The sequence below is a fragment of the Amycolatopsis sp. ATCC 39116 genome, from assembly GCF_000231075.2.
Lineage (GTDB): Bacteria > Actinomycetota > Actinomycetes > Mycobacteriales > Pseudonocardiaceae > Amycolatopsis_E > Amycolatopsis_E tucumanensis.
Genome location: NZ_AFWY03000029.1, coordinates 1 through 57,671 on the forward strand (window position 1 = coordinate 1; position 57,671 = coordinate 57,671).

The window sequence follows — 57,671 nt, forward strand, 5'->3', positions numbered from 1 at the left end:
CCGCCACCGCCACACGCCACCCCGCCGCCACGCCGCCACGCCGCCACGCGAGATCGGCCGAGGCGAGCGCAGCCGGCAGGCGAGATCGGCCGTCAGGCAGGCGCGGCGCTCCGGCGCGCGCGGCGGTCAGGCGGGGTGCCGCTGTCAGGCGAGCACCAGCCGCCCCGCAAGCACAGCCGCCACGCAAGCGCCGCTGTCAGGCGAGCGCGGCCGTGATGGCGGCCCCCAGCTCGGTCGTCGTCGACTTGCCGCCCAGGTCCGGGGTCGCCACCTCGCCGGCCGCGAGCACCTCCTCGACCGCCCTGTGCACCGCCGCGGCGGCCGTCTTCTCGCCCAGATGCTCGAGCATCATCGCGCCGGCCAGGATCTGCGCCACCGGGTTCGCGATGCCCTGCCCGGCGATGTCCGGGGCGCTGCCGTGCACCGCCTCGAACATCGACGGGTACTCGCCCGGCGGGTTGACGTTGCCGGACGGCGCCATGCCCAGCCCGCCCGTCACGGCCGCCGCCAGGTCGCTCAGGATGTCGCCGAACAGGTTCGACCCCACCACGACGTCCAGCCGGTCCGGGTGCTGCACCATGCGCGCCGCCAGCGCGTCGATGTGCGTCTGTTCACTGTGGACGTCCGGGTACTCCGCGGCGACCTCCGCGAACACCTCGTCCCAGAACGGCATCGTGTGGATGATCCCGTTCGACTTGGTCGCCGAGCACACCCGGCCGCTGCGGGTGCGGGCCAGCTCGAACGCGAACCGGATGATCCGCTCGACCCCGACCCGCGTGAAGATCGACTCCTGCACCACGAACTCGCCCGGCTGCCCCGGGTTGTGGCGCCCGCCGATCTGCGAGTACTCGCCCTCGGTGTTCTCCCGGACGATCACCATCTCCAGCTCGTCGGCCTCCCGGCCGGCCAGCACGGACGTCGTCCCGGGCAGCAGCCGCACCGGCCGCAGGTTCACGTACTGCGCGAACGCCCGCCGGATCGGGATCAGCAGCCCCCACAGCGACACGTGGTCCGGCACCCCGGGGAACCCGACCGCGCCGAGCAGGATCCCGTCGAACGGCCGCAACTGGTCGATGCCGTCCTCCGGCATCATCCGGCCGGTCTTGGTGTACCGCTCGCAGCTCCAGTCGAACACCGTCCACTCCAGACGGAACCCGTGCACTTCGCCTGCCCGGTCGAGGACCTGGCGCGCCTCGGCGGTGACGTCGACCCCGATGCCGTCACCGGGGATGCTCGCGATCCGGTAGGTGCTCACAGGCTCACCGCGATGTACTTGGTCTCCAGGAACTCGTCGATGCCGACGGTGCCGCCCTCGCGGCCGAGCCCGGACTGCTTGACCCCGCCGAACGGCGCCGCCGGGTTGGACACGATGCCCTGGTTCAGCCCGATCATGCCGGCCTCCAGCGACTCCGACACGCGCAGCGCACGCTTGAGGTCGTTGGTGTAGACGTAGCTGACCAGGCCGTACTCGGTGTCGTTGGCGGCCGCGACGGCCTCGTCCTCGTCGTCGAACACGCTGATCGGCGCGACCGGCCCGAAGATCTCCTCGCTCGCCATGCGGGCGTCCCGCGGCACGTCGGTGAGCACCGTGGCCTGGTAGAAGTTGCCCGGACCGTCCACAGTGGCCCCGCCGGTGAGCACCTTGGCGCCCCGGGAGGTGGCGTCGGCGACCAGCTCGGTCACCTTGTTCACCGCGTCGGCGTCGATGAGCGGGCCGACGACCACGCCGGGCTCGGTGCCGCGCCCCAGCGGCAGCGCCGACATCCGCTCGGTCAGCCGCCGGGCGAACTCGTCGGCGACCCCGCGCTGCACGTAGAACCGGTTGGCCGCGGTGCACGCCTCGCCGATGTTGCGCATCTTGGCCTGCATGGCGCCCTCGACCGCCGCGTCCAGGTCGGCGTCGTCGAAGACCAGGAACGGCGCGTTGCCGCCCAGCTCCATCGACGTGCGCAGCACCTTGTCCGCGCACTGCTCCAGCAGCTTGCGCCCGACCGCGGTGGATCCGGTGAAGGACAGCTTGCGCGCGCGGCCGTCCTTGATCATCGGCTCCATCACGCCGCCCGGGTCGCTGGTGGTGACCACGTTGAGCACGCCGGCGGGCAGCCCCGCCTCGGTCAGGATCGCGGCCAGCGCGAGCATCGACAGCGGCGTCTGCTCGGCCGGCTTGATGACCATGGTGCAGCCCGCGGCGATCGCCGGGCCGATCTTGCGGCCGCCCATCGCCATCGGGAAGTTCCACGGCGTGATCAACAGGCACGGCCCGACCGGCTGCTTGGTGACGAGGAACCGGCCCGCCCCGTTGGGCGCGACCTGGTAGCCACCGTCGATGCGCACGGCCTCCTCGGAGAACCAGCGGAAGAACTCGGCGGCGTAGGCGACCTCGCCCTTCGCCTCGGCCAGCGGCTTGCCCATCTCCAGCGTCATCAGCAGCGCCAGCTCGTCGACGCGCGCGTTCAGCAGTTCGTAGGCGCGGCGCAGGATTTCGCTGCGCTCGCGCGGCGCCGTCTTCGCCCAGTCGGCCTGCGCGGCGACGGCGGCGTCGAGGGCCGCCTTCCCGTCCTCGGGCGCGGCGTCGGCGACCTCGCAGAGGACCCGGCCGGTGGCGGGATCCTCGACGGCGAAGGTCCGCCCACTGCTCGACGGGACCCACTTCCCGCCGATGAACAGCTCCTTGCCGACGGCGTCCACGACACCCGATTCGGTCAGCTCGGCCATTGGTCCTCCTGATCAACCTTGCGCCTGTCCACCGGCCATGCTAGACAGATTGTCAACAATCTACAAGCTCACTCCGGTTAGGAGTTCCGCCGTCATGGCCCAGCTCTCCCCCCTGCTCAAGCAGGCCACTCCGGTCGTCGTCGAGCACGGCGAAGGCGCCTACCTCTACGACGTCGACGGCAACCGCCACCTCGACTTCACCGCCGGGATCGGTGTGACCAGCACCGGCCACTGCCACCCGAAGGTGGTCAAGGCGGCGCAGGAGCAGATCGGCAAAGTCATCCACGCGCAGTACACCACCGTGATGCACCAGCCGCTGCTCAAGCTGACCGAGCGGCTCGGCGACGTGCTGCCCGCGGGGCTCGACTCGCTGTTCTTCGCGAACTCCGGCAGCGAGGCCGTCGAAGCCGCCCTGCGCCTGTCGCGGCAGGCCACCGGGCGGCCGAACGTGATCGTCTTCCAGGGTGGGTTCCACGGCCGCACGGTCGCCGCGGCGTCGATGACCACCTCCGGCACGCGGTTCAGCGCCGGCATCTCGCCGCTGATGGGCGGTGTGCACGTGGCGCCGTTCCCCTACGCCTACCACTACGGCTGGGACGAGCAGACCGCGACGAAGTTCGCGCTGCGCGAGCTGGACTACCTCTTCCAGACGATCAGCGCGCCGAACGAGACGGCCGCGTTCTTCATCGAGCCGATGCTCGGCGAGGGCGGGTACGTGCCGGCGAACACCGAGTTCATGGCCGGGCTGCGCGAGCGCGCCGACCGGCACGGGATCCTGCTGGTGATCGACGAGATCCAGACCGGGTTCGGGCGCACCGGCCGGTTCTGGGGCCACGACCACTTCGACGTGAAGCCGGACGTCGTGCTGATCGCGAAGGGCCTGGCGAGCGGCTTCCCGCTGTCCGGCATCGCGGCGTCGAAGGAGCTGATGTCCAAGGCGTTCCCCGGTTCGCAGGGCGGCACGTACGGCGGCAACGCGGTGTCGTGTGCGGCGGCGCTGGCCACCCTTGACGTGATCGAGGAGGAGAACCTGGTCGAGAACGCGGCGGCGCGCGGCAAGCAGTTGCTCGAAGGCGCGCGGTTGATCGCCGACAAGACGCCGGAGATCGGCGAGGTGCGCGGGCTGGGCCTGCTGGTCGGTTCGGAGTTCACCAAGGCCGACGGCACGCCGGACACCGCGCTGGCCGCGGCGGCGCAGCAGGAGGCGGCGCGGCGCGGGCTGCTGCTGCTCACCTGCGGGGCGTACTCGAACGTCGTGCGGATGATCCCGCCGCTGGTGGTCACCGCCGAGCAGATCGACGACGCGCTCGCGATCTGGGCCGAGACCGTCGCCACCGTCACCGGTTCCAAGTAGGGAGAAGAGGCACGTTGGCCCGCTACATCACCATCTCGCTCGACAAGCGCGGCGTGTCCTGCCGTGCCGTGCTGCTGGACGCGGAAGCGCCGCGGACCTGCCAGGCGGTGTGGAACGCGCTGCCGCAGAGCGGTTCGGCCTACCACGCGAAGTACGCCCGCAACGAGGTCTACACGCTGGTGCCGCCGTTCGCCGACCCGAAGCCGGGCCGGGAGAACCCGACGGTCACCCCCATTCCCGGGGATGTCGTCTATTTCGGGTTCGAGGCGTGGGAAATCGGAAATCCGGCGTACGGGTACGAAGACAGCAGCGAGGCCCACAGCGACCAGGGCGCGACCGATCTGGCGATCTTCTACGGCCGGAACAACCTGCTCATCAACGGCGACGCGGGCTGGGTGCCCGGCAACGTGTTCGCCACGATCGTGGAGGGCCTGCCGGAAATGGCGGCGGCCGCGCAGGACCTGTGGCTGCGTGGCGTCGAGGGCGAAACGCTGTCCTTCGCTCGCGCCGAGTAGCCGTCGACCTGCGGTCGTTAGGGGCAAAACCCCGGTCCCCCGTCACTCGTCAGTGTGATCATGGGGGGATCACCTTGCGTGGCAATGTCTTCACCCGTTCGGGCGGGCGTCACCCGGCGTGCCGGATCAAGATCGGCATCGCCCCAGGTGGGCCCGCCCGGCGGCGCTACGAGTGGCGCAACGGGACCCCCGGCCGCGAACCCGAAAGTGTTACGTGTTTAGGCTGGGCGGATTTTCCACCGCGCTATTCGACGGGCTCCGCTCTTTCCGCGGCGGTTTGACACTTCCCAGCGGAACTGAAAATCTTCCCTTGCTTTCGAAAGCAGCCAGATTCGCAAGGATTGATTTTCGCAAAGGAGCCCCTCTCCAATGTTCGCTGCGCACTTCCACCACGGCCACGACATCGTTTCCAACATCCTGGCCGGCCTCGCGCACGTCCTCGGCTGGCTGGTCTGACCCGCTGATCCGAGAAGGCGGGGCCGGTACGTTGGCGCGGACCGGCCCCGCCCCCTTTTCCGGCACCGGTGACGTCGCCGCCGTGAGCGCAGTGATCGTGACCGTGGTACTCGCTTTCGTCGGCTACATCGCCACTTACACGAACAACGTCCGGCTGTCGCAGCGGCAGGAACGCCTGGCCCGGATCAACCGGCAGCTGAGCGAGTTGTACGGCCCGCTGTTCTCCATCAGTGAGGCCCACAGCCGCACGTTCGCCGAGTTCCGCCGACGCCATTCCCGGAACGGCGTTTCCCCGTTCGCCGACGAAACCCCGCCTACCGCTGAGGAACTCACGGAATGGCGGCTCTGGGTGACCTCCGTCTTCCTGCCCACCCTCCGGTCCATGCGCGATCTGGTCGTGCAGAACGCCGACCTGCTCATCGAGCCCGAGGTGCCGGAGGTCCTCCTCCAGCTGTGCGCCCACGTTTCCGGCTACGAGATCACCGTGGCCCGCTGGGAACAGGGCGACCACTCCGAGCACCTGTCGATCGTGCACTACCCGGCCGACGAGCTGGCCGCCTACATCAACCGCAGCTTCACCCTGCTCAAGGCCGCGCAGGCGCGCTTGCTCGGACGGCGGCGGCTGCGTCGACTCCTCCAGACATGAATCTCCTTCACTTCCAGTCCTGCGCCTTCCCGTACTAGGCTTCCGTCATTCGGGCAGGCGCAGGAAAGGATCGGGCACGTCATGGGCGACGTCACCGCGCGGATCGCCGAGATCGTCGGCGAGCGCAACCTCCTCTCCGGGGACTCCGTCCCGGACGACTACGCGAAGGACGAGTCCCTCACCGTCGGCGCCATCAAACCGGCCCACGTCGTCAAACCCGCCACCGCCGAAGAGGTCGCCGCCGTGCTGGCCGTGGCCACCGAGAACGGCCTGCCGGTCACGGCTCGCGGCTCGGGCAGCGGGCTGTCCGGCGCGGCCCGCCCTCGCGAGGACGGCGTGCTCGTCTCGTTCGAGCGGATGAACGCGGTCCTGGAGGTCGACACCGCCAACCAGGTCGCCGTCGTCCAGCCGGGCGTCACGCTCAGCGAACTGGACGAGGCCACCAAGGAGGCCGGCCTCGCCTACACGGTCTACCCGGGCGAGCTGAGCGCGAGCGTCGGCGGCAACGTCGGCACCAATGCGGGCGGCATGCGCGCGGTCAAGTACGGCGTGGCGCGGCACAACATCGTCGGCCTGCAGGCGGTCCTGCCCACCGGCGAGATCATCCGCACCGGCGGCAAGACGTCCAAGATCTCCAGTGGCTACGACCTGACCCAGCTGATCATCGGTTCGGAGGGCACGCTCGCGCTGGTCACCGAGGTGATCGTCAAGCTGTACCCGCGCCTGCCGCACGCGGCGACGCTGCTCGCGCCGTTCGGTGATCTCGACCAGGTGATGCGCGCCGTGCCGGAGATCATCGCCAGCGGGCTGACGCCGAACATCCTCGAGTACATCGACAACCTGACGATGGCGGCGATCACCTACAACGAAAAGCTGGAGCTGGGCGTCCCCGAGGAGGTCCGCAACGCCACGCAGGCCTACCTGGTGGTGGGCCTGGAAAACCGCGACAACGACCGGCTGGACGGCGACGTCGAGCGGGCCGGCGAGCTGCTCGGCGAGCTGGGCGCGTCCGACGTTTACGTGCTGGACGGCGGTTCGGCGCGCAAGCTCATCGAGGCGCGGGAGAAGGCGTTCTGGACGGCGAAGGCCGCCGGCGCCGACGACGTGATCGACGTCGTGGTGCCGCGCTCGGAGATGCCCGGGTTCCTGGCGAAGGTCCGGGAGCTGGCCGCGGCCGCGGAGGCCGGTGCGATCGGTTGCGGCCACGCCGGGGACGGCAACGTCCACTTGGGAATCTTCTGCAAGGACGCGGAGAAGCGGCACCGGCTGCTGCACGACATCTTCGCCGCGGGCATGGCGGCCGGCGGGGCGATTTCCGGTGAGCACGGGATCGGGCAGGCGAAGAAGGACCACTTCCTCGCGCTCGAAGACCCGGCCAAGGTCGCGTTGCTGCGCCGGATCAAGCAGGCCTTCGACCCGAAGGGCATCCTGAACCCGGATGTCCTGTTCGACTGAGGAGTGAGATGAACGGCGCGCAGTCCCTGATCCGCACGCTCGTCGACGCGGGTGTCGACGTGTGCTTCTCCAATCCCGGCACGTCGGAGATGCACTTCGTCGCGGCGCTCGATTCGGTGCCCGAGATGCGCGGTGTGCTGGCCCTGTTCGAGGGCGTGGTCACCGGCGCGGCCGACGGTTACGCGCGGGTCGCGGGCAAGCCGGCCGCGACGCTCCTGCACCTGGGGCCGGGGCTGGGCAACGGCCTGGCGAACCTGCACAACGCCCGGCGCGGGCACGTGCCGGTGGTGAGCGTGATCGGCGATCACGCGACGTACCACAAGAAGTACGACGCGCCGCTGGAGTCGGACATCGAGGCGATCGCCGGTTCGCTGAACGGGTGGGTGCGCCGGTCGGGAAACAGCGCGGATGTCGGCGCGGACGCCGCGTTCGCCGTCGCCGCGGCGCAGGAGGCGCCGGGCAAAGTGGCGACGCTGATCCTGCCCGCGGACGTCTCGTGGGGCGACGGTGGTGTCGCGGTGAAGCCGGTGCCGCCGCGCTCGCCGCAGACCGTCGCGGACACCACGGTCAAGGCGGTGGCGGAGGTGCTGCGGACCGGTGAGCCGGTCGCGTTGCTGGTGGGCGGCCCCGCCTGCCGCGAAGCCGGTCTGCGGGCGGTGAGCCGGATCGCCACCGCGACCGGGGCGAAGCCGTTCGTGGAAACCTTCCCGGCGAGGCTGGAGCGCGGCGCCGGACTGCCCACGATCGAACGCCTGGCGTACCTGGCCGAGCAGGTGCAGTGGCAGCTGGAGGGCATCAAGCACGTCATCGTGGCCGGGACCAAGGCGCCGGTGTCGTTCTTCGCCTACCCCGGCAAGCCCAGCGATCTGGTGCCGGAGGGCGCGCAGGTGCACACGCTGGCAGAGCTGGACCAGGACGTGGTTGCCGCGCTGGAAGCACTCGCGGACGAGGTCGCGTCCGATGTGGACCCGGTGCTGCAGGAACCGGCTCGCCCCGCCCTGCCGAGCGGCCCGCTGACGGTGCAGAACTGGGTCGAGGTGATCGGCGCGCTGCTCCCGGAGGGCGCGATCATCTCGGACGAGGCCAACACCTCGGGCCTGTTGCTCCCGGGCGCGACGGCCGGTGCCCCACGCCACGACGTGCTCACCCTGACCGGCGGAGCCATCGGACAGGGACTCCCGGTGGCTGTCGGCGCAGCGATCGCCGCCCCAGACCGCCCGGTGATCGCACTCCAGGCGGACGGCAGCGCCCTCTACACCATCTCGGCACTGTGGACGATGGCGCGGGAAAACCTGAACGTGACAACGGTGATCCTGAACAACCACGCCTACGCCATCCTGCGCATGGAACTGCAGCGAGTCGGAGCGGAAGCATCCGGCCCGAAGGCGAAGGACCTGCTGGACCTGGCAAGGCCCGACATCGACTTCGTGAAGATCGCGGAAGGCATGGGCGTCCCAGCAACAAGGGCGACGACGGCCGAGGAACTGGCCGAGCAATTCCGCAACGCCGTCAACGAACCCGGCCCGCACCTCATTGATGCGGCGGTACCCCCACTGCTCTGACGGCGCGCAGCGCCGTGCCCTTGATCTTTGAACCCAACCCGAGCTGGGTGGTCATCCCGTCGCCTGACACGCAACGATCACCTTGAGCCAGGGCCGCAACCCAGGCCGCCAACCGGCAGCCGAACATGCCAACCTTGCGGCCCTGGCTCAAGGTGATATGCACAAACCGGAAGGCGACGGGATGACCACCCAGCGACCCACTGCATGAGGTGAGACGAGGCACCCAACCCCTGGTCATCCCGGAGCCTGCCCGTCCGGCGAGGACTATCTTTTGATCTTTAAACCCGCCGCCTGACACGGCGAAGAGCCCGCCCTGCGGGCGGAAAGCGCCTCACGGCGCTCGAAAGGTCACCTTTCGACCACCCCCGCCCCCTCTCCTTGAGTGTGTTTCAGTCGCCGAGCAGCCGTGTCAAGGCGGGAAAGCGTGCCTTGACACGGCTGGTCGGCGACTAAAGATCGGCTGTGGATCGGGGGCGGGGGAGGTCTGGTTGGGGTAGTCGGCTCATTTCCGTTGCCGGCTTGCGGTTGTACTCAAAGAAAAAAGCGCCCTCCCCGATCTGTCGGGAAGGGCGCCTTTTCGTTCTTGTTATTCGAACTTTTCGCCTGCTTCGGCCTTCTTCACCAGCGACTCCGGCGGCTGGAAGTGCTCACCGTACTTCTCGGCCAGCTCCTTCGCCCGCGCCACGAAACCGGGCAGGCCGCCCTCGTACTGGTTGATGTACTGGATGACACCGCCGGTCCACGCCGGGAAACCGATGCCGAAGATCGAGCCGATGTTGGCGTCCTGCACGGACATCAGCACGCCCTCGTCGAAGCAGCGCACCGTCTCCAGCGCCTCGGCGAACAGCATGCGCTCCTGCAGGTCCTTGAACGGCACGTTGCCACTGCCGGACTTGAACGCCTCCCGCAGGCCGGGCCACAGTCCGACGCGCTTGCCGTTCTCGTCGTAGGAGTAGAAGCCCGCGCCGCTGGACCGGCCCTTGCGGTCGAACTCGTCGATCATCCGGTCGATGACCGCCTCGGAGGCGTGCGCCTTCCAGGTGCCACCGGCGGCCTCGATCGCCGACTTCGTCTCCTCACGGATCTTGCGCGGCAGGGTCAGCGTCAGCTCGTCCATCAGCTGCAGCGGCGGCGCCGGGTAGCCTGCCTGCGAACCGGCCTGCTCGATCGACGCCGGCTCGACGCCCTCGCCGAGCGCGGCGACCGCCTCGTTGATGAACGTGCCGATCACCCGGCTGGTGAAGAAGCCGCGGCTGTCGTTGACCACGATCGGCGTCTTCTTGATCTGCAGGGTGTAGTCGAAGACCTTCGCCAGGGTGGCGTCCGAGGTCTTCTCCCCACGGATGATCTCCACCAGCGGCATCTTGTCGACCGGCGAGAAGAAGTGGATGCCGATGAAGTCCTCCTGCCGCTGCACGCCCTGCGCCAGGCCGGTGATGGGCAGCGTGGAGGTGTTCGACCCGAGCACGGCGTCCGGGTTGACGATGTTCTCGATTTCGCCGAAGACCTTGTGCTTGAGCTCCTGGCTCTCGAACACGGCCTCGATCACGAAGTCCACCCCGGCGAAGTCCGCCGGGTCGGCCGTCGGCTTGATGCGCGCCAGCAGCGCGTCCGACTTCTCCTTCGTGGTCTTGCCGCGGGACAGCGCCTTCTCTTCGAGCTTGACCGCGTAGCCCTTGCCCTTCTCAGCCGCCTCCAGCGAGACGTCCTTGAGCACGACCTCGATCCCGGCCTTCGCCGACACGTAGGCGATCGCGGCGCCCATCATGCCCGCGCCGAGCACGCCGACCTTCTGCGCCTGGTACTTCTCGTACCCGTCCGGGCGGGAACCGCCGGAGTTGATGTGCTGCAGGTCGAAGAAGAACGCCTTCGTCATGTTCTTCGCGACCTGGCCGGTGACCAGGCTGACGAAGTAGCGGGTCTCGATCTGCGTCGCGGTCTCGATGTCGACCTGCGCGCCCTCGACCGCGGCGGCCAGAATCGCACGCGGGGCGGGCATCGGGGCGCCCTTGAGCTGCTTGCGCAGGTTCGCCGGGAACGCGGGCAGGTTCGCCGCGAACTTCGGGTTCGACGGGGAGCCGCCGGGCATCTTGTAGCCCTTGACGTCCCACGGCTGCTGCGCCTCGGGGTTGGCCTTCACCCACTCCTTGGCCTTCGGCAGCAGCTCGTCCACACTGGACACGACCTCGTGCACGAGGCCCAGCTCCAGCGCCTTCGCCGGCTTGTGCCGCTGACCCTGCACCAGCACGTTCAGCACGGCGCTCTGGATGCCGAGCAGCCGCACGGTGCGCGCCACGCCACCGCCGCCGGGCAGCAGGCCCAGCGTCACCTCGGGCAGGCCGATGACGGTGCCCGGCACGTCCGCGACGATCCGGTGGTGCGTGGCCAGCGCGATCTCCAGGCCACCGCCCAGCGCGGCGCCGTTGATGGCGGCCACGACCGGCTTGCCGAGGGTCTCCAGCTTGCGCAGCTGGGCCTTCATGGCGTTGGTGCTCTCGGTGATCTCGGCCGCGTGCTCCGGCGTGGCCTGGATCAGGTCACGCAGGTCACCGCCCGCGAAGAAGGTCTTCTTCGCCGAGGTGATCACGACACCGGTGATCGAGTCCTTTTCGGACTCCAGCCGCTCGACCGTGTTCTTGAAGGACTCGCGGAAGTCGGCGTTCATCGTGTTGGCCGACTGGTTGGGGTCGTCCAGGGTGAGCACGACGATGCCGTCGGAGTCCTGGTCCCAGCGAATAGTGTTGGTCATGATCACACCCGCTCGATGATCGTCGCGATACCCATTCCGCCGCCGATGCACAGCGACAGCAGCGCACGCCGCGCCTGGCGCCGCTCCAGCTCGTCGACCATGGTGCCGAGGATCATGGCACCGGTCGCGCCGAGCGGGTGGCCCATCGCGATCGCCCCGCCGTTGACGTTGACCTTCTCGTCCGGCAGCTTCAGGTCCTTCATCCACTTGAGCACGACGGAGGCGAACGCCTCGTTCAGCTCGAACAGGTCGATGTCGTCGGTGGTCATCCCGGCGATGTCGAGGACCTTCTTCGTGGCCGGGGTGGGGCCGGTGAGCATGATCGTCGGGTCGGACCCGGTGATCGCGGCCGCCACGATGCGGGCACGCGGGGTCAGGCCCAGGTCCTTGCCGACCTGCTCGTTGCCGATCAGCACCAGCGCGGCGCCGTCGACGATGCCCGAGGAGTTGCCGCCGGTGTGGACGTGGTTGATCTTCTCGACCGAGTGGTATTTCTGCAGCGCCACCGCGTCGAAGCCGCCGAACTCGCCGATCGTCTCGAACGCGGGCTTCAGCTTGGCCAGGCTCTCCAGCGTGGTGCCGGGGCGGCGGTGCTCGTCGTGGTCGAGGATCGTGACGCCGTTGATGTCCTTGACCGGCACGACCGACTTCGCGAAGTACCCGCCGGACCAGGCCGCCTCGGCCTTCTCCTGCGAGCGGACCGCGAACCGGTCGACGTCCTCGCGGCTGAAGCCCTCGATGGTGGCGATCAGGTCCGCGCCGATGCCCTGCGGCACGAAGTACGTGTCGTAGTTCGTGGCCGGGTCGGTGAACATCGGGCCGCCGTCGGAGCCCATCGGCACGCGCGACATCGACTCGACGCCACCGGCGATGATCAGGTTCTCCCAGCCGGAGCGCACCCGGGCGGCGGCCTGGTTGACGGCCTCCAGACCCGAGGAGCAGAAGCGGTTGAGCTGGACACCGGCGACGGTGTCGGGCAGGCCGGCGGCCATCGCCGCGGCGCGCGCGATGTCGGCGCCCTGGTCACCGACCGGCGAGACGACGCCGAGGATGATGTCGTTGATCGCGGCCGGGTCCAGGCCCGGGTGCCGCGCCTGGAGTTCGTGAATCAGTCCGGTCACGAGGTCGATCGGCTTCACCCCGTGCAGGGATCCACCCTTGTTCTTGCCACGGGGCGTCCGGATCGCCTCGTAGATGTATGCCTCGTTGCTCACACCGACGGTCCTTCCTGCTTACTGCATCCGTCTGGGTCTGACGCTAATTGCCACTAACATACTCCGCCCGAATCCCCTGGTGTCAACCGTTTGCAGGGGGGCTCGATCCGGCTAGAGTGGAATCACCATGTCGAGCACCTCCCGCCGCCCCGACCGCAAGAGCCAGCTGGCCGGCCTCGCCGCCGAGCTGTTCCGCGCTCGCGGCTATCACGGCGTCGGCATCAACGACATCGCCGCGGCGGCCGGCATCACCGGGCCCGCCCTGTACCGGCACTTCGCGGACAAGCAGGCGATCCTCGCGTACGTGCTGCTCGGCGGGGTGCAGGAGATGGAGGACGCGACCGCGGCCGCGTTGTCCAGCCTGCGGCGACCGGACGGCGCCCAGGTGGAGCGGCTGTTGCGGGGCATCGCGGAGGCGTCGGTGGAGCGGCGCGACGTGGCGGCGCTGTGGCGGTGGGAGGGGCGGCACCTGTCGCCGGAGGACCAGCGCGAGATCGCCCGGCGGTCGACGGCGCTGCTGTCGTCGTGGGCCAAGGAGCTCATGAACCTGCGCGCGGACCTGGGGCCGGCGGACGCGGAGCTGCTGTGCTGGGCGGCGATGAGCGTGTTCGGCAGTGTTTCGGTGCACCGGACGTCCGTGGCGCGGAAGCGGTTCGCCGAGTTGCTGGCGGAGCTGGCGCGGCGGGTGCTGCACGTGCGGCTGCCGTCGGAGGTCGTCGAGGACGAGCCGGTGCCGGTGGGCGTCGGGGTGCCGTCCCGGCGGGAGCAGATCCTGTCGGCGGCCGCGGAGCTGTTCCACCGCAAGGGTTTCCACGCGGTGAGCATGGAGGACATCGGCGCGGCGGCCGGCATCGCGGGCCCGAGCGTGTACCGGCACTTTTCGAGCAAGGCGGCGCTGCTGGGGGCGATCGCGCGGCGGGCGGGCGACCGGTTGCTGCTGGACGCCGAACGGGTGCGCCTGAGCAGCGCCGACGAGACGGAAGCGCTCCGCGGGCTGATCGAGTCGTACGTGCTGGTGCTGACCGGTTCGGCGGAGCTGGCGGTCTCGTTCTCGGCAGACGCGGTCAACTACGCGGAGGACGAGGGCCCCGAGCTGCTGCGCATCCAGCGGGACTACGTGGCGCAGTGGGTGAGCCTGCTGGGCGCGGCGCAGCCGGCGCTGAACCCGCGCGAAGCGAAGATCACGGTCCACGCGGCGCTGACGATCGCGAACGACCTGTCCCGCACACGGCGGGTCAACTCCCGGCCAGGGCTGGCGGCCGAGCTGCGCGTCCTGATGGCGGCGGTGCTGGACCTGGATTAGCCCGGATGTGGCCGAAACCTGCCATTTCACCCTGCTCGCGCGGGATCCGTCGCTACCGTGATCGACGTGAAGCGCGCCGTCGTTTTCCTCCTTCTTCTGCCCCTTGCCGCGTGCAGCGGGAATGACCAGCCCACCGAAACCCCGGCACCGGCCACCACCTCGTCCCTGCCGCCGGCGCTCGCCGCTCCCGATGGGCGTGACTACGGTGCTTGCCTGGACGGCAACTGCGAGGTCCTGGTGAGCGATCCGGTCGACATCGCGCTCACCGGGCAGGGCGAGGTCGACCGGATCTCCGTCCGCGCGGTCACCGCCGAGGGCATCGAGTTCTCCACCGGCGACGGCAGCGGCAGCCTCACCCCCGGCTGCGTCTCGACCCTCTACGAGAACGGCTCCGGCTCGCGCTGCAGCAGCGGCGAACCCGAGAAGCCGAAGCCGGTCGACGGGGTCCTCGCGATGCAGGTCGTCGACGTGCGGGACGGCACCGCCGTGCTCCGGCTCGTGTCCGGCGCCGTCGGTCCGCCGCCCAGCTCGCTCCGGCCCCCGATGCCCGTCCTCCCGACCTGGCGCCCCTGACGTCGGGCGGCTGGCGTTCACCGGCCCCCATGCGTTAACCTACTCACGAGTAGGTAACGGCGATGGGAGTGCGACGTGGCAGCGCTCAGGGAGAACAGCGGCCGGAAGCGGGACGTGATGGGCCTCGGCCTGGCCGCCCTCTCCCGGCTCGCGGGCAGCAGGACGCTGGAACGCAGCGGGTTGCGCGAGCCGGTTCAGAACCTGGTTTCGGCGGCGACGAGGAACGGTTTCAAGGTCGCCGGCGCGGCCAGCCGGACGTTCTCCTCGTCGCGAAAGCGGGGCGGTGACGCGACCCGCCCGGCGCCGGCCGAGGACAAGGGCCTGTTCGACCTCACGCCGTCCGAAGACCAGCAGATGATCGTCGAGACGGTGAGCGAGTTCGCGGCCGAGCAGCTGCGTCCCGCGGCCGCCGAGGCGGACGAGAAGCTCAGCCCGCCGGACGGCCTGCTCACCAGGGCCGCCGAGCTGGGCGTGACGCTCATCAGCATCCCGGAGGAGCTGGGCGGCGCGGGCGCGGAACGCTCGGTCGTCACCAACGCGCTGGTCGCCGAGGCACTCGCCCACGGCGACCTCGGCCTGGCCGTCGCGGTGCTCGCGCCGTCCGCGGTCAGCAACGCGCTCGTCCTGTGGGGCGACGCCCAGCAGCAGGCCGACTACCTGCCGGAGTTCGTCGGCGAGAACGTGCCCGCCGCGGCGCTGGCCCTGCTGGAGTCCAAGCCGCTGTTCGACCCGTTCAAGCCCGCCACCAAGGCCCGCCGCACCCCCGGCGGCTACCAGCTGGACGGCGTGAAGTCCCTGGTCCCCCGCGCGGGACAGGCCGAATTGTTCGTCGTGTCCGCCGACCTCGAAGGGCGCGGCCCGGCGCTGTTCCTCGTCGAGTCGTCGACCAAGGGCGTGTCGATCGAGGCCGAACCGGCGATGGGCCTGCGGGGCGCGGCGACCGGGAAGCTGCACCTGGAGAAGGTGTCGCTGCCCGCGGGCGCGCTGCTCGGCGGCGGCTCGCCGGACGTGTTCACCGAGGCCGTGCGGCTGTCCCGCCTCGGCTGGGCCGCGCTGGCCACCGGCACCGCGAAGGCCGTGCTGGACTACGTGATCCCGTACGTGAACGAGCGCACCGCGTTCGGCGAGCCGATCAGCCACCGCCAGGCGGTCGCGTTCTCGGTCGCCGACATCGCGATCGAACTGGAAGGCATGCGCCTGGTGATGCTGCGCGCCGCGGCGCGGGCCGAGCAGGGCAAGCCGTTCGCCCGCGAGGTCGCGCTGGCCCGCAAGCTCGCCGCGGACAAGGGAATGCGCATCGGCAGCGCCGGGGTGCAGCTGCTGGGCGGGCACGGGTTCGTGAAGGAGCACCCGGTCGAGCGGTGGTACCGCGACCTGCGTGCAATCGGTGTGCTCGAGGGCGTCGTCCTCCTCTGACAAGCCTGGGAAGGTCATCATGATCAATCTGGAAACCCCGAAGAAGGCCCGGGCGCTGATCAACCAGGCGTACCAGGCGGCGTCGGAAGTGCTGCGGCCGATCTCGCGCAAGTACGACCGCGCCGAGCACGAATACCCGGTCGAGCTGGACATGTTCGCCGCGGTGCTGGACGGGCTGAACTCCTCCGGCGAGGGCGGCGCGGGCGCGGCCGGCGTGCGGCGCAACGAGAAGGAGAAGGCGACCGGGAACCGCAACGGCGGCAACCTGGCGACGGTGCTCGGCACGATCGAAATGTGCTGGGGCGACGTGGGTCTGCTGCTGTCGATGCCGCGGCAGGGCCTCGGCAACGCCGCGATCGCGTCGGTGGCCAACGACGAGCAGCTGAAGCGGTTCGCGAAGGTGTGGGCCGCGATGGCGATCACCGAGCCGGGCACCGGTTCGGACTCCGCGAACATCACCACGACCGCCACCGAGGACGGCGACAGCTACATCCTCAACGGCGAGAAGATCTTCGTGACCTCCGGTGACCGCGCGGACGCCGTGGTCGTCTGGGCCACTTTGGACAAGTCGCTCGGCCGGGCGGCGATCAAGTCGTTCGTGGTGGAGAAGGGCACGCCGGGCTTCGAGGTCGTGCGGCTGGAGCACAAGCTCGGGATCCGCGCGTCGGACACGGCGGTGCTGCGGTTCGACAACTGCCGCGTGCCGAAGGAGAACCTGCTCGGCTCGCCGGAGATCAACACGTCCAAGGGGTTCGCGGGGGTCATGCAGACCTTCGACAACACGCGCCCCCTGGTCGCGGCGATGGCGGTCGGCCTGGCGCGGGCCGCGCTGGAGGAGACGGCGAAGATCCTGGCCGAGGCGGGTGTCGTGGTGGATTACGACCGCCCCGCGCACCACCAGCACGCCGCGGCGGCCACGTACCTGGAACTGGAAGCCGACTACGAAGCGGCGTACCTGCTGACGCTGGAGTCGGCGTGGATGGCCGACAACCGCAAGCCGAACTCGCTGCAGGCGTCCATGGCGAAGGCGAAGGCGGGCCGGTCGGTCGTCGACATCACGCTGAAGTGCGTCGAGCTGATCGGGACGCTCGGCTACACGGAAGAGATGCTGCTCGAGAAGTGGGCCAGGGACTCGAAGATCCTGGACATCTTCGAGGGCACGCAGCAGATCCAGCAGCTGATCGTGGCGCGGCGGTTGCTGGGGAAGACTTCGGCGGAGCTGAAGTAGCGCGTCACCGCCCGGCTCCCCGTGTGCGGAGAGCCGGGCGGACTCGGCCGCCGGATGACGGCACTGGTCTTTCCGCTCGTTCGCGCGTTCAATGGGGATCCCGGAGGTGAACCATGGGCGATCGCGACGATTTCCTCACCTGGGTCGGCTCCCGGCTGCGGGACGCCGAAGTCGCGTTGCACAACGGCGACCCGGCGCCACGGCGGGCGATCTGGTCGCGCGCGGAACCGGTCTCCGTGCTGGGCGCCTGGCTGAACGCCACCGGCCAGGCCGAGATCGACGCCCTGTTCAGCCGGCTCGGAGCCACCTTCTCGGACTGCGCCTCCTACGAACACGAGATCGTCGCGGCCGATGTGGTCGGTGACATGGCCTACACGGTGGGCTACGAACACACCCGGGCGTCCGTCGACGGGGAACCGCGCGACTACACCCTGCGCGCGACCCAGATCTACCGCCGCGAGGACGGCGAATGGAAAGTCGCCCACCGGCACGCCGACCTCGTCCAGAACACCTGAGCCATCGCAGCGCCGTTAGGTTTCCCGCGTGCGAGAAGCGACGGTGACGATCCGGCCGGACACCGATCCCGCCACCATCGAACCGCGCATCGCCGGGCAAGCGGCTGTGCGGGTCCTCGTCAGCGCGCCCTTGCCCGCCCCTGTCCTCGCCGCCGCCGCGGAGGCGCTCGCCGCGCATCCCGGCGTCGCGCTCCACCTGCTGGGACACGCCGACCCCGCGCAGCTACCGGAGTTCCGCCACGTGCGAAAACTCGCCCTCGACCTGCCGCACGCCACCGCCGGGACCTGACCCCGCTGGCCGGCATCGCGACGCTGCGCGGGCTCGACGACCTCAGTGCCCTGGCCGGCTGCGTCAACCTCGAAGCTGTCTCCCTCGGGCACTCAAGAACGTCCCCGGCCTGCGGGCGCTCGCCGAACACCCCGCCCTGCGGTTCCTCATCCTCGAACTCCTCCGCGGCCTGGACACCCTCGCCCCGCTCGCGCCGTGCGCCCGGCCGACCGGCGGCTCGACGTCCTCGTCCCCGCGGCCAGCCTGCGGCACGCCCTGATCGGCGCCCCGTCCCCATCCGCCCAGGTCGACGCGCTGCGCGAGCGGTTGCACACCCTCCATTACCGCGGCGAGAACCTCGCGCGGTGACGGCTCCGCCCTCCGCGTCCACTGGCGCACCCCGGTCACGGACCTCCTCTCACCGTCCACAGAAGATCTTCCGGCTCGCCGTAACGCGCAACTCCCGGGTGCGACTCTCCCTACTATCCCGAAGGGAGGCCCGAAGATGACTGGTTACCTGGTCCAGCCCGCCTCGGTGGAAAGGTTCCGCGACGGCTTCGACGGCCGGATCGTCACGCCGGACGACGGCGACTACGAGAGCGTCCGCGGCGTCTTCAACGCCATGATCACCGCCCGCCCGCAGGTCATCGCCCAGTGTGGGACCGTCCGGGACATCACGGCGGCCCTGCGGTTCGCCCGGGAGAACGCCCTGCCGGTCGCCGTGCGGGGTGGGGGTCACAGCGTCGCCGGGGCGTGTCTCGTCGAGGACGGTCTCGTCGTCGACCTGCGCCGCCTCAACGCCGTCACCGTCGACCCCGAGGCGAAGACCGCGACGGCGGGTGGTGGCGCCACCTGGGGCGACTTCGACAGAGCCTGCCAACCCCACGGCCTCGCCACCACCGGCGGCCGCGTGTCGACCACCGGCGTGGCCGGCCTGACCCTGGGCGGCGGCTCCGGCTGGATCGAGCGCAAGTTCGGCCTCGCCTGCGACAACCTCCTCTCCGTCGACCTCGTCACCGCCGACGGCCGCGAGGTCACGGCGAGCGAGCAGGAGAACCCGGACCTCTTCTGGGCACTGCACGGCGGCGGCGGCAACTTCGGCGTCGCCACCCGGCTCACCTTCCGGCTGCACGACCTGCCGGAGTTCTCGATGGCCCTGATGCTGTGGCCCGGCGACCAGGGACGCGCCGTCGCCGGCGTCTACCGCGACCTCATGCGCACCGCGCCGGAGGAGATCGGCGGCGGCCTGCTCTACCTCACCGGCCCGCCCGAGGAGTTCGTGCCCGGCCACCTCGTCGGCCGGCTCTGCTGCGGCGTCCTGGTCACCTGCACCGGCCCGGAAACCCGGCTGCGCGAAACGATCGGCCCGCTGCTCGCGACCGCCCCGCAGGGCCAGGTCATCACCGACGTCCCCTACGCCGGCCTCCAGTCCATGCTCGACGACCCAGCCGGCTTCCGGAACTACTGGTCCGACGAGAACCTGCGCGAACTGCCCGACGAAGCCCTCGACCGGTTCTGCGAGCGCGCGCTGGACATGGTGGTGCCGTCACCGTCGCAGCACGCGCTGCTGCCGTGGGGCGGCGCCGTCGCCCACGGCCAGGACTGGCCGGGGTTCGACCGCGACAACCAGTGGGCCGTGCACCCGCTGGGCCTGTGGGCCGATCCGGCCGACGACGACCGCGCCATCGCGTGGGCCCGCAACCTGCGCGCCGACATGCGGCCGTGGGCCTCCGGCGACGTCTACCTCAACTTCATCGGCGACGAGGGCGACGACCGCATCGTGGCCGGCTACGGCGAGGAGAACTACCGGCGCCTGCAACGCATCAAGGCCGACTACGACCCGGACAACGTCTTCAACCGCTGGCACGACATCAAGCCGGCCTAACCAAGGAGAGCGCGCAGCGCCGCGGCGAACTGCGTGGGGCGTTCGACGGGTCCGAGGTGGCCGCCCGGCAACTCGGTCAGCGGCAGGCCGAGGCCGGCGGCCAACGCGGCGGCGGCCCGGTACGGCAGCTGGCCCCGCGAGTCGATCCCGGCAGCGGGGACCAGTCGCGGGCCGAGCGCGGCCAGGTCGACGTCCGCGGACGTGAACGGCACCAGGACGTGCTCCAGGAACAGCGGCTGGAGTTCGCTCAGGCGGCCGAACAGCTCCAGCAGCTCCGGCGTCGGCGGCTCCGGGCTGGTTTCGGCGTAGCCCTCCAGCCAGTCGCCGGGGTGGCGCAACTCCGGGGTCGCCACGCCGGGTCCGGGCGCCGTCATGGCCTCGGTCATCAGCCGGGACGCCTCCGCCAGGTCCCCGGTGCGCGCCGCCGCCCGCACCGCCTCGATCGCGGCCCGGTGCCGATCGGCGTCCGGCAGCAGGCCGAACACCGGCGGCTCGTGGACCACCGCGAGGCGCACCCGCTCGGGGTGGCGGGCAAGCAGGTCGAGGGTCGTGATGGCGCCTGCGCTGAACGCGAACACCGCGGGCGGCTCGTCGAAGAGCGCGTCGATCAGGCCGAGCACGTCCTCGGCGTAGGCCTTCGGGCTCTGGTCGCCGTCCGGCCGCGCCGACACCAGGCGACTGGACATGGCGACGACGCGGTAGTCGTCGGCCAGGTGCGCGGCGAGCCCGTCGAAGACGCCGGCGTGGCCCGCCCCGCCGGGCAGGAGCAGCAGCGGCGGGCCGTCGCCGCGCTCGTGGTAGTCGATGGGGGTGCCGTCGAGCGTGATGCGCATGGGTTTCTCCGGTCCGGTCAGTGGATCTTCGTCCAGTTGGTCAGGGTGTGGTGGAGCGCGTCGACGGCCCGGCGCCACGAGACGTCCAGGCTGTGGTCGGCGGTGAAGGCGCCGGTGGCTTCCAGGTCGCTGAAGCCGTGCAGGGTGCTGCGCAGGAACCGGACCGCGTCGGTGGCGTCCGGTTCGGACAGGTCGTACCCGCGCAGCAGCGCGTAACAGACCTCGATGATGCGCATGACGCCTGGCGTTTCGGCGGCCCGCTCGGGCGGCACCGGGTGCCGGGTGGCGGCGTAGCGCCCCGGGTGCTCCGTCGCCAGGGTGCGGTACGTGTCGGCGAAGGCGGTCAGCGCGTCACGGCCGGCGCGTCCGGCCACGGCCGCGCTCAGCGCCTCAGCCCACTCGGAGAGCGCCCGCAGCGCCACACGTTCCTGCAGGTCGGCGAGGCCGCGGATGTGGGTGTAGAGGCTGGCGTCGCGAACGCCGAACCGCTTCGCGAGCGCCGCGAGCGTCACGTTCTCGAAGCCGATCTCGTCGGCCAGGTCGGCGGCGGCCGACACCAGCGCGTCCGGCGTGATCCTCCCACGCGGCATGTTTCCTAACCTCCCTAGGACTGGTCCTAATGTACACAGGGGAACGTAGAGTTGACAGGCAAGTATTCACTTGCCTATCGTTGCGGGCGTGGGTGACGTCTTCAAAGCCCTGGCCGACCCCACGCGCCGCACGATCCTCGACGAACTGACCGACCGGGACGGGCAGACGCTCTTCGAACTCTGCGCCCGGCTGGTGTCCATCCACGGGCTGAGTTCGTCACGGCAGGCGGTCTCGCAGCACCTCGACGTGCTGGAGTCCGCCGGTCTGGTCGAGTCGAGGCGTGAGGGCCGGTACAAGTTCCACTACATCAACACGGATCCGCTCGAACCGATCTTCGAGCGGTGGCTCAGGAAGAGGGGACGGACATGAGGATCAGCCTGGCGAGCGTGCTCGTCGACGACCAGGAGAAGGCGCTGCGGTTCTACACGGACGTGCTGGGCTTCGTGAAGAAGCACGACATCCCGATGGGCGCGGACCGGTGGCTGACGGTGGTGTCGCCGGAGGACCCGGAGGGCACCGAACTGCTGCTGGAGCCGAGCGGGCACCCGGCGGCGAAGCCGTTCAAGGACGCGCTCGTCGCGGACGGCATCCCGTGGACCATGTTCGCCGTGTCCGACGTGCAGGCCGAGTACAAGCGGATGCGTGAGCTCGGCGTGCGGTTCACGCAGGAGCCGACGGACATGGGCACCGTGATCACCGCGGTGTTCGACGACACCTGCGGCAACCTCATCCAGATCGGCCAGATGAAGTCCTAATCGGACACCTGATCGCCGAGGAACGCGTCGATGTGCCGCCAGGTGGTGTCCCGTGCGCGGCGGCCGGTCAGCACGCCGAGGTGCCCGCCCGGGGCCGTCTCGAACCGCACGTCCGGCGCGTTCTCCAGCAACGGCACCAGCCGCTCCACGGCGCGCCGCGGGGCGATGGTGTCGTTGCGCCCGGCGATCACCAGCGTCGGAACCTTCACGCCGGACAGCGAGATGATCCGCCCGTTCAGGTCGAGCCCGCCCTCGACGAGGTCGTTGGCGCGGAAGAACCGGTGGTACATCTGGCCGAACGTGCGGCCGGGGTACGCGATCATGTTGTCCATGAAGTGGTCGACCGCCTCGATCTGGGCGAGGTAGTCCCGGTCGCCGAGGTTCTGCAGGATCGCCAGCGGCTTGGTCAGCTGCTTGTTGATGCCCGTCGCCCAGAACACGCGTTCGACCACATAGGACGGTGCACCGCCGAGCATCCGGTACAGCGGGGTGAGCAGGTAGCCGCCGGTGAGGTCCACCAGCGGCCGGAACGGCGCGACCAGCGGGATGGCGGTGAAGTCGACCGGCGAGGCGACCGTGGTGATCGACTGCACCGGCAGGTCGGGGCGGTCGGCCGTGGTCAGCAGGGAGAACAGCCCGCCGAGGCACCACGCGACCAGGTGCACGCCGCGCCCGCCGGAGTCCTCGCTGACCTTGCGGATGGCGCGCGGCAGCACCTCGTCGATCCAGTGCTCGATGCCCAGCCTGCGGTCGGAGAACGCGACGGTGCCGTAGTCCACCAGGTAGGTGCGACGGCCCCGGTCGACCAGGTGCTCGGCGAGGCTGCAACCGCGCCGCAGGTCGAAGCACAGGGCGGGGGCGGCCAGCGGCGGCACGAGCAGCACCGGATCACCCTCGTGCGACGGGCTCATCCGGTACAACGACCGGTTCGGGCCCTGGTCGACCAGCACGCGCGGCACCGGCCGCAGGTCGGCGAGACCGCCGCGCAGGACGCCGAGCGCGTTGGCCGCCATCGCGGTCACTGCGGGTACCACCATCTACCTCGAAACTCCGTTCACCGCACCGATCCTTCCCCGGGACCGACGCTACTTCAAGGCTGCCTCACCCTCGCTTCGTACTCCGCTCGCGCACCCGCGTGCGCCTGGGTGAACACCTTGTCGGCGCCGATCGCGCGCATGAACCACTCCGCCGCCGCACGTGGCAGCAGGCGGCTGACGCGACCGGTCACGTCGAGCGATTTCGGGACGAACACGTCGAACCGCGGCTTCTGCAGCGTCCCGACGATCGCCTTCGCCACGTCCTCCGGCCGCAGGGACGGGAAGAGCCTGGTCTCGGGCAGGCCGTCGGCGAGGTGCGTGCGGACGACCGCGGGCATCACGCACGAGATGTCCACCCCGGACCCGCGCAGCTCCTGCCGCACCGCTTCGGACAGGCCGACGACGGCGTGCTTGGTGGCGCAGTAGGTCGCCGCGCCGGGGAACCCGGCCTTGCCCGCCATCGAGGCGACGTTGACGATGTGTCCGCGGCCGCGCGGGCGCATGCGGCGGACGGCCTCGCGGGTGCCGTGGATGACCGCGTGCAGGTTGACGTCGATCTGCTTCGCCGTGGCCGCGTCGTCCTCGTCGGCCAGCGGCGACAGCAGCATGACGCCGGCGTTGTTGATCAGGACGTCGATGGGCCCGAGGCGGCGCTCGACCTCGTCCAGGAACTCGGTGAAGCCGCGGTGGTCGGTCACGTCGAGCGGCAGGGCGAGCGTGTCGCCGCCCAGTTCACCCGCCGTCTTCTCGGCCAGGACCGGGTCGAGGTCGCCGATGACGACCTTCGCACCCAGCCGCACCAGGGCGGCGGCCGTGGTGGCGCCGATCCCTTGCGCGCCTCCGGTGATCACGATGACCTTGCCGAGCAACGTTGCCATGGCGGCCATACTGCCCGGTAACTGACATTCGCGCCAGAGGTGTCACACTCGCTGTTCGAAGATCTGGACCCACACGTCGTCGCGCACGCGCACCCGCTCGGTCGGCGTGAACCCCTGGCCCTCGTAGTAGCGGACGAGCTTGCCGTCGCCGCCGGCCCAGCAGTCCACGCGCAGCAGGCCGATGCCGCGGTCGCGGGCGTCCTGGCGGGCGAACTCCAGCAGCCGGGCGCCGACGCCGCGGTGCTCGCGGGAGGCCAGCAGCAGCGTCACATACACCTCGGGCTCGTCGACCGGCGGCGTGTACGGCAGCGGGTGGTCGAGGATCAGGGCACCGGCCGGCGCACCGTCCGAAGTGGCCAGGAACGGGCGGCCGTCACGCAGCATCGTGCGGACGCGCTCGACCTTCGCCGGGTCCGCCGACCACGGTTCCGTGCCCCATTGGCCGGCGCTGCCGCGGGCGACGAGCCATTCGACGGCCGCGTCGAACAGCCCCAGGACGATGTGCAGGTCGGCCTCGCCGGACTCGCGGATCTCCATCACGGCGCCGTCAGCACGAGCGGGCCGTCCGAGGTGACGGCGATGGTGTGCTCGACGTGCGCGGCGCGGGAGCCGTCGCTGGTCAGGATCGTCCAGCCGTCGTCGGCGTAGCGGTAGTCGTCACGGCCGCCCGCGAGGAACATCGGCTCGATCGCGATGACCAGCCCTTCCCGCAGCGGCATCCCCTTGCCCGCGACGGCTTCGTTCGGCACGTGCGGCGCTTCGTGCATCGCGCGGCCCACGCCGTGACCCCCGTGGTCGGCGAGCAACCCGTACCCGGCGCGACGCCCGATCTGGGCGATCGCGTGGCCGATGTCGCCCATCCTGTTCCCGGGGCGGGCCTGCTCGATGCCCGCCCACATGCCCCGCTCGGTGGCGGCGATGAGGTCGAGGTCGGCCTGGTTCGCGCTGCCGACGACGAAGCTGACCGCGGCGTCCCCGTGCCAGCCGTCGACGTGCGCGCCGAAGTCGACGCTCAGCAGATCGCCGTCGCGGAGGCGGTAGTCGGTCGGGATGCCGTGCACGACGGCGTCGTTGACGCTGGTGCAGAGCACAGCCGGATAGGGCGACGGCGCGAAGCGCGGGTGGTAGTGCAGGAAGGACGACTTGGCGCCCTCGTCGTTGAGGATGTCCGCGGCGAGCTGGTCCAGCTCACGCAGACTGGTGCCGACGGCCGCCTGCTCGCGGACGCTCTGGAGCACCTTCGCGACGACCCGCCCCGCGGCGCGCATGGCGTCCAGCTCGCCACGACTCTTCAGCTCGATCACTTCTCACCTCGCCGGTATAGTTATACCGGAAGTTATAGCACCGCGCCCCAGAACCCAAGGTAGCTGGGTGGTCATCCCGTCGCCTGACACTGGACGATCACCTTGAGCCAGGGCCGCAACCCTCGCTGGGTCCGGCGGCCGAAAGCACAAAGCTTGCGGCCCTGGCTCAAGGTGATATGCACAAACCGGAAGGCGACGGGATGACCACCCGGCGACCACCCACCCGAGGTGACCTAACAACGGTCCCCTGGTCATCCCGGAGCCTGCCCGTCCGGCGAGGACATCTCTTGATCTTTAAACCCGCGCTGTCGCGCGGAAAATGCGCCTCACGGCGCCGAACGGTCACCTTACGACCACCCCCGCCCCCGATGCCTGATTGTGTTTCAGTCGCCGAGCAGCCGTGTCAAGGCGGGAAAGCGTGCCTTGACACGGCTGGTCGGCGACTAAAGATCGGCTGTGGATCGGGGGCGGGGGAGGTCTGGTTGGGGTAGTCGCTTGCTTTTCGTTGCCGGGCGGCGGGTTGTCCTCAGCAGTTGTGTGTTGTCAGTTCCAGGCGTAGGGCGAAGATCTTTTGCGATGGGTCCGTGTTGAACACGTACACCGCTTTCGGGTTGCCTGGCACTGGTGCGGTGATGACGTAGTTGGCGGTCGTGGCGTTGGGGTACGCCGCCATCACTTCGGCGTCCGTCGAGCCGACTCCGATTCCCTCCGGCGTGGTCACCCCGGGCTTCGCGCTGATGCGCGCCACCCCGTAGGTGGGTGATATGTCGACCGGGCTTCCGCCGCCGCGCAGCCAGTACCGGTGGCACGAGCTGCCCGAGTAGCCCTCGCTCATGTCGAACTCGTCGGTGGCCACCGCGTCGGCCTCGCTCATGCCCAGCACGAGCCTGCCCCAGCCGGTGGGGCCGATCGTCGGGTCGGTGGACGCCGGGCGTTGCGCCGATCCGGTCGGCGTGCTGGAACTCCGCGACGGGCTGTGCGGGGTGCTGTGCGAACCCGTCATGCTCGGGACGCTCGTCACCCCCGCCGACGACTGCGGCGGCGGCACGCTGGAGCTGGTCGGGACCGGCGGCAGACCCGACTCCGGGCCGGCGCTCGTCGCGATCGTCGTCACCGGGAGGTTCGTCGCGGGCAGCGTGTCCGTGCGGCCACCACCGACCCCGGACAGGGCGATGCCCACCGCGGTGACCGCGACCAGCGTCAACGCCCCGCCGGTCGCCGCCGCCGCGTTGCGCCGGTGGCGGCGTCGCCGGGCGCCGGCCACCACCAGCAGCTCCGCGCCGGGCCGGACGGGCACGTCGAGGCGCTCATCCTCGAACAACCGGCTCAGTTCGTCCTCGAGGTTCACCACTCGTCACCCACCCCCACCAGGCTCCCCAGCTTCCCGCGCAGGCTGGCCAGCGCCTTGCTGGCCTGGCTCTTCACCGTCCCGGGGCTGATCCGCATCGCATCGGCGATCTCGGCTTCGGACAGCCCCTCGTAGTACCGGAGCACGACGACGGTCCGCTGCCGCGGCGGCAAGGCCGCGAGCGCCTGCCACAACGGCTCGTTCTCGAGCCGGTCGGGCGGGGTGTAGGGAGGCGGTTCCGGGATGTCGGCGACCAGGCTCTCCCGCCGCCTGCTGCGCCACCTGCTGACGTGAGTGTTCGCCATGGCTCGCTTCACGTACGGCAGCGGGCTCTCCGCACCGCGCAACGTCCCCCACCGGACGCCGATCTTCTCCAGGACGATCTGCACCAGGTCGGCCGCGTCATGGGGGTTGCCGGTCAGCAAGTGACCGTAACGGAGCAGCCCAGGCAACGCCGCCCGCACGAACTCCGCGAAATCCTCGTCCACCGCGCCCCCTGCTCAGCCGTCCCGGCCCGTCCGGGCGGTACACGCGCAGGGGGCGCGGCAGGTTGCCTCAGTTCACCGGATTCAGCGAAGACCCAGCTCACGGGCGATGAGCATCCGCTGCACCTCGCTCGTGCCCTCACCCACCTCGAGGATCTTCGCGTCCCGGTAGAACCGTCCGACCGGGAACTCGTTCATGAACCCGTAGCCGCCGAAGATCTGCGTCGCGTCGCGGGCGTTGTCCATCGCAGCGTTCGAGGCGACCAGCTTCGCGATCGAGGCCTCCTTCTTGAACGGCTCACCACGCAGCATCTTCGACGCCGCGGCGTAGTAGGCCAGCCGGGCGGTGTGCGCGCGCACCTCCATGTCCGCGATCTTGAACTGGATCGCCTGGTACTCGCCGATGCGGTGCCCGAACGCCTCCCGCTCCCCCGCGTACCGCAGGCACTCGTCCACACAGCCCTGCGCCAGCCCGACGCTGAGCGCGGCGATGGCGACCCGGCCCTCGTCCAGGATGGACAGGAACTGCGCATAACCGCGACCGCGCTCGCCGAGCAGGTTCTCCGCGGGCACCCGGCAGTCGTCGAAGGACAACTCGTGGGTGTCCGAGGCGTTCCAGCCGACCTTCGAGTACTTCGGCGCCACCGTGAACCCGGGCGTGCCGGACGGCACGATGATTGCCGAGATCTCCTTGCCACCGCCCGGTTTCTCCCCGGTCACCGCGGTGACGGTGACCAGCCGGGTGATGTCGGTGCCGGAGTTGGTGATGAACGACTTGCTGCCGTTGATCACCCACTCGTCGCCGTCCAGCTTCGCCGTGGTGCGGGTCGCGCCCGCGTCCGAACCACCGCCGGGCTCGGTGAGCCCGAACGCGCCCAGCGCCTCCCCGGAGCACAGCGACGGCAGCCACTTCTCCTTCTGCTCCGCGGAACCGAAGCGGAACAACGGCATCGCGCCCAGCGACACGCCCGCTTCGAGCGTGATCGCCACCGACGAGTCGACCCGCGCGAGCTCCTCCAGCGCCAGGCACAGCGCGAAGTAGTCGCCGCCCATGCCGCCGTACTCCTCCGGGAACGGCAGCCCGAACAGGCCCATCCGCGCCATGCCCCGCACGATCTCGTACGGGAACTCCTCGCGCTCGTAGAAGCCGCCGATGACGGGCGCGACCTCCTTCTGCGCGAAGTCGTGCACGCTCTTGCGCAGCGCCTCGTACTCTTCACCGAGCCGGAAGTCGATCATTTCTGCTCCTTGACCACCGCGAGCGTCTCGTCGAGGGCCACCTGCTGGCCCACCTGGACGCGGAGTTCCTCGACCACGCCGTCGACCGGGGCGACCAGCGTGTGTTCCATCTTCATCGCCTCGACGACCAGCAGCGGCGCGCCCGCGCTCACCACGTCGCCCTGCGCGACCTTGACCACCAGCACCGTGCCGGGCATCGGGCTCACCACCGGGCCCGCCTCGCTCGCGTCGCCGTGCGTGGCGAGCAGGTTGGGCCGCTCGCCGACCACCACGCCGTGCCCGTCCCGGCCGAGCCACACCCGGTCCTGCGGCGCGTCGGCCCGCAGGTACCGGCGGAACTCGCCGTCGTAGTGCACTTCGAGCCGATTCCCGTCGCGCCGCGCGGAAACCGGGATCGGCTCGCCACCGTCCACAGTAACCTGTGCGGCGTCCGGCGGGCCCTCGATCGTGACGAGCGCTTCGGCGTCCCCGGCACGCAACCGGAACGTGACGCCGCCCGGCCCGCCGAGCCGCCACCCGCTGGGCACCGCCCACGGGTCGGACGTGTCCTCCGGCACCAGCCCGAGCAGCCGGTCCATCGCGGCGGCGACGAAGAACTCGTCCGGCACCGCGGATTCGACCAGTTCGTCCAGCCGCCGCTCGACGAGGCCCGTGTCCAGCTTCCCGGCCTGCACGTCCGGGTCGGCGAGCAAGGCGCGCAGGAACGTCACGTTGGTCGGCACGCCCAGCACGGACGTCCCGGCCAGCGCCCGGTCCAGCCGGTGCAGCGCGGACGCCCGGTCCGGACCCCACGCGATGACCTTCGCCAGCATCGGGTCGTAGTTCGAGCCGACCACCGAGCCCTCGGCCAGCGAGGAGTCGACCCGGACACCCTGCCCGCGCGGCTCGTCGAGCGCCAGCACGGTGCCACCGGTCGGGACGAACCCGCGCGCCGGGTCCTCCGCGTACACGCGGGCCTCGACGGCGTGCCCGTTGAGGCGGATGTCGTCCTGCGTCAGGGAAAGCGGCTCGCCCGCGGCGACCCGCACCTGCCATTCGACGAGGTCGAGTCCGGTCACCATCTCGGTCACCGGGTGCTCGACCTGCAGCCGGGTGTTCATCTCCATGAAGAAGAACTCGTCCGGCTTGCGCGCGGAGACGATGAACTCGACGGTGCCCGCGCCGACGTAGCCGACCGAGCGGGCGGCTTCGACGGCGGCCGCGCCCATCCGCGCCCGGGTCTCCTCGTCGAGCAGCACCGACGGCGCCTCCTCGACGATCTTCTGGTGCCGCCGCTGCAGGCTGCACTCGCGTTCGCCCAGGTGCAGGACCGTGCCGTGGGTGTCGGCGAGCACCTGGATCTCGATGTGCCGCGGGGTGGTGACGAACCGCTCCAGCAGCAGCCGGTCGTCCCCGAAGGCCGAGCGGGCCTCGCGCTGCGCGGACTCGACCGCGGCCGCGAGCTCGCCGGGCTCGGTGACCAGCCGCATGCCCTTGCCGCCGCCGCCCGCGGAGGGCTTGAGCAGCAACGGGTAGCCGACCTCGTCGGCCGCCTTCGCGAAGTCGTCCACATCGGACAGCCCGGGCACCACGGGCACGCCGGCAGCGGAAACCGTGGCCTTGGCCCGGATCTTGTCGCCCATGGCGTCGATCGCGCTCACCGGCGGGCCGATGAACACCAGCCCGGCCTTCTCGCACTCGGCGGCGAACTCGGCGTTCTCCGCGAGGAACCCGTAACCGGGGTGGACGGCCTGCGCTCCGGAATCCACGGCGGCGCGCACGATGTCCGGGATGGACAGGTAACTGCGGGTCGCCTCGGCGGGCCCGATGCGGATCGCGGTGTCGGCCTCGTGCACGTGCCGCGCGTCGGCGTCGGCGTCGCTGTAGACCGCGACCGAGCGGATGCCCAGGCGCCGCAGGGTGCTGATGACGCGAACCGCGATCTCGCCGCGGTTGGCGATGAGGACTGTGTCGAACATGCCCCTCACATCCGGAAGACGCCGTAGCTGACGGGTTCCAGCGGCGCGTTCGCCGCGACCGACAACGCGAGCCCGAGCACCGTGCGGGTGTCCGCCGGGTCGATCACGCCGTCGTCCCACAGCCGCGCGGTCGAGTAGTAGGGACTGCCCTGCTCCTCGTACTGGCGGCGGATGGGCTCCTTGAACGCCTCTTCCTCCTCGGCGGGCCACTCGCCGCCGCGGCTCTCGATCGAATCGCGGCGCACGGTCGCCAGCACCGACGCGGCCTGCTCACCGCCCATCACGGAGATCCGGGCGTTCGGCCACATCCACAGGAAGCGAGGCGAGTACGCCCGCCCGCACATGGAGTAGTTGCCCGCGCCGAACGAGCCGCCGATGATGACGGTCAGCTTCGGCACCCGGGCGCACGCCACGGCGGTGACCATCTTCGCGCCGTGCTTGGCGATGCCGCCGGCCTCGTAATCCCTGCCCACCATGAACCCGCTGATGTTCTGCAGGAAGACCAGCGGGATCGAGCGCTTGTCGCACAGCTCGATGAAGTGCGCGCCCTTCATGGCCGACTCGGCGAACAGGACGCCGTTGTTCGCGACGATCCCGACCGGGTGGCCGTGGATGTGCGCGAAACCGGTGACCAGGGTGGCGCCGTACTCCTTCTTGAACTCGTTGAAGCGGCTGCCGTCGACGATGCGCGCGATGACCTCACGCACGTCGTACGGGGTGCGCGAGTCGGTGGGCACGACGCCGTAGAGCTGCTCCGGGTCGACCGCGGGCGCCTCGACCTGGCGGACCTCCCACGGGCGCGGGCTGCGCGGGCCGAGGGTGGCGACGATGTTGCGGACGATCGACAGGGCGTGCGCGTCGTCGTTGGCGAGGTGGTCGGTGACACCGGACTGGCGGGCGTGCACGTCCCCGCCGCCCAGCTCCTCGGCCGTGACGACCTCGCCGGTCGCGGCCTTCACCAGCGGCGGGCCGCCGAGGAAGATCGTGCCCTGGTTGCGGACGATGACGGCCTCGTCGCTCATCGCCGGGACGTACGCGCCACCGGCGGTGCAGGAGCCGAGGACGGCCGCGATCTGCGGGATCCCGCGCGCGGACATGGTCGCCTGGTTGTAGAAGATGCGGCCGAAGTGCTCGCGGTCCGGGAACACGTCGTCCTGCTTGGGCAGGAACGCGCCGCCCGAGTCGACCAGGTAGATGCACGGCAGGTTGTTGTGCAGGGCGACTTCCTGCGCACGCAGGTGCTTCTTGACCGTCATCGGGTAGTAGGTGCCGCCCTTGACGGTCGCGTCGTTGGCGACGATGACGCACTCGCGGCCCGAGACGCGCCCGATGCCGGTGATGATGCCGGCGGCGGGGGCCTCGTCGTCGTACAGCCCGTTGGCGGCCAGGGGCGACAGCTCCAGGAACGGCGAGCCCGGGTCGAGCAGCGCGTCGACGCGGTCCCGCGGCAGGAGCTTGCCGCGTTCCACATGCCGGGCGCGCGCCTTCTCGGGGCCACCCGTTCGGGCGGCCGCCAAGCGCTTGCGCAGATCCTCGACCAGCTCCGCGTGCGCGGTCGCGTTCCGGGCGTACTGCTCGCTTCGCGGGTCCGCGGAGGTGCCGAGCACCGGGAAGTCCATGACCCTCCTCATCCGACGCCGGACGTGGTTAGTAGTCGTTAACGTTCGGGTCGATGTTAACCACTACTAACGTGCGATGTCCAGATTCGGGCACACGAGGGCGTCGAATCGTGGTGGGCTCGTCCGACGTGGCAGTGAGAGACGAGGAGGACACCATGACCGCGACCTACACATTCGACGTCTTCACCAGCCTCGACGGCTTCGGCGCGGCCGGCGGCGACTGGACCGGCTACTGGGGCAAACAGGGCCCCGAGCTGCTGGAACGCCGCCTCGCCCTGTACGACGAGGAGCCGCGGATCGTCTTCGGCGCGAACACGTACCGGGCGTTCACGCAGATGCTGGCCGAGAGCACCGAGGACTCCGACGTCCGCGACCCGTGGGTGACCCGGATGCGGAGCCTGCCGGCCACGATCGTGTCGTCGACGCTGCGGGAACCGCTCGACTGGCCGGACGCGACCGTGGTCAGTGGCGACGCCGTTGACGTCATCAGGCGGCTCAAGGAGGAGTCGGAGGCGCCGCTGCGCTCGCACGGCAGCCTCTCGCTGAACCGGGCGCTGATGGCCGCCGGCCTGGTCGACCGCCTGCACGTGACGCTCTTCCCGGTGATCACCGCCAAGACCGGGCTGGACCCGATCTTCGCCGGCGGCGCCGACTTCGACTTGGAGCTCATCGAGCACCGGACGCTCGACGGGCACATCCAGGAGCTGATCTACCGGCCCACGGTGCACGGCTGACCACACGAAAGGGGCGGCCGCACCGCGCGGCCGCCCCTTCGGAAAACGTCAGCCCAGCGCCGCCACCAGCGACGGGTAGTAACCCTGGGCCTGCCCGGTCGCCGTCGGGTGGTAGGACTCGTCGATCGGGTACGTCACGCTGTGCAGCCACGCTGAACCGGAGCAGATCTCGTGCCCGGTGAAGGCCGGACGCACGTCCGCGAAGGCGAATCCCGCCTCCGAGGCCTCCTTCTGGATGACCGAGTCGAGCGCGTCGGCCCCGCTGTTGATGTACCCGCGCGAGGTGTCGGACAGCCCGACCGAGCAGGACCCGCCGATCTTGTAGAAGTGCGGGTAGCCCAGCACGATCACCGTCGCCTCCGGGGCGCGGGACCGGATCTCGCCGTAGGTCTTCTCCAGCAGCCCCGGCAGCGTGCCGTTGACGAACGCCTTCGCGTTGTCGATCGCGGTCTTGCAGCCCGAGTCCCCGCCGAGGATGCAGTCCTGCATGACACCCGCGAACCCGGCGTCGTTGCCGCCGACGCTGATCGTCACCAGGTCGGTCTCCCCGGACAACGCGCTCACCTGGTTGTTCAGCACGTCCGAGGTCTTCGCGCCGGAACACGCCTGGAAGTTCAGCGAAGCCGACGTCTGCCCGGCGTAGAGCACCGGGTAGGCGTTCGAGCTGCGCTTGCAGCTGGACGAGTCCAGGTAGTTGCCGGCGCCGACCCCGGAGGAGTAGGAGTCGCCGAGCGCGACGTAGTCGAGGGTGGCGGCGTTCGCCACCCCGGAGGTGAGGCCGATCGTGGCGAGGGCCGCGACGACGGTGGTTGCAAGCGTTCTCAGCACAGCGGGGACCACCTTCCGTGAGTAATCAACTCAATGAACGATTACCAGGTGCAATGCTCACAAGGGAGCCCCTTTTAGTAGGCTTTTCGGCTACCAACAGGTGACAGGAGCCGGACGTTAGCGCTCGCTAACCTGACTCGATAAGATGTTCACGTGTCGACGAGTCCCACACCGCTGGTCACCGGCGAGAAGGCCACCCGCCGCGAGGAGATCCTGAGCGCGGCCGCGGAGCTGTTCGCCCGGCACGGCTTCCACGGCGTCGGCATCGACGACATCGGCGCGGCCGTCGGCATCTCCGGCCCCGCGCTGTACCGGCACTTCCGCAGCAAGGACGCGATGCTCGGGGAGATGCTGAACTCGATCAGCCACTACCTCCTCGACGGCGGCACGGCGCGCGTCGACGCCACCGCCGACCCGCAGCAGGCGCTGGCGGAGCTGGTCGAGTTCCACGTCGACTTCGCGCTCACCCACCCGTCGCTGATCACGGTGCAGGAACGCAACCTCGCGAACCTCACCGACGCCGACCGCAAGCAGGTGCGGGCCCTGCAGCGTCGTTACGTAGAGATATGGGTGAAGGTCATTCGCGATGCCGTCCCCGGAGTGGGGGAACGTCAGGCACGCTCGGCGGCACACGCCGTGTTCGGGTTGATCAACTCCACGCCGTACAACCGCCATCTGGACGACGACGAACTGGCCGTCCTGCTGCGGCGCCTCGCCCTCGGCGCGCTGCAGTCCGCCGCGTGATCATCGCGTCACTCGTTTTTCCCACTACCGTTGAACGCCTTTCCCCGGCTTTGATAGATCCCGTGACCCAGGACCGGCAGCAGCTGATCTCGCGGGCGCAGCGCGCTCTCGTCGCGATGCAGCTCGGCCGAGACGACGACGCGCTCGACGAGGTGGCCCCGTCGAGCCGGGACGAGACGCGCGAGCTGATGCTGCTCCTGTTCGAGGAGTGCAGCACGATGGTGACCACGCTCGGTGACGGCGGCAGCGCCCCGGTCAAGGTGCAGGTGTTCGACGAGACCGGTGAAGAGGTGTCGATCGACCAGGCCGACCCGCCGGTGCGCACCGCCGTCCGGACACTGCTCGCGGAGGTGCACGGCAACACCGAGGCCGCCGCGGAGCAGGTGGAGATCGCCCTGGCGAGCGCCAACCGCGAAGAGGTGGACAGCCTGACGCTGCAGGCGCTGCGCTGGACGGTGCGGCTGTCGGCCGAGTGCCTGGAGCGGGACCTGCCGGTCACCGACTGGATCTCCGAGGCGCTGACCTGACCGGGACTGATCGCCGCGCCGGACCGGCCGCCGCTGGTCCGGTTCCGGCGGGCCGGCACGTCCGGAACCGGCCTGTCAGTAGTGGTAGCGGCGCACGGTCTCCGGGTGGATGACGATGCGGACCAGTTCTCCGGCCGTGATCTCGGCGAGGTCCGCGGCGCGGGCCGGGTCGTCGAGGTCCCAGTAACGGGCGGCCAGGCGGGCGCTCAGCTCCCGCGCGCCATCCGGTTCCAGCGTGACCCGGCCGGCGACCGACACCCATCGCTCGCGTTCACCGACCGGCGCGGCGACAACGATCGAGGCGCGCGGATCGCGGCGCAGCTGCCGCAACTTGGGCGAGTCCGGCATGCTGAACAGCTGGATCGTGCCGTCGTTGGCGGCCTCGAACCACACGGGCCGCGGCTGCGGCGGGACCGGGCCCGCGGCCACGGTCAGGAACCCGTGCAGGGGACGGCGGAGGAACTCGATGTCGTCGTTGGTCAGCGAACTGTCGCTCATGATCCCGATTGAACACCGCGGCCCCGGACGAGCACATGGCTGAAAGGCCGGATCACCTGTGTGATCGTCTAACCTGGTCGACGTGGACGTGTTCAGCGATCTGATCCGCGGGGTGCGCGCCCACGGCTCGCTGTTCGGCAGCACGACCCTGTCCCCGCCGTGGAACCTGCACTTCGTGGACGGCGCGCCGCTGACCCTGTGCACGGTGCTCACCGGGGAGGGCTGGATCGTGCCGGAACACCACCGGCCCGAGCGGCTGCGCGCCCGCGAGACGATCATCGTGCGCGGACCAGGGACCTTCACCTTCGTCGACGAGCCGGGCACGCGTGCCGAGCCGGTCGCGTGTGGCGAGTTCTGCGCGACGCCCGAGCAGGGCGGGACGCGGTACCGGCTCGGGTGGCACGACCACGGCGACGGCGCGACGACGCTGATCGTCGGCGCCTACCCGGTGCGCGGCGAGATCAGCCGCCGGTTGCTGGACGCGCTGCCCGTCGTGGTGCGCGTTGGCGGCACCGGAGACACCTCCGACCCCGTGCTGGACCACCTCGCCGCCGAGGTCGCCATCGACGCGCCGGGCCAGCAGGTCGTGCTCGACCGGCTGCTGGACTGGCTGCTGGTCTGCACGCTGCGCGAGTGGTTCGACCGGCCCGGCGGCGAGCCCCCGGCGTGGTGGGCCGCGCAGCGCGACCCGGTGGTCGGCCGCGCGCTGCGCCTGCTGCACGCCGAGCCGGCGGCGCCGTGGACCGTCGCCGCGCTGGCGCAGCGCACCGGCGTGTCGCGGTCGACCCTGGCCAAGCGGTTCGCCGACCTGATGGGCGAACCGCCGCTGACCTACCTGACCCGCTGGCGCATGACGCTCGCCGCCGACCGGCTGGTGGCGCAGGAAGCCGCGACCATCGGCGAGATCGCGCGCTCCGTCGGCTACGCCGACCCGTTCGGGTTCAGCGCGGCGTTCAAACGGGTCCGGGGCGTCAACCCGAGCGAGTTCCGGCGCGACCGGACCGGGGTCAGTGCAGCAGCGCCTTCACCAGCGCCGACACCTGCGCGACCTCGATCAGGAACGAGTCGTGCCCGTACGGCGAGGTGATCTCCGCGGCCTCGCCCGCGCCCGGGATTCCCGCCGCCAGCTCGTGCGCCTGCCGCATCGGGTAGAGGCGGTCGGAATCGACGCCCGCGATCACGCTGCGCGCGGTCACCCCGGCCAGCGCGGCGCCGACGCCACCGCGGTCGCGGCCCACGTCGTGCGTGTTCATCGACCGCGTCAGCCACACGTAGGAGGCCGCGTCGAAGCGGCGCACCAGCTTGTCCGCGTGGTGGTCGAGGTAGGACTCCACGGCATAGCGGCCGTCGTCGAACGGGTCCTCCTCGCCCTGCGGCGACCGGCCGAACCGCTGGTCCAGCTCCAGTGAGCTGCGGTAGGTCACGTGCGCGATCCGCCGCGCGACGCCCAGCCCGCGGTGCGGGCCCCCGCCCGGCGGCGCGTCGTGGTAGTCGCCGCCGCGCCAGCCCGGGTCCGACGTGATCGCGTGCAGCTGCGGCGCGGCCCACGCGATCTGGTCGGCCGAGGACGCGGCGGGCGCGGCCAGCACCAGCAACGCCGCGACCCGGGACGGGAACGTCGCCGCCCACTCCAGCGCCCGCATGCCGCCCATCGACCCGCCGAGCACCGCGGCCCACCGCTCGACACCCAGCTGGTCGGCCACCACGGACTCGGCACGGACCTGGTCGCGGATCGTGATGCGCGGGAACCGGCTCCCCCACGTCCGGCCGTCCGGGTCCGGCGACGACGGCCCGGTCGATCCCTGGCAGCCGCCGAGCACGTTGGGCACCACGACGAACAGCTCGTCGGTGTCCAGCGCGCGGCCCGGCCCGATCAGGCCGTCCCACCAGCCCGGCGTGGGGTGCCCCGGCCCGGCCTCACCGGCGGCGTGGCTGTCGCCGGTGAGGGCGTGCTCGATCAGGACCGCGTTGGAGCCGTCGGAGTTCAGCGTGCCCCACGTCTCGTACGCGATCCGGTACTCCGGCAGCGAGCCACCGGCGTCCAGCCGCAGCTGTCCGCCTGCGGCCCACTGCCGCCGTCCCGGTGGATCCCCCTCCCGCCACGCACCCGTCGCAGGCGGCAGATCCACAGTGGACGGTTGTGTCACAGGGCCGCCTTCGCCGCCCGGAACCCGGCCTCGAGGTCGGCCTTGAGGTCCTCCAGGCCCTCCAGCCCGACGGCGAGCCGCACCAGGCCCGGCGTGACACCGCTGGCGAGCTGCTCCTCCGGGCCGAGCTGGCTGTGGGTGGTGCTGGCGGGGTGGACGATGAGGCTGCGCACGTCACCGATGTTAACCAGCTGGCTGTGCAGCTCGGTGCCGTCGACGAACTTCCGCCCGGCCTCCACGCCGCCACGCAGCTCGAACGACAGCACCGCACCGGCGCCCTGCGGCAGGTACTTCTGCGCCAGGTTGTAGTGCGGGCTCGACGGCAGGCTCGCGTAGTAGACGCGCTCGACCTCGTCGCGCTGCTCCAGCCACTCGGCCAGCGCCTTCGCGTTGCTGACGTGCCGCTCGACGCGCAGCGACAGCGTCTCGATGCCCTGCAGGATCAGGAAGCTGTTCAGCGGCGCGATCGCCGCGCCGGTGTCGCGCAGCAGCTGGACGCGGGCCTTCGCCGCGTACGCGCCGGGGCCGAGGGCCTCCCAGTACTTGAGGCCGTGGTAGCTGGGGTCCGGCTCGGTGAAGCCGGGGAAGCGGTCGCCGTGCGCGCCGAAGTCGAAGGTGCCGCCGTCGACCAGGACGCCCGCGACCGTGGTGCCGTGGCCGCCGAGGTACTTCGTGGCCGAGTGGACGACGACGTCCGCGCCGTGCTCGATCGGGCGCAGCAGGTACGGCGTCGGGATGGTGTTGTCCACGATCAGCGGCACGCCCACCTCGTGCGCCAGGTCGGCGATCGCCCGGATGTCCAGCACGTCGCTGCCCGGGTTGGCGAGCGTCTCGCCGAAGAACGCCTTGGTGTTCGGGCGGACGGCGGCCCGCCACTGCTCCGGGTCGTCCTGCTGCTCGACGAACGACACCTCGACACCCAGCTTCGGCAGGGTGTAGCGGAAGAGGTTGTAGGTGCCGCCGTACAGCTTCGCGCCGGACACGATGTGGTCGCCGGCGTTGGCGACGTTCAGGATCGCCGCCGTGGTGGCCGCGGAACCGGACGCGAACGCCAGCGCGGCCACGCCGCCTTCGAGCGCGGCGAGGCGCTGCTCGAGGACGTCCTGGGTCGGGTTCATGATGCGGGTGTAGATGTTGCCCGGCTCGGCGAGGCTGAACAGGTCGGCACCGTGCTGGCTGTCACGGAAGACGTACGACGTCGTCTGGTAGATCGGGGTCGCGCGGGCGCCCGTGGCCGGGTCGGGGCTCGCGCCGGCGTGGATCTGCTTGGTCTCGAAGGACCAGGCCTGCGACTCGGTCATCGTCGTTCTCCTTGGTGCGTGGGCTGTTCAGCGGAAGGCGCCGCCTCCGAAGTTAGTCAAAACGGATCAACCATCCCAACCGGTTCCCACGCTGTGGATTTTCCTCGCTTGCTTAATCTCTTAGTTTCTAAGATACTTGGCGAACGGGATTTCCACAGTGAGGAGGAACCATGGAACGAGTCGACGTCCTGGTCGTGGGGGCCGGGCTGGGTGGCCTGTCCGCGAGCGTGTTCCTGGCGCTCGGCGGGGTGAACGTGCTGACGGTGGAACGGCACCCCGGCACGTCGCTGCACCCGCGGGCGTCCGGGCAGACGCCGCGGACGATGGAGCTGTACCGGTTCGCCGGGATCGACCGGAAGGTGCTCGGCGTCAGCGAGCGTGCCTCGCAGGGGCTGCGGATCACCGTCGCAGCGAGCCTGAGCGGACCGGTGTTCCACCGGATCGTCGAGGACCTCGGGGAGAGCGACCTGAGCGCGGCGACCGCGGCGCCGTGGGGCATGGCCGGGCAGGACGTGGTCGAGCCGATCCTGCTGGAGCGGGCGCGCGAGGCGGGCGCGGACGTGCGGTTCTCGACGGAACTGGTGTCGTTCACGCAGGACGCCGACGGGGTGACCGCGGTGCTGCGCTCCCGCGCCGGCTCGGAGACGACCGTGCGCGCGTCGTACCTGGTGGCCGCGGACGGCGGGCGGAGCCGGATCCGGGAGGCGCTCGGGATCGGGACCTCCGGGCTCGGCGCGATCGCGCAGTCGATCGGGGTGGTGTTCGACGCCGATCTCGGCGACCGGCTGCTGCCCGGCGTGACCGACCTGTTCTACCTGCAGCACCCGGAGTTCACCGGCGCGCTGGTGAACACCGACGTGCCCGGCCGGTACGTGTGCGCGGTAGACATCGGGCCCGGTGAGACGGCCGACGACTTCCCCGAGGAGCGGCTGGTCCACCTGATCCGGGTGGCGACCGATCTGCCGGACCTGGAGCCGAAGATCCAGTGGACGGGCGCGTGGGAGATGGCGGCGCGGGTCGCCGACCGGTTCGCCGCGGGCCGGGTGTCCCTGGTCGGCGACGCCGCCAAGGTCACGCCGCCGACCGGCGGCATGGGCGGGAACACCGCGGTCGGCGACGGGCACGACATCGCGTGGAAGCTGGCCGCGGTGCTCCGCGGCGACGCCGGGCCCGGGCTGCTGGACAGCTACGAAGCCGAGCGCAAGCCGATCGCGGAGATGGTGGTCAGCACTTCGCTGCACAACGCGAAGGAGCGGATGGTGCCGGACCTCGACCTGACCGGGGTGGCCCCGCCGGTCGACCAGATGGCGCTCACGCTGGGATTCCGCTACCGGTCGGGCGCGGTGCTGGCCGAGGACGACGACCTGCTGGAGAACCCGGTGGAGCCGTCCGGCCGTCCCGGGTTCCGCGCGCCGCACGTCCCCACCGCGACCGGCTCCACTTGGGACTTCCTCGGCCACGGCTGGGTCGTCTTCGGCACCGGCGGCTGGCGCGACGCGGTCGCGGAGGTGCGTGCGGAGACGGGCATCGCGTTGGAGTACCGGGAGTGCGGCACCGATTTCGACGACCCCACGGGCGTGTTCCGCGCGCGGTTCGGGTTGGGCGACGGCGGCGCCAGCCTGGTGCGGCCGGACGGGATCGTGGCGTGGCGGAGCCCCGGCGCCGCCGCCGACCCGGCCGCCACGTTGTGGGACGTGCTGGCCCGGGTGCTGAGCAGGTAGCCGTGAGTGGCGGCGCGGGAGCCACTCGCGCCGCCACTCGCCCGCCGTCGAGCCGTATCCTGCGGAAATGGTGTCCGTCCGCAGCGTGGTCGACCGGGTGGGGCCGACGTTGCTGCACGCGGTCCAGCTGCCCGACCCCTGCCCCGCGGTCGCGGACGTGGTGATCGCCGAGCCGGGGGCGCCCGCCCAGCTCGCGGCGGGCGACCTGGTCCTCGGCGTCGCCATCAACGACCCGGCCGCCGGGGTCGAGCTCATCCGGCACAGCGCGGCGGCCGGCGCCGCCGCGGTGCTGCTCAAGCCACCGGTCGCGCGGAAACCGCCGGTCCGGCGGGCGGCGAAGGCGGCAGGCGTCGCCCTCATCGAAGTTCGCGCGGCTACCGCGTGGGCCCAGCTGGTGTGGTTGCTGCGCACCGTGCTGGACGCCGCCGCGGAGGAACCCGAGTCGCTGGAGGGGGATCCCGCCTCGGCGGACCTGTTCCGGCTCGCGGACGCGGTCGCGGCGGTCGTCGACGCTCCGGTGACGATCGAGGACACCAATTCCCGCGTGCTCGCCTACTCGGCGCGGCAGGACATAACCGACCCGGCGCGCGTGTCCACCATCATGGGCCGCCGAATCCCCGACGACGTCCTCGCGAAGTTCCGCTCCCGCGGCGTGTTCCGCGAACTGTCCCGCGGCAGGCAGACGATTTTCGTTCCGGAGCAACGGGACGGCACGCTGCCGCGGCTCATCGTGCCCATCCGGATGGGCGGCGAACTGCTCGGCTCGATGTGGGCGGTGGTGCGTGGGCCGGTGTCCGACGAGCGCGCCGCCGCGTTCGCCGACACCGCGCCGGTCGTCGCGCTGCACCTCCTCCGCCGCCGGGCGCACGCCGACGCCCGGCGGCGCGCGTCGGCCGAACTGCTGCGTGCCGTCCTGGAGGGAAAAGCCGGTCCGCGCGCCGCGATCGCCGAACTGGAGCTGACGGACGAACCGCACCGGGTGGTCGTCGTCGACACCCCCGGGGACGACGAAGGCCTGCGGCTGGCCTTGATGGAACGGATGTCGCTGGGCATCGGGCGCCGTCCGATCGCGACGGAACTCGGCGGGCTGCTCTACACGGTCGTGCCGGACGGCGCGGACTGGCCGTCGCTGGCCGACCCGTCCCGCGGCGCGCCACGGGTCGCGGCAGGCAGCGCGGTCAAGATCGGCGAGCTGCCGCGATCACGCGCCGAGGCGGAGGAGACGCTGAGCCTGCTGCGCGCCGGCGTGATCGAGGGGCCGTCCGGCAGCTTCGACGGCCTGTGGACGGCGCTCGCGTTGCACCGCACGGCTTCGGCGGCGGCCGCGGCGGGCGTCGCCGAACTCGGTCCGCTCGAACAGCTCCGCGAGTACGACCGGATCAACGGCACGGGCTACGTCGACACGCTCTACGAGTGGCTGCGCCACCCCGGGGACCCGCGCTCGGCGGCGCAGGCGTTGCGGATCCACCCCAACACGTTCCGGTACCGCATGCGGCGCGTGCTCGAACTCGTCCCGCTCGACCTGGACGACCCGGATGTCCGGTTAGCATTGCTGGTCCAGCTGGTCGCCGTGCGCTGGTCGTAGGAGGGTTTCCGTGTTCGAGGGGTCGGTTGCCGGGCTGCACCGCTGGCCGGTGAAGTCGTTGCGGGGCGAGGAGGTCCGCGCCGCGCGCTTCGACGGGCGGGGCATGGCGGGCGACCGGGCGCACGCGCTGGTCGACGGGCGGGAGAAGCGCCGCGGGAAGGTGCTGACGGTGCGCCAGAACCCGCCGATGCTCACCTGGGGCGCGGAGTACGGCGCCGACGTGATCGACCCGCCGAAGCCCCCGATGCTGCGCGCGCCGGACGGCCGGTCCTGGTCCTGGGACGAGCCCGGCCTGGTGGACGCGCTCGCCGGGTCGTTCGGGATGCCGGTGGAGCTGCGCGCGGCGGACGGGCAGCAGGACCGCGGCCCCACCGTGCTGGTCACGTTCGAGGCGTCGCTGGCAGCGCTCGCGGCGGAGCTCGGCAAGCCCGTCGAACTCCACCGCTTCCGCCCGAACATCCACCTGACCACCGACGCCCCCGCCTTCGCCGAGGAGGACTGGACCACCGGGACGACGCTCGACGTCGGCGAGGTGTCGCTGGAGGTGACCGGTGACCACGCCGGACCGTGCATCCGCTGCGCCGTGCCGAGCTGGGAGCCCTCCGGCCGGGAGCGGTGGCCGGAGTTGCAGACCCACCTGATCGACCGGCACGCCAACAAGTTCGGCGTGATCATGCGCGTGGCGCGCGCCGGGGTGGTGGCGGTCGGGGACACCGCAGACGCCCGCCCCGCCTGAGGGTCACACCTCCAGCAGCGTCTTGCCGATCGTCGCGCGGTTTTCGATCGCCCGGTGCGCGTCGGCGGCCCGGTCCAGCGGGAAGCGTTGTCCCACAAGCGGTTTCACCCGGCCGGCCGCGGCTTCGGCCAAGACCCACTCGGTGGCGGCCCGCAGGTCGGCCGGGCTGCCCAGCGGGCCCCGGTGCAACACCACGCCCCGCGCGGCGGCCTCCTCCTCGGACACCTCCGTCCACGCGCCGCTCGCCAGGCCGTAGCTGAAGTGCCGCCCGCCGCGCTGCACCAGACCGAACGCGGCCGCCCCGATCGCGCCGCCCACGCCGTCGAACACGACGTCCACCGGGCCGACCCGCGCGGCCCAGTCCGGCTGCGTGTAGTCGGCCACCAGATCCGCCCCGAGGTCGCGGGCCACCGCCGTCTTGCGCGAGCCGCCTGCCGCCGCGATCACCGTCGCGCCCGCGTTGCGCGCCAGCTGCACCAGCAGGCTCCCCACGCCACCCGCGGCGGCCTCTACCAGCACCCGCTCGCCCGCCGACACGCCCGCCGCGCGGATCAGCGCCGTCGCGGTCCGGCCGTCGGCCAGCAACGCCACCGCGTCGTCCAGCGCCAGGCCGTCCGGCACGCGGAACGGCACCGCCGCGTCCACCACGACCCGCTCGGCGTACCCGCCCGACCCGTTCAGGCTCGTCACCACGCGCGCGCCCACCAGCTCATCCGGCCCGGACAGCACCACCCCGCCGACCCCGTTGCCCGGGATCACCGGCGGCTCCGCGCGGAACGGCCCGGGCAGCCCCGCCCGGAACTGCGTCTCCACGAAGGTCGTGTTGGCGAACGTCACACCCACGAGCACCTGCCCGGGACCGGGCACCGGATCCGGCGCCTCACCGGCGACGAGCACCTCGGGCCCGCCGAACTCCCTCAACCACACCGCTCTCATGGAGATCATCCTGGGATCTCCACCAAGGTGGAGGTCAAGGCCTTGTCCTGCGGGCACCACCCGAGCGGCGGAGAATTGTCGGCGAGGCACGATGACACCGCCATCCGGGTGGTTCACCGTGGTCAGCACCACGTCCACGGATGCAGGAGGAAGCAGTGCGCATCGCCGTCCCCCGCGAGGTCAAGAAGCACGAGTACCGCGTCGCCGTGACCCCGGCCGGGGTGCACGAACTGACGGCGCGGGGTCACGAGGTCTTCATCGAGGCCGGCGCCGGCATCGGGTCCGCCATCAGCGACGACGAGTACGTGTCCGCGGGCGCGAAGATCCTCGCCACCGCCGACGACGTCTGGGCGGAGGGCGAGATGGTCCTCAAGGTCAAGGAGCCGGTCGCCGAGGAGTACCCCCGGCTGCGCCGCGACCAGGTGCTGTTCACCTACCTGCACCTCGCCGCGGACCGCCCGCTGACGCAGGCCCTGCTGGACGCGGGCACGACCGCCATCGCGTACGAGACCGTGCAGCAGCCCAGCGGCGCGCTGCCGCTGCTGGCGCCGATGTCCGAGGTCGCCGGGCGGCTCGCCCCGCAGGTCGGCGCCCACTCCCTGATGAAGCCCAGCGGCGGCCGCGGCGTGCTGCCCGGCGGCGTGCCCGGCGTGCACCCCGCGCGGGTGGTCGTGATCGGCGGCGGGGTCGCCGGCCTCAACGCGGCGCGCATCGCGCTCGGCCTCGGCTCGGACGTCGAGATCCTGGACACCAACGTGGACCGCCTGCGCCAGATCGACCACGACTTCGCCGGCCGCATCCGCACCGTCGCCTCGAACGCGTTCGCCGTCGAGCAGGCCGTGCTGGAGGCCGACCTGGTGATCGGCGCGGTGCTGGTGCCCGGCGCGCGGGCGCCGAAACTCGTCTCCACCGACCTGGTCGCGCGCATGAAGCCGGGCAGCGTGCTCGTGGACATCGCGATCGACCAGGGCGGGTGCTTCGCCGACTCGCACCCGACGACGCACGACGACCCGACCTACACCGTGCACGAGTCCGTCTTCTACTGCGTGGCGAACATGCCCGGCGCGGTTCCGCGCACGAGCACCTACGCCCTGACCAACGTCACACTCCCCTACGCCGTCCAGCTGGCCGACCACGGCTGGCAGGCCGCGCTGCGCGCCAACGGCCCGCTCTCGCTCGGCCTCAACGCGCACGACGGCGCCCTGGTCAACGGCCCTGTCGCGCAGGCACACGACCTGCCGCACACGCCGCTGGCCGACGTCCTCGCCTGACCCCGGTGGGCGGTCCCGCGTCAGGGACCGCCCACCCCACCACCGAACGTGTGAAGAACTTTTCAGACCAACATGGGCCCCCGCGTAAGCGAAGTCCGGGGATACCACCTAAGCTTGTACGTGGCGGCCCGCTCCCAGTGACCCCCAGGCTGGTTGAGCGGGCCGCCCCTTTGTGCGCACCCTCCCCGACACACGGCACCCGGACGGGTTGAACCGGACGTGAGTAGGGCACTATGTGCCCGCGATCAAGTTCACCGGGCCGGGAGGGGCGCGCATGCAACACGACGGCAGCGGCCGGATATTCGTGCAGAACCTGAGCAAACACTTCGGGCCGGTCGCCGCGGTGCAGAACCTGAGCTTCGAGGTCCGTCCCGGCTCGGTCACCGGCTTCCTCGGCCCGAACGGCGCCGGGAAGACCACCACGCTGCGCATGTTGCTCGGCCTGGTCACGCCGTCCGCCGGTGTCGCCACCATCAACGGCCGCCCGTACCAGCAGCTGGGCAACCCGGCGCAGGTCGTCGGCGCGGTCCTGGAGAACGAGGGCTTCCACCCCAAGCGCACCGCGCGGAACCACCTGAAGGTGTACGCCGCGGCGATCGGCGCGCCGGACAACCGCGTCGAGGAGGTGCTGGGCCTGGTCGGGCTCTCCGGCGCCGCGGACCGCCGCGCGGGCGGGTTCTCGCTCGGCATGCGGCAGCGGCTCGCGCTGGCGACCGCGCTGCTCGGCAACCCGCAGGTGCTGGTGCTGGACGAGCCGGCGAACGGCCTCGACCCGGAGGGCATCGTGTGGCTGCGCAACTTCCTGCGCGCCTACGCCCGCGAAGGCCGCACCGTGCTGGTGTCGAGCCACCTGCTGTCCGAGGTGGAGCAGACGATCGACCAGGTCGTCATCATCAGCCACGGCGTCACGCGCTACTACGGCCCGCTGGACCAGCTGCGCAGCAGCCAGCAGTCGCGGGTGCTGGTGCAGGCGGCGGACGCGAACGCTCTGGTGAAAGCGCTTCAGGAGGCCGGCTTCACGCAGGTGGAGCCGACGCCGGACGGGCGCGTCGCGGTGGTCGGCGCGACCCGCCAGCAGATCGGCGACCTGGTCGCGAAGTCCGGGATCGCGGTGTACGGGATCGAGGAGGAGCGGGCGGACTTGGAGAAGCTGTTCTTCCAGCTGACCAGCCCGCAGTACGCGGGGGCGCCTCAGCAGCCGTACGGCCAGCCGCCGCAGCAGGGCGGATGGGGCGGCCCGCCGCCACCGGGATACCCACCGCAGCAGCAGTACCAGCAAGCACCGCCGCAGCAGGGGCACGGCGGCTGGGGAGGACAGGGCTGATGGGCCGGTTGATCAAGGCGGAGTTCCGCAAGACGCTCAGCCTCAACACCTGGTGGATCCTGATCATCCCGCTGGTGCTGGTCGCGTTCTGGATGTCGTTCGCCTGGGGCAAGATCACCAACGACTTCGCCGACTGGATCGGCTCCGGCACCGCGCGGATCATCGCCGAGCAGGCCGGGGTGTCCGCCGACGCGCTGCCGGTCGGGCTGCTGAGCATCGCGCACGGCGTGAACATCGCGCAGCTGGTCCCGGCGATCTTCGGCGTGTTCGCGCTGGCCGGCGAGTACAACAGCAAGACGATCACCACGACGTTCCTGACCGCGCCGAACCGGGTGTCCGCGCTGACCGCGAAGATGATCACCTACATCCTGTGGGGCGCGCTCTACGGTCTGCTCAGCTTCGCGGTGTCGGCGCTAGCGACGGCGATCACCGTGGACAGCGACCGGCTGCCCACCGGCGGTCAGTGGCTCGCGGCGTTCGGCGCCACGGTGCTCGCCTACATCCTGGTGACGTTGTTCGGCATCGGGTTCGGCGCGGTGCTGAACAAGGTCGTGCTGGCCGTGATCCTGCTGATCGGGTACTTCCTGATCGTGGAGAACGTGCTGGTCATCGCGATGTGGAACACCACCGACGTGCTGGGCGCGATCCTGCCGAACAGCACCGCGAACGGCATCGTCGGCGGTGTCGCCGCGGAGGCGTTCGGCATCGACTCGATCAACCTGCCGGGTGGTGTCGAGCACTGGGACAAGCTGGGCCTGCAGCTCTCGGCCGGTGCGCCCGGCCTGATCTCGTGGTGGGCCGCCGCGCTGGTGTTCCTGGCCTGGACGCTGGTGTTCTTCGTCGGCGGCTGGGCCTCCAACCAGCGCCGAGACATCACCTAAGCGCACACGCGCATAACCTGGCGTGGTGACTGTCGCACCACCACGCACTGTCGAAAACCCCGGGACCGGATGGATCCGCCGGCTGGCCGCGGCCTGCTGGCGCCATCCGGTCCTGGTCGTCTCGTCGCTCGCCGCGGCGGTGTTCAGCGTCGGCCTGCAGGCCGCGAGCCCGCTGCTGGTGAAGGTCGCCGTGGACGACGCGGTGGCCTCCCAAACCGGGCGGCTCGGCCTGCTGGTCGCGGGGCTGATCGGCGTGCAGCTGCTCATGTTCGGCACCGCGTTCGTCCGCCGCTACCTGGGCGGGCGGCTCGCGCTGGACGTACAGCACGACCTGCGCCAGCGGGTGTTCGACTCGGTGTCCCGGCTGGACGGTGGCAAGCAGGACTCGCTGCGCACCGGCCAGGTGGTGTCGCGGGCGATCACCGATCTGCAGCTGGTCGTGTCGCTGTTGTTCGTGGTGCCGCTGTCGGCAGGCTCGGTCGTGTTCGCCGTGTTCTCGGTCGCCGCGATGCTGTGGATGTCGCCCGGCCTGACGGTGATCGCGTTGATCGTGGTGCCCGCGGTCGCGATCGTCGCGGGCATGGCCCGCAAGCGCCTGTTTCCGGCCACCTGGTCGGCGCAGCAACGGGCGGCGGACCTGGCGCAGCACGTCGAGGAGACCGTCACCGGAGTCCGCGTCGTGAAGGGTTTCGGGCAGGAGGCCCGCGAAGTCGCGCGGCTGGAGAAGACCGCGCGGCGGCTGTTCGCGGAGCGGCTGCGCGCGGCGCGGCTGGCCGCGGTGCCCACGGCGACGACGTCCGCGCTGCCCGCGGCCGGGCAGGTCGCGGTGCTGGCCTTCGGCGGCATCCTGGCGCTCAACGGGCAGGTCACGCTCGGCACGTTCCTCGCGTTCGCCAGCTACGTGTCCGGCCTGATCGGGCCGGCCCGCATGATGTCGGCGCTGGTGGTGCAGGCCCAGCTGACCCGCGCCGGCGCGGAGCGCGTCTATGAGCTGGTGGACGCCCAGCCGGAGGTCACCGATCCGGCCGAGCCGAAGCCGCTGCCGGACGGCCCGCTCGGCATCGAGCTGGACGACGTGCGGTTCGGCTACACGCGCTCGGAACCGGTGCTGGACGGGCTGAGCCTGCGTGCGGAACCCGGCGAGACGCTGGCGCTGGTCGGCACCGCGGGTTCCGGCAAGTCGACGATCTCGTTGCTGTTGCCCCGCTTCTACGACCCGCACTCGGGCAGTGTGCGGCTGGGCGGCTGCGACGTGCGGGACGTGAAGCTGGCGGATCTGCGCCAGGCGATCGGCGTGGTGTTCGAGGAGGCGTTCCTGTTCTCCACGTCCATCCGCGACAACATCGCCTACGGCCGCCCGGACGCCAGCGACGAGGAGGTGATCGCCGCGGCGAAGGCGGCCGAGGCACACGAGTTCATCTCCGAGCTGCCGGACGGCTACGCCACCCAGGTCGGTGAACGCGGCCTGACGCTGTCGGGCGGTCAGCGGCAGCGGCTGGGCCTGGCGCGGGCGCTGCTGACCGATCCGCGGGTGCTGATCCTGGACGACGCGACGTCCGCGGTGGACACGGTCACCGAGGCGGCGATCTACGAGACGCTGCGCTCGGTCACCGCGACGCGCACGACGTTGCTGATCGCGCACCGCAAGTCCACCTTGTCGCTGGCCGACCGGATCGCGGTGCTCGACGCCGGCCGGGTGGTGGACGTCGGCACGTACGACGAGCTGGCGGAGCGCTGCGAGCTGTTCCGCGAGCTGATCGCCGGACCCGGCGAGGGTGTGGAGAACGTGCACAAGCGCGACTGCGTGGCGAGCCCGGAAACCGGGACCACGCCCGCACTCTGGCCGGAGACCGGCGAGCGGGACGCGGTCGACGAGCTGGCCGAGGCGGCGCAGCAGCGGAACGCGCCGGCGCCGATGCCGGGCAGCGGGGGCATGAGCGCGAGCAGCGCGCTCAACGCGCCGCCGACGGCCGAACTGCTGGAGGGCGTGCGCAAGCTGCCGCCCGCCAAGGATCGGCCCGCGCTGGATCCGGACTCGGTGACCGCGCCCGATCCCGGGTTCCGGCTGGGTTCGGCGCTGCGTCCGGTGCGCGGGCTGCTGATCGCCGCGGTGCTGCTGGTCGGGCTGGACGCCGCGGCGTCGATCGCGTTGCCCGCGCTGTACCAGCAGGGCGTCGACCACGGCGTGCGTCCCGGCCTGCCGTGGGTGGTGTGGCTGTGCGCCGGGATCGGCGCGTTCATCATCGCGATGGACTGGTTCGTGATCGCGGCGCAGACGCGGATCACCGCGCGGGCCGGTGAGACGGTGCTGTACTCGCTGCGTGTGCGCAGTTACGCGCACCTGCAGCGGCTCGGGCTCGACTACTACGAGCGCGAGCTGTCCGGCAAGATCATGACCCGGATGACGACCGACGTGGACGCGTTGTCGACGTTCCTGCAGACCGGTGTCGCGCAGGCGGTGATCAGCGCGCTGACGCTGGTCGGGATCACCGGGGCGCTGCTGATCACCGACGTGTCGCTGGCGTTGTACGCGTTGTCCGTGGTGCCGGTTCTGGTGATCGCGACGGTCATCTTCCGGCGGCTGTCCAGTGCGGCGTACACCGAGGCGCGCGAGAAGGTCAGCGCCGTGAACGCCGACATGCAGGAGAACGTGAGCGGTCTGCGGGTCGCGCAGGCGTACAGCCGGGAGGAGCGGTCGGCCGAGGACTTCGCGTCTCGGAGCGACGCGTACCGCCGCTCGCGGCTGCGGGCCCAGCGGTACGTGGCGACGTACTTCCCGTTCGTGACGCTGCTGTCCGGGGTCGCCGAGGCGATCGTCTTGGTGGCTGGCGCGAACCGGGTCGCGGACGGGACGTTGGCGGTCGGTGTGCTGCTGGCGTTCCTGCTGTACCTGAACCTGTTCTTCTCGCCGATCCAGCAGTTGTCGTCGGTGTTCGACGGGTACCAGCAGGCGAAGGTCGGCCTGCACCGGATCGGCGACCTGCTGCGGACGCCGACGTCGGTGCCGCCGCCCGTGGACCCGGTGCCGGTGCCCGAGCGCCTGCGCGGCGAGGTCGCCTTCGACGCGGTCGACTTTTCCTACACCGGCACGGAATCCCTTGCCCTGGCTGATGTTTCGCTGAAGGTGTCGCCGGGCGAGACGGTCGCCCTGGTCGGCGCGACCGGCGCCGGGAAGTCCACAGTGGTCAAACTGGCGGCACGCTTCTACGACGCGACGAGCGGCAAGGTGAGCATCGACGGGGTCGACGTCCGGGACTACGACCTGGCCGGGCTGCACCGGCGGATGGGCGTCGTGCCGCAGGAGGCGCACCTGTTCTCCGGCACCGTGGCCGACAACGTCCGGTACGGCAACCCGTCCGCGTCGGACGCGGAGGTCGAAGCCGCGGTGCGCGCGGTCGGCGCGGTGGACGCGATCGCCGCCCTGCCGCAGGGCTTCCACCAGCCGGTGGGCGAACGGGGCCGATCGTTGTCCGCGGGGCAGCGGCAACTGGTCGCACTGGCCCGCGCGGAACTGGTGGACCCGGACGTGCTGCTCCTCGACGAGGCGACGGCCGCCTTGGACCCGTCCGCGGAAGCCACGGTCCTCGCCGCAACGGAAACGGTGGCCAAGCGCCGCACGACTTTCGTGGTGGCACACCGCCTGGCGACAGCCTCTCGCGCGGACCGGATCGTGGTACTCGACCACGGACGAATCGTCGAACAAGGCACCCACGAGGAGTTGTTGGCAGCGAACGGCCACTACGCACACCTGTGGAAAACAGGCGCATAGCGCCATCTTTGAACAAAACCGAAGCTGGGTGGTCATCCCGTCGCCTGACACGCAACGATCACCTTGAGCCAGGGCCGCAACCCAGGCTGCCAACCGGCAGCCGAACATGCCAACCTTGCGGCCCTGGCTCAAGGTGATATGCACAAACCGGAGGGCGACGGGATGACCACCCGGCGACCACCTCGCCAAGGTGAGCTGAGGCACCCAACCCCTGGTCATCCCGGAGCCTGCCCGTCCGGCGAGGACATCTCTTGATCTTTAAACCCGCGCTGTCGCGCGAAAAGCGCCTCACGGCGCTCGAACGGTCACCTTCCGACCACCCCCGCCCCCGATGCCTGATTGTGTTTCAGTCGCCGAGCAGCGGCGTCAAGGCGGGAAAGAGTACCTTGACCCCGCTGATCGGCGACTAAAGATCGGCTGTGGATCGGGGGCGGGGGAGGTCTGGTTGGGGTAGTCGCTTGCTTTGCGTTGCCGGGCGGCGGTTTGTTGTTTGTGTTAAACGAAAACCTTGCCTGGGTTCAGGATTCCGTGTGGGTCCAAGGCATTTTTGACTGCGCGGTGCATCTCCAGGACCTCGTGGCTAACCTCGCGACGCAAGCCGCCGCGTTTGAGCAAGCCGATTCCGTGCTCGCCGGTCACCGTGCCGCCCAGCTCTACCGCGTCGGCGATGATGTCCTCGAATGCGGCCTGTGCGCGTCGCCTGGCCGCGTCATCTCCGATGGGTGTGATGAGTAGGGGGTGGAGGTTTCCGTCGCCGGCGTGGGCGATGTTCGCGATCAGCGTGTCGTGCCTGGCGGCGGCCTTTTCGATCCGTGCCAGCATCTCCGGCACCAGCGCTCGCGGCACGCACACGTCCTCGGTGAGCACCGGGCCGAGCCGCTCCAGCGCGGGGTACGCCAGGCGCCGCGCGTCGAACAGGGCTTCGGCCTCGTGCTCGTCCGTGGACAGCGCCGCCCAGTTCGCGCCGGCCTCCTCGAAGCACCGCAGGATCGTGCGGGCCTCCTCCTCGCCGGCATGCCCCGGAGTGTCGACGCGGCCCAGCAGGACCACGTTCGCCTCGGTGGACAGGCCCATGTTCTTCCACGCGTCGACCGCCTCCAGGCAGTGCCGGTCGACCAGCTCCAGCGCGGACGGGATCACCCCCGACGCGGACACCGCGCTCACCGCCTCACCGGCGGCGATCACCGAGTCGAAGTACCCGGCGATGGTGCGTTCGGGCTCGCGCCGCGGACGCAGCCGCACCGTCACCTCGGTGATCACCCCGAGCGTGCCCTCGGAACCGACCATCAGGCCGCACAGGTCGTACCCGGCGACGCCCTTCGCGGTGCGACGGCCCAGCCGTACGACCTCGCCGCGCCCGGTCACCACCTCCAGCGCCAGCACGTAATCCCTGGTCACGCCGTACTTCACGCAGCACAGCCCGCCGGCGTTGGTGGCCACGTTCCCGCCGATCGTCGACCACGGCGAGCTCGCCGGGTCCGGCGGGTACCACAGCCCCTGCTCGGCGCAGGCCGCCCGCAGGTCGTCGTTCACCACGCCCGGCTGCACGACCGCGAGCCGCTCGGCCCGGTCGATCTCCAGCACCGAGTCCATCGACTCGAACGAGATCATGATGCAGCCGTCGACGGCGTTCGCCCCGCCGGACAGGCCCGTCCCCGCCCCGCGGGGAACCACGGGGATCCGGTGCTCAACCGCGAACCGCACGACGTCGCGCACCTCGGCGGTCCCGCGCGGCCGCACCACCGCGGCGGCCTGCCCGTATTCGGCCCACTCCGCGTGGTCCTGCAGGTAGGACTCGACCACGGCTGGGTCGTCCACCACGCGCTCAGCCGGAACGACCCGCCTCAGGGCGGCCACCAGTGTCGGGGAATCCATCACAACCTCCACCGAGGAGGCTACCGGTGTGACGACGGCCGCCAGGTCCGCTGAGCGGCAGGTGAGACCCCCGCTACAGCTCGCGCAACCGGCCGTCGTCGTCCCGGAGGTGCCCCGGCGCCACCAGGAACGCCTGGTACTCGTACTCCTCCTCGTAGAACACCACGAGACGGTCCTTCCCGGCGCCGATCGCGGTCCAGCCGTACCCCAGCACCTCGCCGATCTCCTCCGCCCAGCGGTCGTCCCGCGCGGCGCAGTAGAGCCACGGGAAGTCGTCCACCCCGGTGAGCACGTACAGCCGCCCGTCGAGCCCGGCCCGTGCGGCGAACTCCGCCTGCCAGGCGCGGATCTCGTCGTCGTCCGCCGACTCGGGCAGCACCGAGTCCGGCTCGGCGGTCGTCCGCCGCGTCTTGACGAACTCGGCGCGCAGCCACTCCGGGAAGTCCGGCCACTGGGCGAACTCACCGGTGTCGAAAGCGGACAGACGGTCCTTGAGCTGTTCGGCCTTCTTCGCCTGCAGCAACCGGAGCCGCCGGTCGCGCGCGGACCCGGTCACGGCTCAGTCACCCGCCGGCCAGCTCGGAGCATGCGACCCATAGTAGTAGTGGTGCGGACCATCGACCCGGTCGTACTTCTCACCGATCACCACCCCGTCGTGGCCCGCCTTCGGCTGGTAGGCGTGGAAGTGCGGGTGCGGCGCGCGCGGGTCGTTCGTGTGCTCTGCGATCACCCTCGGGCCGTTCGGCGTCTCGTACTCGTAGTAGCGGCCGTGTGCGCCGGGGGCGCTGTCGTAGTGGTAGTTGCCCCGCCCCTGCAGGGCCGGGTTGTCACCGACGGTCCACTGCCGCACCGGCGACGCGCTGTTGGGGATGCCGGCCCGGTCGCGCGCGGCGTTGAACGCCTCCCGCCGCTGGTCGAACCACCGGTTGTCGCCCTTGGGCAGTTCTTCCTTCTGCGCGTCGCAGTCGCGGCACGGCACCAGTCCCAACGGGTCGAGCCACGTCATCGGGTTCGGGACGTAGGCCTGCGGGTTCGGCCCGGCGACCAGGCCGAGCGGGTCCTGGCTCGCGTAGCGTCCGAGCTCGGGCACGTAGTAGCGGTGGTAGTTGTAGTCCAGACCGCTCTCCGGGTCGTGGTACTGCCCGGGGAACCGCAACGGGGTGTCGGCGGCGCCGACTCCGGCGACCAGGCCCCACACCGACCTGGTCGCCCGCCAGGCCAGGTTGCCCGCGGCGTCCACCAGCTCGGTCGGGGTGCCGATCAGGTCGGTCACGATGCCGTAGAACTCGCGGTCGACCCAGGCCTGGTCGCGGGTGTTCCAGAGCCGCTCGGTCTGGCTCACCGGCTGCAGCGTGTCCGGCAGCCAGTGCCACGCCTTGGTCCGGCCACCGGATTCGATCTGCTCCACCAGGACCGTGTCGTCCCAGACGAAGTCGGTCCGCTCGGCGACGGTGTGCCCGTCCGCGGCGATGCGCTGTTTGCTGATGCGCCGTCCCAGCGCGTCGTAGGCGTACCGCCACCGCGTCCCGTCCGGGGTGACCAGCCCGACCAGCCGGTCTTCGCCGTCCCAGGCGAAGTGCCAGTTGTCCGGTTTCGCGGACAACCGCTTCCGCTGCCGGAGCACCATCCGCCCCTGACGGTCGTAGGCGTACCGGACGTTCCCGGCGGCGACGGTGAGCGTGCCGCTGACCTCGCGCGGCCCGCTCGCCTCGGGATCGGCCGGGTTGTGCGCGGCCCGGAGGTTGCCCACGCGGTCGTAGTCGTAGCGCTCCGCCCAGCCCGCGCCGCGGACGCCGACGACCCGACCGGCCTGGTCCAGGTCGAACTCGCGGAGCCCGCCGAGCTGATCGGCGGTCGCCACGAGCTGGTCGTCCGCGCGGTACCGGTAGGTGCGGTGCTGGATCCGCCGGACCGGCGACGCGGCCGACACCGCGGACAACGTCTGCGCGAGCAGGCGGTTGCCCGCGTCCCACTCCTGCGCCAGGGAGATCCCGGTGTCGAGCAGGCGTTCCACTTCCCTGCCCGCGCTGTCGTAGCGGAAGCTCATGGTGCGGCCCGCGGCGCTCAGCACGGACGGCCTGCCGCCCGCGTCGTAGCTCCACCGGCTCTCCACGCCCGTCGGGGTGCGCTGGTACACCGGCCTGCCGAGCAGGTCGTACCGGGACTCGACGGTGCGGCCGTTCACGGTTTCGGCGACGACGCGCCCGGCCTCGTCCCGCTCGAAGCGCACGTCGGCGTCGGCGTTCACCGCGCGCACCAGGCGTCCCGCCGCGTCGTAGGTGAACCGGGCCGGCGGCGCGTCGCCCGTCTGCCGCTCGACGAGGTTCCCCACCAGGTCGTAGGTGAAGCGCGTGGTCTCCCCCGCACCGTTCGTCCGCGACACCACCTGCCCCGCCGCGTCGTAGGTGTAGACGAGGGTCCGGCCGGTGAAGTCCGTCTCGCGGACGAGGTTGCCGACGGCGTTGTAGACGTACCGCCACTCCGAGCCGGCCGCGTTGCGCACGACGACCGGCCGCATCTTCTCGTCGTAGGTGTACTCGAGGCGGTTCCCGTCCGGGGTCGTGACGGCGGCGGGCAGGTCGAAGTGGGTGCTGACGACGTGCGTCAGCTCGCCCGCGGCGCCGGCTCCCGCGGTCTGGTTGCCTTCCCCGTCGTACTGCCAGCGCTCGACCGTGCCGTCCGGACCGGTGCGGGACAACAGCAGCCCCTCGACGGTCCAGGTGTAGGTGGTGGTCGCCCCGGCCGGGTCGGTCCGGGACCGGATCCGGCCGAACTGGTCGCGGCCGAACAGGTTCACCGCGCCGTCCGGGCCGGTCATGGCGACGGGGAGACCGGCGTCGTTGGTCTCGACCTGGTGCACGCCGCCCAGCGGATCGACGATCGCCGCCAGGTGGTTGCGTTCGTCGTACCGGTACCGGGTCACGGCTCCGGCGGGGTCGGTGACCGCGACGAGGTTCCCGGCCTCGTCGTAGTCCCGCCGCGTCACCGCGCCCGTCGGCTCGACGGTGGCGACCAGCTGGTCGTCCCGGTCGTAGCTGAACAGCCGCTGGGTGCCGTCCGGGCGGGTCAGGGTCACCAGGTTGCCGGCGTCGTCGTAGCGGTAGGACGTGGTGCGGCCCAGCGGATCCGTCCGGGACAGCAGCCGGTCGTAGCGGTCCCACTCCGAGCGGGTGCTGCCGCCCAGTGCGTCGACCTCTTCGACGATCTGCCGCAGCTCGTTGAAGCGGTAGGTGGTCTCGTGGCCCGCCGCGTCGGTCCACACCGAGACGAGGGCGTCCTGGTCGATCCGCAGCGTTCCGGTGTGCGCGCCGCCGGAACCCTCGGTCCGGACGCACCGGCCAAGGCCGTCGTAGTGGAAGCCGTACCACTCGCGGTTGCGGTCCACCCAGCGCGTGATGCGCCCCGCCCGGTCGTAGGCGAAGGTCAGGGGCCGGTTCGACGAGTTGAACACCTCGGTGAGGCGGCCCTCGTCGTCGTAGGCGTACCGGAGCAGCGGGACGTCCGGCGCACCGTCCGCGCCGCGGAGGGTCAGGGCGGTGATGCGGCCGCCCGCCGCGGTGACCGCCACCCGGTAGTTCCCCGAGTGCCGGAGCTCGCTGGGGGCGCCGTTCTCGTAGTCCACGTCCAGGCGCTGCCCCGTCCGGCCCACGACCGAGCGCAGCGGCAGCTCGCCGTCCGGCGCGCCGTCGACGGGACCGAAGGTGTACCGCTCGCGCTTCTGCCGGTGGGTGACCACGTACTCGTCCCCGGTGCGGACGAGCGGCCAGCGGGCCCCCTCGACCGGGAACACGGGCTGACCGTCACGCACCGGGTGCGGGTAGACCAGGACGCGGCCGTCCTCCGTGACGAAGTAGATCCCGTCGTCCTCGACCTCGAGGCGCTGGTCGAACGTGGACGCCCAGGTCCGCCCGAACCACCGGCCGAGCCGGTAGGCCGAGGCGTGCCGCCGCCGCACGGTCAACGGCAGCACCGCCGGAAGGTCGACGTCCACCTGCGGCAGGATCACCTCGCCGGTGAAGACGTTGATCGGGTCGCCGTTCGTGCAGGTGGAGTCCTCGTCCTGGCCGGACTTGCGCGGGTCCTCGGCAGAGTCCCTGGCCCGGGACGGGCCGTCACCGCCGGCCTGGCCGTTGCCCGGGGTGCCGTCGACGCCGTCCGGGCTGTTCGGCGCGTCCGGGCTCGTGGGGCCGTCGAGGTCCGGCGTGTCGACCTTCCCGCCGCCGCCGTGCGCGGCCGACGGGGTCGTGCCCTCACCGCCCAGCTTCCGGCCCAACTTGCTCAACTGCTGAATGATCTCGTCCAGCTTGCCGATCACCCGGCTGATCCGCGGCGACACATTCCCGATCGTCTTGACCAGCTTCCGGATGAAATCCGCGATCCGCGTCACCGCCGACGAGATCGCCGCCGTGGCCTGCGCGGCGATCAACGGCGTCGCGAAACCCAACGTGCACGCCGCCTCCAGCGCCCACGTGATCAGCTTGCCCACCAGCTCGGCCACGATGTCGCGCACCATCTCGCGCACGAACCCCACCACCGTGCCCATGATCATCACACCGGTGGAAATGCCGTCCGCCAGTGACGCCGCCCCCGCCAGCGCCTCCGCCTGCGCCGCCCCGTTCTCCCGGTAGGTGTCCGCGCCCTGACCGGTCCACCCGGCCGTGCCGCCGTCGACCTCGTTCTTCAAATCACCCGCGACGGCGCCGACCTCCTTGGCCACGTTCGCCCACGTGTCGGAAAACGACTGGATCACCGGCGGATCCCCCGCCAGCCAGTCCAGCGCCTCCTTGAGCGGCCGCACATGCTCGATCAGCCACGCCACCCCGTACTGCGCCAACGTGCCCAGCGGATCGATGACCATCGACAGGACTTCGAGACCGGTGCCCAGCGCCCCCA

The 57,671-nt window shown here is 71.0% G+C and carries 49 protein-coding genes (1 of these 49 running past the window's edge); 26 read left to right on the plus strand and 23 right to left on the minus strand.

Annotation, left to right across the window (positions count from 1 at the left end; genetic code table 11):
- Positions 1-196: 196 nt before the first annotated feature.
- A complete protein-coding gene (locus AMY39116_RS0325410; RefSeq protein ID WP_020420433.1) occupies positions 197-1,255 on the minus strand; it encodes a tartrate dehydrogenase in 1,059 nt (352 codons plus the stop codon).
- A complete protein-coding gene (locus tag AMY39116_RS0325415) occupies positions 1,252-2,715 on the minus strand; it encodes an NAD-dependent succinate-semialdehyde dehydrogenase (protein WP_020420434.1) in 1,464 nt (487 codons plus the stop codon). The genes AMY39116_RS0325410 and AMY39116_RS0325415 overlap by 4 nt, the downstream gene beginning before the upstream one ends.
- Positions 2,716-2,809: 94 nt before the next feature.
- Between AMY39116_RS0325415 and AMY39116_RS0325420 the strand changes: the two genes are divergently transcribed.
- The 5 genes from AMY39116_RS0325420 to AMY39116_RS0325445 all read left to right on the plus strand — a co-directional run bounded on the left by AMY39116_RS0325420 (position 2,810) and on the right by AMY39116_RS0325445 (position 8,703).
- Entirely contained in the window at positions 2,810-4,069 is a 1,260-nt protein-coding gene (locus tag AMY39116_RS0325420) for an aspartate aminotransferase family protein (protein ID WP_020420435.1), read from the plus strand.
- 14 nt (positions 4,070-4,083) lie between these two features.
- Entirely contained in the window at positions 4,084-4,584 is a 501-nt protein-coding gene (locus AMY39116_RS0325425; RefSeq protein ID WP_020420436.1) for a DUF3830 family protein, read from the plus strand.
- Positions 4,585-5,122: 538 nt separating this feature from the next.
- The gene (locus AMY39116_RS0325435; protein ID WP_027936219.1) at positions 5,123-5,686 is read left to right on the plus strand and encodes a hypothetical protein; all 564 of its coding nucleotides are present in this window, start codon (positions 5,123-5,125) and stop codon (positions 5,684-5,686) included.
- Between the two features lie 81 nt (positions 5,687-5,767).
- A complete protein-coding gene (locus AMY39116_RS0325440) occupies positions 5,768-7,141 on the plus strand; it encodes an FAD-binding oxidoreductase (protein ID WP_020420438.1) in 1,374 nt (457 codons plus the stop codon).
- 8 nt (positions 7,142-7,149) lie between these two features.
- Positions 7,150-8,703: an acetolactate synthase large subunit gene (locus AMY39116_RS0325445; RefSeq protein ID WP_020420439.1), complete on the plus strand. Its 1,554-nt coding sequence runs from the start codon at positions 7,150-7,152 to the stop codon at positions 8,701-8,703.
- Positions 8,704-9,289: 586 nt separating this feature from the next.
- Here the strand turns inward: AMY39116_RS0325445 and AMY39116_RS0325450 are convergent.
- Both AMY39116_RS0325450 and AMY39116_RS0325455 read right to left on the minus strand, forming a co-directional pair.
- Positions 9,290-11,452 (minus strand): 3-hydroxyacyl-CoA dehydrogenase NAD-binding domain-containing protein, encoded by a 2,163-nt coding sequence (locus tag AMY39116_RS0325450; RefSeq protein ID WP_039791756.1) that lies wholly within the window; start codon positions 11,450-11,452, stop codon positions 9,290-9,292.
- A gap of 2 nt (positions 11,453-11,454) precedes the next feature.
- Positions 11,455-12,666, minus strand: coding sequence for an acetyl-CoA C-acetyltransferase (locus tag AMY39116_RS0325455; protein ID WP_020420441.1), 1,212 nt, complete (start codon positions 12,664-12,666; stop codon positions 11,455-11,457).
- Between the two features lie 127 nt (positions 12,667-12,793).
- Here AMY39116_RS0325455 and AMY39116_RS0325460 point away from each other — a divergent pair, with 127 nt between their 5' ends.
- The 8 genes from AMY39116_RS0325460 (at position 12,794) to AMY39116_RS0325495 (ending at position 19,854) form a co-directional block, all read left to right on the plus strand.
- Positions 12,794-13,969, plus strand: a complete 1,176-nt coding sequence (locus tag AMY39116_RS0325460) for a TetR/AcrR family transcriptional regulator (RefSeq protein ID WP_020420442.1) — start codon at positions 12,794-12,796, stop codon at positions 13,967-13,969.
- Between the two features lie 66 nt (positions 13,970-14,035).
- On the plus strand, positions 14,036-14,542 hold the full coding sequence (locus AMY39116_RS0325465; protein ID WP_157358689.1) for a hypothetical protein: 507 nt from the start codon (positions 14,036-14,038) through the stop codon (positions 14,540-14,542).
- A gap of 117 nt (positions 14,543-14,659) precedes the next feature.
- Positions 14,660-15,958 carry an acyl-CoA dehydrogenase family protein gene (locus AMY39116_RS0325470; RefSeq protein ID WP_020420444.1) on the plus strand — a complete coding sequence of 433 codons (1,299 nt, stop codon included), beginning with the start codon at positions 14,660-14,662 and terminating at the stop codon, positions 15,956-15,958.
- 19 nt (positions 15,959-15,977) lie between these two features.
- On the plus strand, positions 15,978-17,186 hold the full coding sequence (locus AMY39116_RS0325475) for an acyl-CoA dehydrogenase family protein (RefSeq protein WP_020420445.1): 1,209 nt from the start codon (positions 15,978-15,980) through the stop codon (positions 17,184-17,186).
- Between the two features lie 113 nt (positions 17,187-17,299).
- Positions 17,300-17,701, plus strand: a complete 402-nt coding sequence (locus AMY39116_RS0325480) for a nuclear transport factor 2 family protein (RefSeq protein ID WP_020420446.1) — start codon at positions 17,300-17,302, stop codon at positions 17,699-17,701.
- Between the two features lie 28 nt (positions 17,702-17,729).
- Positions 17,730-17,990, plus strand: a complete 261-nt coding sequence (locus AMY39116_RS0325485) for a hypothetical protein (protein ID WP_020420447.1) — start codon at positions 17,730-17,732, stop codon at positions 17,988-17,990.
- 195 nt (positions 17,991-18,185) lie between these two features.
- Complete coding sequence (locus AMY39116_RS46310) at positions 18,186-18,338, plus strand: hypothetical protein (protein WP_020420448.1); 153 nt, start codon at positions 18,186-18,188, stop codon at positions 18,336-18,338.
- 136 nt (positions 18,339-18,474) lie between these two features.
- Positions 18,475-19,854, plus strand: a complete 1,380-nt coding sequence (locus tag AMY39116_RS0325495; protein ID WP_020420449.1) for an FAD-binding oxidoreductase — start codon at positions 18,475-18,477, stop codon at positions 19,852-19,854.
- Here the strand turns inward: AMY39116_RS0325495 and AMY39116_RS0325500 are convergent.
- A complete protein-coding gene (locus tag AMY39116_RS0325500) occupies positions 19,851-20,687 on the minus strand; it encodes an alpha/beta fold hydrolase (protein WP_020420450.1) in 837 nt (278 codons plus the stop codon). The two genes, AMY39116_RS0325495 and AMY39116_RS0325500, sit on opposite strands and share 4 nt — an antisense overlap.
- A 17-nt stretch (positions 20,688-20,704) precedes the next feature.
- A complete protein-coding gene (locus AMY39116_RS0325505; RefSeq protein ID WP_020420451.1) occupies positions 20,705-21,277 on the minus strand; it encodes a TetR/AcrR family transcriptional regulator in 573 nt (190 codons plus the stop codon).
- Between the two features lie 88 nt (positions 21,278-21,365).
- On the opposite strand from AMY39116_RS0325505, the gene AMY39116_RS0325510 reads away from it, so the two are divergent.
- Positions 21,366-21,647 carry a helix-turn-helix transcriptional regulator gene (locus tag AMY39116_RS0325510; protein ID WP_020420452.1) on the plus strand — a complete coding sequence of 94 codons (282 nt, stop codon included), beginning with the start codon at positions 21,366-21,368 and terminating at the stop codon, positions 21,645-21,647.
- On the plus strand, positions 21,644-22,033 hold the full coding sequence (locus AMY39116_RS0325515; RefSeq protein ID WP_020420453.1) for a VOC family protein: 390 nt from the start codon (positions 21,644-21,646) through the stop codon (positions 22,031-22,033). The genes AMY39116_RS0325510 and AMY39116_RS0325515 overlap by 4 nt, the downstream gene beginning before the upstream one ends.
- On the opposite strand, the gene AMY39116_RS0325520 is transcribed toward AMY39116_RS0325515, so the two are convergent.
- The 9 genes from AMY39116_RS0325520 to AMY39116_RS0325560 all read right to left on the minus strand — a co-directional run bounded on the left by AMY39116_RS0325520 (position 22,030) and on the right by AMY39116_RS0325560 (position 31,901).
- Positions 22,030-23,070, minus strand: coding sequence for an alpha/beta fold hydrolase (locus AMY39116_RS0325520; RefSeq protein ID WP_027936220.1), 1,041 nt, complete (start codon positions 23,068-23,070; stop codon positions 22,030-22,032). The genes AMY39116_RS0325515 and AMY39116_RS0325520 overlap by 4 nt on opposite strands.
- A 53-nt stretch (positions 23,071-23,123) precedes the next feature.
- Positions 23,124-23,957, minus strand: coding sequence for an SDR family oxidoreductase (locus tag AMY39116_RS0325525; protein ID WP_020420455.1), 834 nt, complete (start codon positions 23,955-23,957; stop codon positions 23,124-23,126).
- A 33-nt stretch (positions 23,958-23,990) separates the two neighbouring features.
- Complete coding sequence (locus AMY39116_RS0325530; RefSeq protein ID WP_020420456.1) at positions 23,991-24,485, minus strand: GNAT family N-acetyltransferase; 495 nt, start codon at positions 24,483-24,485, stop codon at positions 23,991-23,993.
- Entirely contained in the window at positions 24,485-25,252 is a 768-nt protein-coding gene (map, locus tag AMY39116_RS0325535; RefSeq protein WP_020420457.1) for a type I methionyl aminopeptidase, read from the minus strand. The genes AMY39116_RS0325530 and map overlap by 1 nt, the downstream gene beginning before the upstream one ends.
- 526 nt (positions 25,253-25,778) lie before the next feature.
- On the minus strand, positions 25,779-26,600 hold the full coding sequence (locus tag AMY39116_RS0325540; RefSeq protein ID WP_235716221.1) for a hypothetical protein: 822 nt from the start codon (positions 26,598-26,600) through the stop codon (positions 25,779-25,781).
- Positions 26,597-27,088, minus strand: coding sequence for a SigE family RNA polymerase sigma factor (locus tag AMY39116_RS0325545; protein WP_020420459.1), 492 nt, complete (start codon positions 27,086-27,088; stop codon positions 26,597-26,599). The genes AMY39116_RS0325540 and AMY39116_RS0325545 overlap by 4 nt, the downstream gene beginning before the upstream one ends.
- An 81-nt stretch (positions 27,089-27,169) precedes the next feature.
- Entirely contained in the window at positions 27,170-28,324 is a 1,155-nt protein-coding gene (locus tag AMY39116_RS0325550) for an acyl-CoA dehydrogenase family protein (protein WP_020420460.1), read from the minus strand.
- A complete protein-coding gene (locus AMY39116_RS0325555; RefSeq protein ID WP_020420461.1) occupies positions 28,321-30,282 on the minus strand; it encodes an acetyl/propionyl/methylcrotonyl-CoA carboxylase subunit alpha in 1,962 nt (653 codons plus the stop codon). Before AMY39116_RS0325555 ends, AMY39116_RS0325550 begins: the two co-directional genes overlap by 4 nt.
- A gap of 5 nt (positions 30,283-30,287) precedes the next feature.
- On the minus strand, positions 30,288-31,901 hold the full coding sequence (locus AMY39116_RS0325560; protein WP_017984665.1) for a carboxyl transferase domain-containing protein: 1,614 nt from the start codon (positions 31,899-31,901) through the stop codon (positions 30,288-30,290).
- 155 nt (positions 31,902-32,056) lie between these two features.
- Between AMY39116_RS0325560 and AMY39116_RS0325565 the strand changes: the two genes are divergently transcribed.
- Positions 32,057-32,635 carry a dihydrofolate reductase family protein gene (locus AMY39116_RS0325565; protein WP_020420462.1) on the plus strand — a complete coding sequence of 193 codons (579 nt, stop codon included), beginning with the start codon at positions 32,057-32,059 and terminating at the stop codon, positions 32,633-32,635.
- 48 nt (positions 32,636-32,683) lie between these two features.
- Here AMY39116_RS0325565 and AMY39116_RS0325570 read toward each other — a convergent pair whose 3' ends face one another.
- On the minus strand, positions 32,684-33,463 hold the full coding sequence (locus AMY39116_RS0325570; RefSeq protein ID WP_020420463.1) for an SGNH/GDSL hydrolase family protein: 780 nt from the start codon (positions 33,461-33,463) through the stop codon (positions 32,684-32,686).
- Between the two features lie 153 nt (positions 33,464-33,616).
- On the opposite strand from AMY39116_RS0325570, the gene AMY39116_RS0325575 reads away from it, so the two are divergent.
- Entirely contained in the window at positions 33,617-34,207 is a 591-nt protein-coding gene (locus tag AMY39116_RS0325575) for a TetR/AcrR family transcriptional regulator (RefSeq protein ID WP_020420464.1), read from the plus strand.
- Positions 34,208-34,323: 116 nt separating this feature from the next.
- The gene (locus AMY39116_RS0325580) at positions 34,324-34,734 is read left to right on the plus strand and encodes a hypothetical protein (protein WP_235716223.1); all 411 of its coding nucleotides are present in this window, start codon (positions 34,324-34,326) and stop codon (positions 34,732-34,734) included.
- 75 nt (positions 34,735-34,809) lie between these two features.
- Here the strand turns inward: AMY39116_RS0325580 and AMY39116_RS0325585 are convergent, their stop codons facing one another.
- Positions 34,810-35,232, minus strand: coding sequence for a pyridoxamine 5'-phosphate oxidase family protein (locus AMY39116_RS0325585; protein ID WP_020420466.1), 423 nt, complete (start codon positions 35,230-35,232; stop codon positions 34,810-34,812).
- An 82-nt stretch (positions 35,233-35,314) separates the two neighbouring features.
- Between AMY39116_RS0325585 and AMY39116_RS0325590 the strand changes: the two genes are divergently transcribed.
- A complete protein-coding gene (locus tag AMY39116_RS0325590; protein ID WP_020420467.1) occupies positions 35,315-36,319 on the plus strand; it encodes an AraC family transcriptional regulator in 1,005 nt (334 codons plus the stop codon).
- On the opposite strand, the gene AMY39116_RS0325595 is transcribed toward AMY39116_RS0325590, so the two are convergent.
- Both AMY39116_RS0325595 and AMY39116_RS0325600 read right to left on the minus strand, forming a co-directional pair.
- The gene (locus AMY39116_RS0325595; RefSeq protein WP_020420468.1) at positions 36,240-37,361 is read right to left on the minus strand and encodes a homoserine O-acetyltransferase; all 1,122 of its coding nucleotides are present in this window, start codon (positions 37,359-37,361) and stop codon (positions 36,240-36,242) included. The two genes, AMY39116_RS0325590 and AMY39116_RS0325595, sit on opposite strands and share 80 nt — an antisense overlap.
- Before the next feature lie 14 nt (positions 37,362-37,375).
- Positions 37,376-38,680, minus strand: coding sequence for a bifunctional o-acetylhomoserine/o-acetylserine sulfhydrylase (locus tag AMY39116_RS0325600; RefSeq protein WP_020420469.1), 1,305 nt, complete (start codon positions 38,678-38,680; stop codon positions 37,376-37,378).
- Between the two features lie 170 nt (positions 38,681-38,850).
- Between AMY39116_RS0325600 and rdmE the strand changes: the two genes are divergently transcribed.
- The 3 genes from rdmE to AMY39116_RS0325615 all read left to right on the plus strand — a co-directional run bounded on the left by rdmE (position 38,851) and on the right by AMY39116_RS0325615 (position 42,722).
- Positions 38,851-40,401 (plus strand): aklavinone 12-hydroxylase RdmE, encoded by a 1,551-nt coding sequence (rdmE, locus tag AMY39116_RS0325605; protein WP_020420470.1) that lies wholly within the window; start codon positions 38,851-38,853, stop codon positions 40,399-40,401.
- Between the two features lie 67 nt (positions 40,402-40,468).
- Positions 40,469-41,986, plus strand: a complete 1,518-nt coding sequence (locus AMY39116_RS0325610) for a CdaR family transcriptional regulator (protein WP_020420471.1) — start codon at positions 40,469-40,471, stop codon at positions 41,984-41,986.
- A gap of 10 nt (positions 41,987-41,996) precedes the next feature.
- Complete coding sequence (locus AMY39116_RS0325615; protein WP_020420472.1) at positions 41,997-42,722, plus strand: MOSC N-terminal beta barrel domain-containing protein; 726 nt, start codon at positions 41,997-41,999, stop codon at positions 42,720-42,722.
- A 3-nt stretch (positions 42,723-42,725) separates the two neighbouring features.
- On the opposite strand, the gene AMY39116_RS0325620 is transcribed toward AMY39116_RS0325615, so the two are convergent.
- Complete coding sequence (locus tag AMY39116_RS0325620) at positions 42,726-43,658, minus strand: zinc-binding dehydrogenase (protein WP_020420473.1); 933 nt, start codon at positions 43,656-43,658, stop codon at positions 42,726-42,728.
- A gap of 155 nt (positions 43,659-43,813) precedes the next feature.
- Here AMY39116_RS0325620 and ald point away from each other — a divergent pair, with 155 nt between their 5' ends.
- The 4 genes from ald to AMY39116_RS0325640 all read left to right on the plus strand — a co-directional run bounded on the left by ald (position 43,814) and on the right by AMY39116_RS0325640 (position 50,903).
- On the plus strand, positions 43,814-44,929 hold the full coding sequence (gene ald, locus AMY39116_RS0325625; RefSeq protein WP_020420474.1) for an alanine dehydrogenase: 1,116 nt from the start codon (positions 43,814-43,816) through the stop codon (positions 44,927-44,929).
- A gap of 274 nt (positions 44,930-45,203) precedes the next feature.
- The gene (locus AMY39116_RS0325630; protein WP_027936222.1) at positions 45,204-46,253 is read left to right on the plus strand and encodes an ABC transporter ATP-binding protein; all 1,050 of its coding nucleotides are present in this window, start codon (positions 45,204-45,206) and stop codon (positions 46,251-46,253) included.
- Entirely contained in the window at positions 46,253-47,134 is an 882-nt protein-coding gene (locus AMY39116_RS0325635) for an ABC transporter permease (protein WP_020420476.1), read from the plus strand. The genes AMY39116_RS0325630 and AMY39116_RS0325635 overlap by 1 nt, the downstream gene beginning before the upstream one ends.
- Before the next feature lie 22 nt (positions 47,135-47,156).
- On the plus strand, positions 47,157-50,903 hold the full coding sequence (locus AMY39116_RS0325640; RefSeq protein ID WP_020420477.1) for an ABC transporter ATP-binding protein: 3,747 nt from the start codon (positions 47,157-47,159) through the stop codon (positions 50,901-50,903).
- A gap of 495 nt (positions 50,904-51,398) precedes the next feature.
- On the opposite strand, the gene AMY39116_RS0325645 is transcribed toward AMY39116_RS0325640, so the two are convergent.
- The 3 genes from AMY39116_RS0325645 to AMY39116_RS0325655 all read right to left on the minus strand — a co-directional run.
- The gene (locus AMY39116_RS0325645; RefSeq protein ID WP_020420478.1) at positions 51,399-52,778 is read right to left on the minus strand and encodes an FAD-binding oxidoreductase; all 1,380 of its coding nucleotides are present in this window, start codon (positions 52,776-52,778) and stop codon (positions 51,399-51,401) included.
- Between the two features lie 73 nt (positions 52,779-52,851).
- Entirely contained in the window at positions 52,852-53,334 is a 483-nt protein-coding gene (locus tag AMY39116_RS0325650) for a hypothetical protein (protein WP_020420479.1), read from the minus strand.
- Positions 53,335-53,337: 3 nt separating this feature from the next.
- Positions 53,338-57,671 carry the 3' portion of a DUF6531 domain-containing protein gene (locus AMY39116_RS0325655; protein WP_020420480.1) on the minus strand. Its footprint extends 124 nt past the window's final position, so only the last 4,334 of its 4,458 coding nucleotides appear in the window; its start codon lies beyond the right edge, outside the window; its stop codon occupies positions 53,338-53,340.

Bases quoted from the DNA above. Each gene is read 5' to 3' on its own strand.
- AMY39116_RS0325415 (WP_020420434.1), bottom strand. From the start codon at position 2,715: ATGGCCGAGCTGACCGAATCGGGTGTCGTGGACGCCGTCGGCAAGGAG.
- AMY39116_RS0325420 (WP_020420435.1), top strand. From the start codon at position 2,810: ATGGCCCAGCTCTCCCCCCTGCTCAAGCAGGCCACTCCGGTCGTCGTC.
- AMY39116_RS0325440 (WP_020420438.1), top strand. From the start codon at position 5,768: ATGGGCGACGTCACCGCGCGGATCGCCGAGATCGTCGGCGAGCGCAAC.
- AMY39116_RS0325445 (WP_020420439.1), top strand. From the start codon at position 7,150: ATGAACGGCGCGCAGTCCCTGATCCGCACGCTCGTCGACGCGGGTGTC.
- AMY39116_RS0325450 (WP_039791756.1), bottom strand. From the start codon at position 11,452: ATGACCAACACTATTCGCTGGGACCAGGACTCCGACGGCATCGTCGTG.
- AMY39116_RS0325460 (WP_020420442.1), top strand. From the start codon at position 12,794: ATGTCGAGCACCTCCCGCCGCCCCGACCGCAAGAGCCAGCTGGCCGGC.
- AMY39116_RS0325470 (WP_020420444.1), top strand. From the start codon at position 14,660: ATGGGCCTCGGCCTGGCCGCCCTCTCCCGGCTCGCGGGCAGCAGGACG.
- AMY39116_RS0325475 (WP_020420445.1), top strand. From the start codon at position 15,978: ATGATCAATCTGGAAACCCCGAAGAAGGCCCGGGCGCTGATCAACCAG.
- AMY39116_RS0325480 (WP_020420446.1), top strand. From the start codon at position 17,300: ATGGGCGATCGCGACGATTTCCTCACCTGGGTCGGCTCCCGGCTGCGG.
- AMY39116_RS0325495 (WP_020420449.1), top strand. From the start codon at position 18,475: ATGACTGGTTACCTGGTCCAGCCCGCCTCGGTGGAAAGGTTCCGCGAC.
- AMY39116_RS0325500 (WP_020420450.1), bottom strand. From the start codon at position 20,687: ATGCGCATCACGCTCGACGGCACCCCCATCGACTACCACGAGCGCGGC.
- AMY39116_RS0325505 (WP_020420451.1), bottom strand. From the start codon at position 21,277: ATGCCGCGTGGGAGGATCACGCCGGACGCGCTGGTGTCGGCCGCCGCC.
- AMY39116_RS0325515 (WP_020420453.1), top strand. From the start codon at position 21,644: ATGAGGATCAGCCTGGCGAGCGTGCTCGTCGACGACCAGGAGAAGGCG.
- AMY39116_RS0325520 (WP_027936220.1), bottom strand. From the start codon at position 23,070: ATGGTGGTACCCGCAGTGACCGCGATGGCGGCCAACGCGCTCGGCGTC.
- AMY39116_RS0325525 (WP_020420455.1), bottom strand. From the start codon at position 23,957: ATGGCCGCCATGGCAACGTTGCTCGGCAAGGTCATCGTGATCACCGGA.
- AMY39116_RS0325530 (WP_020420456.1), bottom strand. From the start codon at position 24,485: ATGGAGATCCGCGAGTCCGGCGAGGCCGACCTGCACATCGTCCTGGGG.
- AMY39116_RS0325550 (WP_020420460.1), bottom strand. From the start codon at position 28,324: ATGATCGACTTCCGGCTCGGTGAAGAGTACGAGGCGCTGCGCAAGAGC.
- AMY39116_RS0325555 (WP_020420461.1), bottom strand. From the start codon at position 30,282: ATGTTCGACACAGTCCTCATCGCCAACCGCGGCGAGATCGCGGTTCGC.
- AMY39116_RS0325560 (WP_017984665.1), bottom strand. From the start codon at position 31,901: ATGGACTTCCCGGTGCTCGGCACCTCCGCGGACCCGCGAAGCGAGCAG.
- AMY39116_RS0325565 (WP_020420462.1), top strand. From the start codon at position 32,057: ATGACCGCGACCTACACATTCGACGTCTTCACCAGCCTCGACGGCTTC.
- AMY39116_RS0325580 (WP_235716223.1), top strand. From the start codon at position 34,324: ATGCAGCTCGGCCGAGACGACGACGCGCTCGACGAGGTGGCCCCGTCG.
- AMY39116_RS0325585 (WP_020420466.1), bottom strand. From the start codon at position 35,232: ATGAGCGACAGTTCGCTGACCAACGACGACATCGAGTTCCTCCGCCGT.
- AMY39116_RS0325600 (WP_020420469.1), bottom strand. From the start codon at position 38,680: ATGACCGAGTCGCAGGCCTGGTCCTTCGAGACCAAGCAGATCCACGCC.
- rdmE (WP_020420470.1), top strand. From the start codon at position 38,851: ATGGAACGAGTCGACGTCCTGGTCGTGGGGGCCGGGCTGGGTGGCCTG.
- AMY39116_RS0325610 (WP_020420471.1), top strand. From the start codon at position 40,469: ATGGTGTCCGTCCGCAGCGTGGTCGACCGGGTGGGGCCGACGTTGCTG.
- AMY39116_RS0325620 (WP_020420473.1), bottom strand. From the start codon at position 43,658: ATGAGAGCGGTGTGGTTGAGGGAGTTCGGCGGGCCCGAGGTGCTCGTC.
- AMY39116_RS0325630 (WP_027936222.1), top strand. From the start codon at position 45,204: ATGCAACACGACGGCAGCGGCCGGATATTCGTGCAGAACCTGAGCAAA.
- AMY39116_RS0325635 (WP_020420476.1), top strand. From the start codon at position 46,253: ATGGGCCGGTTGATCAAGGCGGAGTTCCGCAAGACGCTCAGCCTCAAC.
- AMY39116_RS0325645 (WP_020420478.1), bottom strand. From the start codon at position 52,778: ATGGATTCCCCGACACTGGTGGCCGCCCTGAGGCGGGTCGTTCCGGCT.